Raw genomic sequence first — 57,671 nt, 5'->3', positions numbered from 1 at the left:
AACAAGGCCGAGACGCTGGCCTACCAGCAGGCGATGACCTACATCCAGTCCCTGCACAACGTAGGCGACTTCAGCTACAGCAAGGAGTTGTTCAACTCGCTGCACTGGATGTTGCAGGGCCACCACCATCCGCTGCGGCTGGCCGGCCAGTGGCGTCGCACTGCGATCCGCATCACCGCCCCCGGCGATGAGCTGGCCACCGACTACGAAGGCCCGGACGTCGACCTGCTGCCGGGCCTGATGGGCGAGCTGGTGGACTGGCTCAACGACGGCGACCTGGACGCCCACGTCCTGGTGCGGGCGGCGATGGCGCACCTGAACCTGGTGAAGATCCACCCGTGGTCGGACGGGAACGGGCGGATGTCCCGCTCCCTGCAGAGGCTGGTCATCGCCCGGGGCGGAGTGCTGGCGCCGGAGTTCTCCTCCGTCGAGGAGTGGCTGGGCATGCCGGGCAACACCTGGGAGTACTACAAGGTGCTGCGCGAGGTCGGCGGCCCGGTCTACTCACCTCAGCGCGACACCGGGCCGTGGATCCGGTTCAACCTGCTCGCCTACCACCAGCAGACCCAGCGGGTGCAGCGCCGCGTCGACCGCTCCAACGACTGCTGGATGCAGCTCATGGAGGCCGCCGACACCTTCGGGGTGACGGAGCGGCAGATCACCGCGCTGCACGAGGTGGCGATGGTCGGGCGGGTGCGGCGCTCTCGTTACGAGAAGGCCGAGGGCATCAACACCCAGCAGGCCACCCGGGACCTGCAGGCCCTGACCAAGGCGGGGCTGCTGACGGCGGTGGGGCAGACCAAGGGCCGCCACTACGTCGCCGGCCCCCGCTTCCCCGAGAACGTCCTGGCCACCGCCCAGCGCCCGCACACCATCACCAACCCCTACGCCTGAACCCCGGCCCGAGCCGCCCCTGTTCTCCCACCGCGGCCTCCTCCCCCGGTTCCGAGCCGCAGCCGGGCCCGGACACATCCGCCGACGCTCTGGCCGAGCTCCTCGACGCCATCACGCGCCGCCGGCACGAGCACCGCGAGCGCACCGCCGAGCGCCTCACCTCCGTCCTGGACACCGGCCTGCTGTCCGGGGGACTCGCCGAACTCGCCCTGTACTACCGGGCCAAGGCCCACGGACCTCGGCCGCACCGGCCAAGCCCTTACCGGCATGCGCCAGGTCGCCGAGGCCGATGGCCGGCTCGCCCCGCGCAGCCGCCGCGGCATGGCCGACCTCGCCCGGATCCGCGGCGACTTCCCCAGAGCTCTGGCCGCCGTCCCGGCCCTGGGCTGGAAGGGCCGCCACCACCGCGTCCTGGCCCACATCCGCTTCCCGCACGGCGACATCGAGCGTGCCGCCGCCGCCTTCGAGGACGCACGCACGGAGGCCGAACAGCACGACGCCCCGGGCGAGCGGGCCATCGCCCAGACCCTCCTGGCCCTGGTGGTCGCCTTCGCCGATCCGCTGCGCGCCGACGACGAACTCGCCCTCGCCCACCAGTACCTCGACCACCTCGACCAGCGCGCCACCACCTTCTACGCCGCCGTCGCGGCCCTCGTGCGCGACGCCGGCACCGAGGGCGACGTCATCAACCGCGCCACCGTGCTGCGCACCGAGACCACCGTCGCCGGCCTGCCCTGGCCCACCCCGCTCATCGAGACTGCCACCGCCTTCCACCACGCCGTACGCGGCGCCGACGACGACCTGGCCGCCACCCTCGATCGCCTGCGCCAGGCGATCGAGGGTGGCGACTTCGCCTATTACGTCGACATCGCCACCGCCATGGGCGGCCTGCCCCAGCCCGCGGAGAGCGCCACCTGGTGGCTGGAGGACGCCCACACCGTCCGGCAGCGCTGGCGCGCCCTGGTCACCGCCCGCCAAGACCACCTGCGCGGCAGCCTGTAACGCACCGCAGCCCCGCCAAATCCGGCGGAGGCGCGGTGCGTTGCCGTCTCAGCTTCGCGGAGACCAGCGGGCTGGGAGAGTTTTGGGAAGCGGCGCTGGGCGCTCCGATGGGGCCAGGCGTCGACGGTGTCCGCATCGCGCCCGACGGCGAGGTGGGCTTTTCCCTGCACCTCGTGCAGCAGCGAGCCACTGAGCACCCGCGAAACCAGCCGCGGCTGTGGCTGAACCCCGTTGACGGGCGACTGCAGGACGAGGTGGACCGGCTTACGGGGCTGGGTGCGACGATCGTCAACCGGTACTGGACGAACGCGAGCGCCGGGGCGGCGGTTCGGGCGTTCGTCCCAGTGGTGAGTCGTCCATGCCTGCCGGCTCAGACCGCGCACCGTGATGATCGTGTCGGCGAGGTCGAAAATGCATCGATGACGGTGGTGCGTCGCTCGTAGCAACGGGCGGGGCGGGGGAAGGCGTGAGGCGCTCACCCACACCCGTAAGCATGGCGGCCCGGACGTGAGCGCGCTCGTACGCCTCGTCTACGGCAGCGACGCGCTGGATCTGCTGGTCGAGGACGACGGGCGTGGCGCGCAGCACGAGGTGCACGAGCAGGGCGGGGCCGACAGGCTCGGACACGGGCTGATCGGGATGCGCGAACGGGTCGGTATGGTCGGCGGCCGCCTGGACGCCGGGCCGCGGCCCGGGGGCGGATTCCGGATCAGCGCGGTGCTACCGGTCAAGCGGTGGGCTGAGGCCCACTCCGGGCACGCAGACTCCGTGCGACCCAGGCGCGGTATACGTGTGTGGGCCGCAGAACTCGTCGTGTTCAGGAGGTCATGTGCCGCCGGCGCAGTCGTAGAGGGTGAAGCTTCCGTCCGAGGTCTGACCGTAGGCACGTGGGGAGATGGCGGTGCAGCTTCTCTTCACCCAGGCCGATGCCGGTGTGGACGGGCGGCGCGTGGTGAGCAGGGTGTAGCGCAGTTGGTGGGTGGAGACCAGGTCACTGAGCCGTCGTGCGGTCGGGTAGGGGGTCAGGCCGGTGAAGCCGCCCATGACCAGCATGGGTTGCGGGGTGGCGCGCAGCAGGGGCTCGGCGCCGTAGGCGGCTTGGGTGGCGAGCAGGTACTTCTCGCCGGAACGGTGCGCGGAGAGGTACTTCAGCAGTGCGGTGTCCCGCGTGGACGGTGTGTTCAAGGGGTTTCGGAGGACCTTGGCCCGGTGATGGTGCGTACCGTGGAAACCGGGGCCGACCGGTCCGGCCAGGGGTTCGATCGGTGAGCCGGGGTAGCGCGGGTTCAGGCAGGAGGCGGCCCAGACGGCCGGGGCGAGGAGTACGGCCGCCAGGGACGCCGCCAGGGCGCTGTGCACCGCCGGCCGTGTGGTGTGGGGCCCGCTGGTCCACAGGCCGACGGTCCCGCACAGGCCGAGCATCAGCACCACCGGCAGCAGCCAGGGCGCGAATTCGCTGTGCGGGCCGTCAATTACCGCGGCCCACAGTGCCGTGAGCCCGACTGCGACGGGCAGTGCCGCTCGACGTCGGCCACCGGTGTGGTACTCGGACCGGAAGAGGGCGATTCCGCCCCCGGTCAGCGCGGCGAGGGCCGGGGCCAGTACGGCCATGTAGTAGCCGTGGTTGCCGTTGGAGTTGCTGAAGACCACGAGGTGCATCACCAGCCAGCCGCCCCAGAGCAGGAACCCTGTCCGCGGCCCGTCGGTGCGCGGTCGTCCGGCGCGCCACCACACGCCCAGCGCCAAGGCCAGTACGGCGAGCGGCAGGAGCCAGGCGATCTGCGGGCCCACGCTCTGGTTGACCACCATGGTCCACCCCGTGTTCCCGGTGGTGCGGCTGGCGGCGGTGCCGGCGACGGCGCCCAGCGCGTGCGGGTCGTGGCCGAAGCGGCTCAGCCCGTTGTAGCCGAAGACCAGGGTGAAGGGGTTGTTGTTGGTGGTTCCGTCGAGGTAGGGACGGCTCGCGGCGGGGGTGACCCATACCAGCAGCAGCCAGGAGCAGGAGACGACTAGTGCGGTGATCCCGGCGAGCAGCAGCCGCCGGGCCCGGTCCCACCAGGAGCCGGGTGCCGCCAGTTGGTACACCGCGGCGAAGACCGGCAGGACGAGCCAGGCTTGCACCATCTTGGCCTGGAAGGCCAGCCCCACCCATGTTCCGCAGACGAGCAGCGGCAGCAGTTTCCCGGTGCGGACGGCCTTCTGCAGCGATCCCGCCGCGAGGACCAGCAGCAGAACGAGCAAGGTGTCGGGGATGTTGTGCCGGTTGAGCGCGACGGTGACCGGGGTGAGGGTGAGTGCCAGCGCGGCGAGCAGCCCTGCCAAGGGGCCGGCCCAGGCACGGACGATCCGGTGCAGCGCCCAGACGGCGAGGAGGCCCTCCAGCACCTGCGGCAGTACCGCCGCCCAGTTGTACGGTCCGAGGAGCCTGACGGAAAGGGCCTGCGGCCACAGCGCCCCGGGGATTTTGTCCAGGGTGAGCGAGCCGCTCGGGTCGAGCCCGCCGAAGACGAAGGCGTGCCAGTCCGCCGCCATAGACCGCACGGCCGCGCTGTAGTACGGGTGCACCCCGGCACGCTCGATGGCCCAGGTGTAAAGCACCGTGGCAGCTGCCAGGATCAGCAGCAGGGCGCAGGACTCCCGGCTGATGGATATTCGTTGACGGAGCGTGGCGCGGAGGGTGCGTGTGATGCCGTCCGTGCGGGGGCGGCTGTCGGCGGGGTCCCGGGTGAGGGGGGCGGTGGCCATGGCGGGGTCTCTCTTGGGGCGGCGGGCTGGGGGCGTCGGTTTCACAGGCGGCGGGCCATGCGGAATCCCTGGGCGTAGAAGCCAGGGCCGTCGAGCGTCGCGCGGCCGGCCAAGTCGCCCATGGTGGGCCCGTTGGCCCGCGAGCGGCTGGAGTAGAAGCGCGGGCGCCCGTCGGTGTCCGGCCCCAGGTAGATGCCGCAGTGGTCGATGCCGTGCGGTCTGCCGATGTCGATGGCGAAGAAGACGAGGTCGCCGGGGAGCAGCTGGCTGAAGTCGGCAGGTGGCCGGCCGGTGTTCGGGATCAGCAGCACGCCGGGGGCCCGGGTGGCGATGGCGTAGGCCCGGCGGGGCAGGCCGATCCCCGGGCTGTTGGTGGCGTGCATGGGGTAGCCCATCCGGTAGCCCCAGACCAGGCGCATGAAGCCGGAGCAGTCCACGGCTCCGTAGCGTTCCTTCTCCGGGTACTTGCGGACGCCGTCCGGGAAGGTCCAGGGAACGCCGAGGTAGTCGTAGAAGTCGGACTTCTCATCGCGGTAGTGGAACGACGTCTCCGACTGCCCGGGGACACGCGGCCCGAAGCGGGCGTTGCCGGCGTAGCGCCGGCCCGATGCGGTGCGCAGATCGGGTGCCCCGTCGCCGTACTGGAAGGCCACGGCGAAGACGTCCGGACTGCGGTCGGCCAGCGCCTTGGGGAACCACTCGCGGAACCAGTGGGTGCGCTCCTTGCCCTGGCTCCATGCGTCGCCCATCAGCCGTACCCAGGCGTCACTGCGCACCACCGCGCCGGTGGTGCGCGGCTCGCTCCAGGTACGGGTCGGGCCGGTCAGCAGCGCGGTGCGGGCGCCGTCGGTGAAGGTGGCCAGCACGCGGTCGTCGGCGGCGCGCACCACCGTACGGGCGGGCGCGGCGCGGCGCTCGAAGCGGTAGCCGCCGGCCGGTACCGGGACGTCACTGCCCGGCACGCCGCTTCGGAAGTGGTGCCAGGCGTATCCGGTGATCGCTCCGGCGGAGGCCAGACCGGCGGCGCAGGCCAGGACCTGACGGCGACTGGGCCTGCCGGACGGGGTGGGGTGGGTGCCCATGGTGACCTCCTCTGCGTGCGGATGCGTACGGCGGACGCGTGTGGCTCGTTCAGCCGACGGGCAGCGCCCCCAGCAGCAGCCCGGCAACCAGCACCACATACGTGCCGAGGGTCACCGCGGTGGTGGAGACCACGGTGGCCGCCAACGGCTGGCGGACCAGCTGATAGGCGATCAGGCCGGGCACGATGAAGCCCAGGGTCTGGGCGGTGTAGAGGAGCGGGAACTCGTGCTGGAGGGCGAGCATCACCGTGGTCTGGAGCAGTACCGCGGACAGCACCACGGCGGCGAACAGCCGCTTCCCGTAAAGGATCACATGACGCTGGAGGAGCTTGGTCGCGGCGAGGGTGAGGGCCGTGACGCCGATCATCATCGCGGCCCGGACCACATCGGTGACGAGGGTCAGCGCCAGCCAGCCGGGGGTGATCATGCCGCCGGGAGAGAGGTTGGTGGTCAGATAGCAGATCAGCGAGAAGAGCAGTCCGAGGGCGATCCCCAGTGCGGCGGTCTGCGGAGTGACGATGACGGGGATCACAGCGGCTTCCTTGCGGTTTCGTACCGGGAATCGGCAGGGGCATCGGTATGGGCGGAGGAGGGGCTCGGGACAGGTGCGCCGGACGTCGGGCCGTTCAGCGACCCCACCCAGCTGTACGGCTCCGTCTCGGGCGGGTGCGCGACCGGAAGCGGCTCGTCGGCATGGTCCGGGGCCAGCTTGCCGAGGTGATCCAGGAGGAGTTCGCCCTGGCCGTGGATATTGCCGACGGCCACCAGCGAGGAATCCGGGGCGAGTTCGGCGAGGAGGGCGTGGGTCAGCTCCTGCGCGTCGCGCCGGTCGCCGCCCAGATCCACCACCCGGCCCGGCGAGCCCGGCGGGATGCCGTCGAGGGCGCTCTTGGTCGGATGCCCGATGAGGAACACCGTCTCCGGGGCCAGGTCGGGGACGATCGCTCCCATCTGCCCATTGCGTTCCACCCGGTCCGGGCGACAGTTGATCACCACGTTCAGCGGGCGGCGGATCGCACCGAGCTCCTCCAGCTGACGGACGTTCATCAGCGTCGACTCGGGGTCGTTGGCGGCGAAGACATTGGCGAAGCGCAGCCGCTTGCCGTCCGGTGTGCGGTAGCGCTCGACGGAGAGCACACCGGGGTCCGGCGGCGCGTCCCACATACCGCGCAGTGCGGTGGCCCGGTCCACACCGAGCAGTTCGGCCACGGCCAGCGCGATGGCGACGTTCTCCTTGAAGGTGAACCAGCTGAACTCGCGCAGCTCCTCGTCGGTGACCGACTCCGGATCGACGGCGATCAGGCGGCACCTCCGCTTGTCCGCCTCCTCCTGGAGGATGTGCAGCCGCTCCTGCTCGGCGGTGACGCAGATCCCGTCGAACGGCATCGACCGGGACAGCGAGCGGGCCACATCGTCCAACGTCGGCCCCATTTCGGCGAGGTGGTCCTCGCGCACGTTGCACAGCACGCCGATGGTGGAGCGGATCAGCTTGTCCTGGTTGACCTCCTGAAGTGCGGGCATCACCGCCATGCACTCGATCACCAGGGCGCACGGCCGGTATGCCGCCGCGCGCCGGACGATGCCGATCTGCTCGACGACGTTCGCGATGCCGAACTTCCGGTACACCGGCTCCTCGGTGGCGTCCGGGTGGATGAACCGGGCAGCGGTGCCGGTGGTCTTGGCCACGGTGACCAGACCACCGCCGCGCAGCGCCCCCGCGCACAGCCGGGTGATCGAACTCTTGCCGCGAATGCCGTTGACCAGCACCCGGGTGGGGATCTGCGCCAGCGCGGCGTAGTGGCGCCGCTGCTCCAGCACGCCGGCGATCAGCAGGGCGGCACAGCTCAGCAGCAGCACAACATAGAGGAAAAGCACGTCGGTTGGTCCTTCACTACGGTGCGCTCGAGGGGGCAGGGACAGCGGCGAGGTCGGCTCCGGCGCCACGGTCCCGCTCCACCAGCGCCTGCCGGAGCAGTTCCAGACTGCGGGTGACCGAACCGCACTCGTCGTGGTGGACCGGGAACAGCACGGTGCGGCGGTCACCGCCGGCCAGCCGCTCCGCGCATCCGGTGAGGATGCGCAGCGGTCGGACCACCACGATGTACAGCCAGCCCAGGCAGGCGCCCCCCGCGGACAGGGCCAGCAGCCCGGCCAGCACGGTGCGTGCCTGGACCTGATATGCCGCCAGTTTGAGCGCTGCGGCAGGCTCGGCGGAGACCACCCGCCAGCCGAGTCCGGCGGCAGGCCCCTTTGGTGCCAGTGGCACGGCGGCCGCGACCGACAGGCCCTCGCCGGGGGCCGTCCCCGCGTGCAGCACGGCCGATGCCGGGTTGCCCGCGCTGCCGGGCGCCGCGTCGGTCTTGGCCACCAGACGGGTGAGGCGCCGGCTGGGAAGGGGCTCGAAGGCTTCAAAGCCGACGCTCGCCGCGAGCACTCTGTGGTGCTCGTCGGTCAGCCACACTTTGCCGAGCCCGGGCCGGGTGACCAGGTCGTTCAGCTCGTCGACGCCGATCTCTGCGACGACCACTGCCGGGGCGGTGTCCTCGGCCTTCTTGGCACCTTTGGCGTTCCTGGCCGCCGGTATCCGGGCGTAGGCGGCGATCGCGGGGATCTTGCCCGACGTGTTGACCTGGGTGATTCCCTCGCCGGTGGGAGGGACGAGGGTGCGCAGCGGCTGCTGGCCCACTTGCCGCACGACGGCACCGGTGCGGTCCAGCACATACAGCGACCGGAACGTGGGGTGGTCGGCGCGTTCGCGCCGCAGCACCTCCGACGCCCGCTCGGGTGGCGCACCGGAGAGGGCTGACGCCGCCGCCGCGAGGTCGGTGCGGCTCCGGGCAAGGGTCCGCTGCACCCGGTCGGCGGCGGCCTCGGTGCGGGCCCGCTGGTCGGCGACGGCGGCTGCCGGTACGGCCTTGGCTGCCGGTACCCGGTTGAACAGGAACAGCAGCGGCACCCCCCACGCGGCGATGACGAGGGCGCAGACGAGCACCAGAGCCCGGACGCCGGGGCGGCGCCGCACCGGCGGCACCGGCTCCGGCCCCGTCTCACCGAGCAGTTGGCGGCGTATCGACTCCAGCGCCCGGCCGATCCTGCCGGGCTCGTCGAACCCGTCAACAGGCACCGGCCGCGCCAACTCCTCACGTCCCCCCGGCATGTCGCCGACACCGTTGGCCAGCCGGGCAGCGGACAGATGCAGCCGCAACAGCGGACGCTGCATCGTGCCCCACAGCACCAGGGTGACCAGCACGGCGATCACCACCAGCACGCCCGCGGCCACGAGGGCGAACCACATATGGTCGCCTCCCGCCTTCGCCGGAGGCACCTCCCGGGCCGTCAGGACGGTCAGTCCCAGGCCGGAGACGTCGTCCTTGCCGTCCGCCGCGGCGACCGATGCCCACCCCGTGACCCTGCGCAGCCCGTTGTGACCGTCACCGAGCACGCTGCCCGAGACGTCGCCGGTGTGGACGCCGGTGTTCGCGGTGTTCGCAGCGTTCGCCGCAGCGGCAGGCAGCGCACGGTGGCCGGTAGCGGCCGTCAGGGCCGCACCGGTGGTGGGGGCGGACGCACACACCTTGCCGTTCCGGTCCACCAGTTGCCCGGTGCGCCCAGCTCCGTACACCGCTGGAGCAGCGACCTTTTCGGAGACGACAAGCAGGAGTCCGCGTTCCTCCGCGTCCTGATCCCCTCTCAGGTCACCCGCCTGATCCTGGTTCTCGTCCTGCTTGCGGCCCGCAACGGGGACGGTCACCCGGGCGAAGAGCAGCAGCCGCGGTGCGCCACTGCCGGAAGCGACCACCCGGGGCGCGATGTTGCCGGTATCGGGCCGCGCCAGATCCTTCGCATCCACCCCGGTCAGCGGCACCTTTTCCCCACTGGCCGCCAGCGGTTTGCCGGTGCGCGGGTCGAGCAGCACACCGCCCGCCGCAGGGTGCCCGGTCGGGAGAAGGGACCGCAGAACTGCCGCCGGTTTGCTGCTGCCGGCGGGTGTGGCCGACGCCGCAGAGCGGCGCACAGCCCTGGCACTTGCGTTGATGGAGGTCCCGACCGAGCCGGCGGCATCCTGGGCGATCTGGCGTTCCGCGTCGCTCAGGGCCTGGGGCACATCCTGTTCGTGAACGGTGCCGAGACCGAGAGCGGTTAACGCGGAAACTGCCAGCAGGGCGCAGAGCAGTGCGGCGATCGGTGGGCGGACGCCTCCGAGCATGGGCATGTCGGCGCGGCGTCGGGTGCGGTGCGGACGGGGCGCGCGGGCAACAGCGAGCAGGGCAGCGTCCTCTCGGTGTATGGGGATGCCGTGCGGCAACTCAATCAGTATGAATACTGGGAACACAGGATAATCACAAGGTTGTTCGTGCTGTGCCCGGATTGCCGGCCCGTACAACACTGGGCTCAACTCGCCCTCGGAAGCGGCCGCTTATGCGTCTTCGACCTCATCCCGACATGGGGGAATTTCTCACGCACCGGTCGGCAGGGCCGGTTTCCCGCTTGTTTCCGCTCTGCGTTCGGTGCCTCACACACAGTCGCGGTTGCGCTGAAGTGCGCCCCCGAAACGTCCCCTTCCCGAGTAAATCCGCAAATCCACAGGGGCTGGTCGGCGAGGTCAGCAGTTACGAACTGCCGCGTAAGGAAAGCGTTCAGTGAAAACGGTGAGCAAAGTCGAAGCAAACCTGGATCCGATGGCCACCATCCGGAGATGGCGTGAACCAGCCATCTTCCACAGAGGCCTTCTGGCCGGGGCTGACTCTCCTTCAGCCCTCGGGATGAGGCAACGGACCGGTCGCTCACACCGGCCCTCCGTCGGCTTGGGCCTTGCTGCTGCAACTGGTTGTCTGAGGATGCCGAGTGGCCCGTCGATGACAACTGCCACCGGTCCGCACCAGGGGTTTTCTCTCGCACGTATCCCGTATGGGCACTCGGTGTTACGCAACTCGGCGGCCTGCTCCACGAGCGCTGACAGACAGTTCCCCGCCCATATGGATCCAGCGAAAAGCCGATCGCAGGAGCCCGGCGGCGGACGGGGCTCGAAGTCGGCACCGTGCAGTTCCGGACGCGTCATGAGCGCTCACCTCACCCACCACCGTAGGGATAACTCCCGGCACTATCAGGTGGGTTGGTACGGCCATGGCAAAACTGCCTATACGATGACCGCCAGCCGATCGCTGATCACGTGGCGATCACCACCATGGAGGGGGGCTGCCCATGAAGCACGCACGAAGGCGCCACAGCCGGTTGCGCACCCGGGTCGCCGGCACCACAGGACTATTGACCCTCGCCCTGGGCGCCGGGATCGCGCCGGCCACCGCCGCGGAGAAGGCCACCAGTGCGCCCATGACCACTGCAGCGTCCTTGGACGATGCGGGGCAGGCCCCGGGCCAGCTGGTGGCCCTGGACGACGCGGCGCAGGCCCCGGGCCAGGCGGTGGGCTTGGACGACGCGGCGCAACACCAGCGCCGGGCGCCGTCCTTGAAGGTGGCGCCGGCCCCGGGCCAGCTGACTCTCCCCGCTCCGACCGGGCGTCATCGCGTCGGAACGGTCGATCTTCACCTGCGCGACGTGAAACGCATGGATCCGTGGGTGCCCACACAGCAGCGCGAGTTGATGGTCTCGCTGTGGTACCCGGCCACACACACCTCCCGTTATCCCGCCGCGCTTCTCCCCAACAGCCAGCAGGTGCTGCCCGGCGGGGTGACCCTGCCCACCACTGCCGGGCACACCGGCGCCCCGGTTGACCGCAAACTCGGCAAGCTGCCGGTGCTGCTGTACTCGCCCGGCGGCCGCGGGAACCGTGCGACGGGCACGGCACTGGTTCAGGACCTGGCCAGCCGCGGCTACTTGGTCGTCACCATCGACCACACCCACGACACCGGCGATGTGGTGTTCCCTGGCGGGCGACATGAGGGGAGCATGCTGCCGCCAGGCACCAGATCGCGCGACTTGATCGACGTCCGGGCGGCGGACGCCCACTTCGTCAACGACCAGCTGGCCGAGATCGCCCGCGGGCACAACCCGGATGTGGAACACAAGCCGCTCCCCGACGGGCTGACCCAGGCCGTGAGCACGAAACACGTCGGGATGTTCGGCGCTTCCCTCGGCGGCGGGTCGGTCGCCGCTGCCATGCACGCGGACTCCAGGATCGACGCCGGCGCGAACCTGGACGGCCAGCTCTTCGGCTCGTCGGAACACCAGCGGCTCGACCGCCCCTACATGCTGTTCAGTTCCGAGCACCACAACCGCAACACCGACGGGAGCTGGGCGCGGCTCTGGGAAAACCTGCACGGAGAGCGGCTCGACCTGAAGCTGCGCGGCTCCGGGCACAACTCCTTCGTCGACAACCAGGTCCTGTTCCCCCAGGCGCCGGGCGCATTCGGGATAACCCCGGAAGTAATGCAGCAGGCACTCGGCACGATCGACCCCAACCGCTCCATCGAGGTCCAACGCACCTACGTCGCCGCCTTCTTCGACAAGCATTTGCGCCACCAGCACAGCAACCTGCTCGACGGCCCCTCGCGCCATTTCCCGGAAATCGCCTTCGTGCGCTGAACCGGTTCACCACGACGCCAAGCGCATCAGGGGAGTCATGGCCAGGCCAGCTCGGCATCAAGCCGCTGCCGCAAGGTTGCGCAGGCCCCACCAGTTGCTGGTCGGATCCGCCTGGTTGAGCAGGACAGCCGCGACCGCCACAGCATGTCCTGCCCAGCTCACCGCTGGGGATAGCTTTCGTGTGCCGTCCTGTTGTGGAGCCGTCGTGAAAACCAGCCAGATTAACCATCCGGCGGCCACCGTGATACTCACGATCCGGGCGTTGTAGTCCAACAGCGTCGATGCATATGGACTGATGGGGCTTACGTATGCGCTGTAGGCGGTGGTACCGCTGATCGTCCTCGGTGCCGGTGCCGACCTCGGTGACCACGTCGATGTTGGGCTCAAGTCGGAGCACGGCCGCGAGAGCGCCGAGTACGAGTGCCTGGTCGTCGGCCAGCAGGACACGGATCATGTCGGGTCGGCTTCGTGCGAAGGTGCGAGGTGGATCGCCGGGTCCGGCCCGCGGGCGAGGACCCGGAACCCACCGCCGGGGGCGGGCCCGTGTTCGAGGGACACTGCGGCCAGCCGTTCGGTGAGGCCTGTGAGCCGTTGCCGGCGCGCGCGCCGCGGGTGGAACTGCCGTTCCTCGGTGACCTCGACCCAGTCGGGTCCGATGCGGACGGTGCACAGTTCGGCGTCGGAGTGCCGCAGCACGTTGGTGACCGCCTCCCGCACGACGTAGCCGAACACCTCGCGCAGCTCGGCGCGCACGGCGTCGGTCGCGGCGGGCAGTTCGGCCCGGACCACGGGCATGCAAGGCCATGCGGGCGCCGGCGAGTTCGCTGTCCAGCGACAGCGTGCGGTAGCCCGAGATGGTGGCCCGCATCTCGGACGGCGCCGTGCGGGCCAAGTTTTCGAGCTCGGCGACCTGGCCGACGGCGAGGGCCACGTCCCCGGAGGACTCCAGGATGCGCCGCGTCAGACCCAGTTGACGGTCATCGTGGAGAGGGTGTGGCCGAGGATGTCGTGCATGTCCCGGGCGACTCGTTCCCGTTCCTGATGCGCGCCCAGCCGCTTGACCTGCTCGCGTGCGGCCCGCAGGTGACCGATCGTGAAGTTGAGCGCGAAGACGGTGCCGAGTGCCGCGGTCACGCCGACGAGGATGGCCACCTGCGCCCAGGCCACCTCTCCCCGGGCGAGGCGCATCCAGACGATCTGCCCCAGCACTGTGACAGGCCGAGCAGCAGCGCATGTCATCTATGTCCTGAGGCCACACACGACACCGCCAATGGCCACGAGCGAATGAGTGTCCGACTTCGGTCATGCAGACCCTCGTGGACCCGGTCATCGAGCAGGGGCGAGGCATCGCCACCCGCTACGAGAAGGCCGCAACCATCTACCCGGCCGGACTTCACATCGCAGGCATCTTCCTCTGCCGCCCGGTGATCCAAACGAAAGTTCGTAGAGAAATTTGTGAGATGTCCGCCCTCGGCGAACAGTAAAACAGCCTCTGACCTGGGCATTTGACTTGATCACTAGAATCCGGTCCTAGCCTATGTAATGTCCACCTGGTCCGCCGTGGTCCGTGGCGACAGCGAATGTCCAGGTCAGAGGTTCTCGCGTGCTCCCGTGCGCTCTCGTTTGTGAGAGATGTGTGAGACGAGGTGAGACGAAGGGTCTGCTGGTCGCACGGCACCCGGGCGGGTTTCCGGTGCGGCGGGACACCCCGCTCCACCGGCCCCGCACGGAGCTCCAGCCGGGCGGCTGCCCGCCCATCGACGTACCGGGGGCTGGGCGGATCTCTGCCCAGCCTCCACATGGGCAAGCCGTGGTAGATACCGTGCGCGGCGGCGTGATCCCGGCGGTTTGGCTCGCCCCTCGTCTCGGGATCCGCGACGTGCGGACCGTCGGGATCACCCGCACCACCAGCGGCAGTATCGATGGCGCCAGACCACACTGCCGGGCACGCTAGGAGGCTTTCGCCGCGGCGACCGCCCGCCGGGTGGTGCGGTCAGTTCCCGCAAAGCCCATCGCCGTGATTTTCTCGTGCACGCGGTCGGCGTCGGGGATGCAGCATGGCGGACGGTGCCGGTGCGGGAGCTGCTGCCGGGGGATGTGGTCCACCTCCGGCTGGGGGCGTGATCCCCGCGGACACCCGCCTGCTGGGTCACGGCGCACTTGAGGTGGACCAGTCGGCGTTGACCGGAGAGTCGCTGCCAGTGGGCCGCGGATAGGTGTGCTGTATTCGGCGGCGGTGGTGGTGCGCGGCGAGGCCGACGCCCTGGTGTGCCACCGGGGCAGCCAACTTCTTCGGCCGCACTACCGCGTTGGTGCAGGCGGCAGGGACGGTCAGCCACTTCCAGCGCGCGGTGATCAAGATTGGCCAGTACCTGATCGTCGCCGCGCTCGCTCTGGTGACCCTGACGGTGGCGGTGTCCGTGGGGCGCGGCAGCCCCGTGCTGACGGTGCTGGAGTTCGCCATGGTCGTCCTTATCGCCTCGGTGCCGGTAGCGCTGCCTGCGGTGCTGTCAGTGACCATGGCGGTCGGCGCCCGCCAGCTCGCCCGCCGCCAGGCGGTGGTCTCCCATCTGCCCGCGGTGGAAGAACTGGGCGGCATCGACGTGCTGTGCTCGGACAAGACCGGCACCCTCACCCAGAACCGGCTCGCCGTGGCGACGCCGTGGCCCGCACCGGGCGTCGAGGCACCCGACCTGCTCAGCGCAGCGGTGCTGGTCTCCCGGGCAGAGGAACGCGACCCGATCGACCTAGGTGTATCGAAAGTGGATCTTGAGGTGCGATGATCTTGCTTCGTGGCACGTGGAGATCTGACGGATGTGCAGTGGGCCCGCTTGGAGCCGCTGTTGCCGGTGAGTGAGAAGCCGGGACGCCCGCCGATATGGACCAGGTGGCAGCTGATCGACGGCATACAGTGGCGGACGCGGACCGGGGCTCCGTGGCGGGATGTCCCGGAACGGTACGGGCCTTGGGGCCGGGTGTACGACCTGTTCCGCCGCTGGCAGCGGGACGGCGCCTGGAAGCGAATCCTGGCGGACCTGCAGGCCGACGCGGACGCCAAGGGCCTGATCACCTGGGATGTCTCGGTGGACTCCACCGTCGCCCGCGCCCACCAGCACGCCGCCGGGGCCCGCAAGAGGGGGACCTGCAGAAGGAACCCCCGGGCGGCGTCGAGACCGAGCCCGACCACCATGACCTCGGGCGCTCGCGCGGCGGCCTGACCACCAAGACCCATCTCGCCTGTGAGCAGGGGCAAAAGCCCCTGGCGAGGCTGGTCACCCCGGGCCAGTGGGGCGACTCCCCGCAGTTCCGGGCCGTCCTGGGGCGTATCCGGGTGGCCCGGCCGCACGGTGGACATCCCAGGACCCGGCCGGACCGGGTGCTCGGCGACAAGGCGTACAGTTCCCGCGCGAACCGCGCGTACCTGCGCGAACGCATCCGCTGCACCATCGCCGAACCCGACAACCAGGCCTGCAACTGCAAGAAGCGCGAATCCGCCGGCGGCCGCCCGCCCGCCTTCGACCGCGAGGTCTACAAGCAGAGGAACGCTGTCGAATGCGGGATCAACCGCCTCAAAAGACACCGCGCGGTCGCGACGAGATACGACAAACTCGCCGTCCGCTACGAGGCCACACTGACTATCGCCGCCATCAACGAGTGGCTGTGACCAGCACAGTCGACGCGCCTTCTCCGGTTATGCAGTCGTACCATGCGACCATGACGCTCGAAATGTCCCTTGAGTGGATCAGTCAGCCGGACGCGGAAGAGCGTCTCTACGAGGAGCTGTACGCAAGGGCTGGCCAACCCTTGCCTTCTCTGGACGATGACGAGAACCGCCCGCGCACCATCGGGAACGTCGCGGCTCGGCGCGAGGGGACTCTGCTGGGCTGGGCACGGCTCTACGAGGACCCAGACGGCGAGCACGCCGCGCGCGTGCAGGCCCTCTATGTACCGCGCGAAGCCCACCGCCTCGAAACCGGCCACTACAGCCCTCTCCCGCCGCCCGCCGAGGAGTTCGAGATGGTCACGGGCCTCTACCGCCGGGCCGCGCAAGAGGCCCGAGCCGCCAGCTACCGCACCCTGCGGTGGAGCGGCCCGGATACCGGTCCCGACGGCCAGGCCGCGACCGCCCTGAACGCCTACGGACACGGCGAATACGCCCGTACCTGGAGCATCAACCCGGCCACGTGGCAGCCCCCTGTCGGCCTGCCCGACGCCCCCGCCCGGCGGCTGCCCGAACCGGACCTCACGCTGGCAACGGCGGACGCGGAAATCTCGGCCGCCATCGAGGGACACATGGCCCACCTCAACGCCGGGGAAGCAATCCGTTACCAGCGCACCGAGCCGCGCACCCTCGCCCCGCTCATCGCGCAACTCGTCACACACCTGCGGCACGACCACCCCACGGTCACCGAACTGAACATCTGGGAATTCGACGACACCGTACGCCAGGCCCTGCCACTGGCAGGGCTGAGCATCACCGAACGTCACATGGCGTATGAGCTTCCCCTCACCCCTACATGACCTCGTCGCGCCCCAGGGGCTCGGCCAGCACATTCGAAACACGCCCTAGAAGACTCATGAAGATCTTGGAGTTCTGGCCCCGCCGCGTGAGCGGCGGGGCCAGACTGCTTGTTGTGGTGATGGGGGAATGGGCCGGGGAGACGGTCGGGCCGGATGTGTGGGAGACCTGCCGGGATTTGATCCCGGCGGGGAGTGTGTTCGCTTTCCTGGCCGAGCATCGCAGCACGCTGTTCGAAGCGGAGATGTTCGCGGACATGTACCCGTCGGCGAACGGGCGGCCGAGTATGCCGCCGCAGATCCTGGCCTCGGCGATCACGCTGCAGGCCCTGCACGGGCTGTCGGACTTCGAGACGGTCCAGGAACTGCGGTGCGACCTGAGGTGGAAGGCAGCCTGCGGACTGGGCCTTCATGACATGGCGTTCGATCCGTCGTTGCTGGCCTACTTCCGCCGCCGGCTGGCCCGTTCCGCCCGGCCGAACCGGGTGTTCGAGGCTGTGCGGGAGGTCGTGAAGGCCACCGGTGTCCTCAAGGGCAAGCACCGCCGGGCGCTGGATTCCACCGTGCTGGATGACGCGGTGGCCACCCAGGACACCGTCACCCAGATCATCGCCGCCATCCGGGCGGTGATCCGGGACGTCCCCGGGGCCGGCGAGGTGGTCGCGGTGCACTGCACCGCGCACGACTACAACGACCCGGGCAAGCCGAGGATCGCCTGGAACGACGAGCAGGCCCGTGCCGACCTGGTCGACGCCCTGGTCGGTGACGCGCTGCGGCTGCTGGGCCACCTGCCCGAGCAGCAGCTCGGCGAGAAGGCCGCGAACGCGGTCGGCATCCTGGCCCTGGTCGCGGGCCAGGACGTGGAGCCCGCCGAGGACTCCGACGGCCGCGACGGGCGCTGGCGCATCACCCAAGGCACCGCACAGAACCGGATGGTCTCCACTGTCGACCCCGAAGCCCGGCACGTGCACAAGACCCGCACCCACCAGCAGGACGGCTTCAAGGCCCACCTCGCCATTGAGCCCGAGACCGGGTTATACACCGCCGTCGCCCTGCGGCCCGGAGCCGGTCCCGAGCACCACGAGGCGATGGTCGGAATCGACCTGCTCACCGACGAGGACGAGCCCGTTGACGCCTTCGGTGACACCGCCTACTCCACAGGTGACGCCCGCCACAGCCTCGAAACCGCCGGTCACCGGCTGTTCCTCAAACCCGCACCGCTGCGGCCCGCCGTCCCTGGCGGCTTCACCCTCGACGACTTCGTCATCGACACCGTCGCCGCCACCGTGACCTGCCCCGCCGGACACACCGTCCCTTTATCCGCTCCCGCCGGGCAGCACCACCAGCGCAAAGCCTCGTTCAAGGACGTGTGCGCCGGATGCCCCCTTCGTGAGCGGTGCACCAAGGCCAAGGCCGGGCGGATCCTGACCATCCGTCCGCACCACGATCTGCTCGCCGCCGCCCGCCAGCAGGCCGCCACCGATCCCGACTGGCAGGCCGACTACCGGCGCTGGAGACCACCGGTCGAACGTGCCGTCGCCTGGCTCGTCCACCACGGCAACCGCAAACTCCGCTACCGCGGCACCATCAAGAACGACACCTGGCTCCACACCCGAGCAGCCGCCCTCAACCTTCGCCGACTGATCAACCTCGGACTCAACCGAACCAACGGAACCTGGCACCTCGCCCCGGCCAGCACATAGCCGGAGGGGCCGCCCGGCCTGCGGCCGAACGACCCCTCAGCAAGATCTTCATGAGTCTTCTAGCCGTCCTCGCCGCTGCTCCCTACAAGGCGCCGGACGGACGTCAGGTGGTGGCGTGCCGTCCCCGTAACTGCGTGCATGTCCTGCCGCGATATCTGCCATCAGTTCGTTGGCCTGCGCCAGATGCGCTGCCGCTTCCCCGACGCTCCACTCCGACCTGGGCACCGCAAGCTCCATGTCAGCGCCCCGGCGCAGCAGCGCGGCGATCTCCTCGGCGGTATCGCGGATGGCCGCACCGAGCCCCTCCCGCAGAGTGCCCCGTACGTCCTGCCCAGCCAGTGATTCCACGCCGTTCCCCTCCTTCGGTCTCGTGCCCATGCCGGAGGCGCACGCAACAGGGCTGCGCACCGTACGGATCACACGGAGTACAGAAGACCAGGCTCCCAAGGGTGCGACAAGACCGGAGCAGGGAGATCGGACCCTGAGCCAGGAGATTGGACGGTGGGGAGTACCGCGGCAGGTCCCCGTCCGGTCACGGTCGAGGAGCAGGCCCAAGCCGTCGCCGTTGTCACGCGGGACGAGGCAAGTCGCCGTTCGGTGTGTGCGGAGCCTCATCGCAGAGAGGCCGAGGGCCCGCAGCGCGTCGCCGCGAGCCGCCTCCGATCGTGGCGTCTTGCTCGACGAGCACGATGCGTGCCACGGCAGCAACCTGACGACCACCTGAACGTCCCGTGAACAGAATCCGGCCCAAGGCACCCGAGGGTCATTTCGGCCATCTGGCACACCGAACGGTGAGTTCCACCAGGGAGGGTTCGACCATGGCCGGCACCACCACAGCGATCATCGAGTCGGCCCAGACCGAGGGCGGCCGACTGCTCGTCCGTACCGGGACGCCGGAGCAGGGACCGGCGGCCCGGCCGGGTTATGCCAGGCCCGTGCGGCTGGCGATCCTCGCGGTGGCGGCGGTGCTGTTCGCGTGGGACATCCAGCACAGCGGGTATCACGCGTTCTACGCGGAGACCGTGCGCAGCATGACCGAGAGCTGGAAAGGTTTCCTGTTCGGCTCGTTCGACCCCGGCAACTCGATCACGATCGACAAGCTGCCGGGCTTCCTGTGGCCGCAGGCGCTGTCCGCGCGGATCTTCGGGTTCCATCCATGGGCGCTGACCCTGCCGCAGGTGATCGAGGGCGTACTCAGCGTCGCGGTCCTGCACCGCGCGGTGCGCCGCTGGGCAGGGGAGAACGCGGCCCTGCTCGCGGCGGGCGCCTTCGTCCTCACCCCGGCGATCGCCGGACTGTTCCGTTCGGAGGTCGAGGACCCGGCGTTCACCCTTCTCGTGCTGCTTGCCGCCGACGCCACGCTGCGCGCGGCACGCGAGGCCCGGCTGCGCCCGCTGCTGGCGGCCGGAGTGTGGGTCGGGCTGAGCTTCCAGGCCAAGATGCTGGAGGCCTGGGCGGTGCTCCCGGCGCTCGGTCTGCTGTACGTGGTGTCGGCGCCGGTTGTGCTGCGCCGCCGGCTGGCACACCTGGCGGTGGCGGGCGCGGTGTGCGTAGCGGTGTCGGCGTCATGGGTGCTGCTGGTGACGCTGACTCCGGCCGGGGACCGTCCGTATGTGGACGGCACGACGAACAACTCGGCGGTCAGCCAGGTCGTCGGCTACAACTTCGTCACCCGCTTCTCCGGTCTCGGCATCAGTGCCAGGGACACCGGCAGCGTCTCCGTGCTGACCATGGCCGGGACCGCTCCGGCGAAGTCCTCCGGCCGGCCACAGATCCGGGCTACCGTCGCGCAGTGGGGCAAGATGCTCGGCCCGTCCCTGGCCTCGCAGGTCGGCTGGCTGTACCCGGCGGCGGCGCTCGCCGCGGTGTGCGGTCCGGCGTGGCGGCGCGGGCGGCCGCGTACGGATCCGCTGCGAGCGGGCTTCGTGCTGTGGGGGGCGTGGGTGGCGGTGTACTTCTTGGTGTTCAGCGCCGGGGCGGTCGGCGGCCATACGTACTACATGGGTGTGGTGGCCGTGCCGCTGGCGGCGCTGTTCGGCGCCGGGATGGTGCAGTTCTGGCGTGCCTGGCGGTGCGGGGGCCGGGCCCGGGTGTGGGCGCTGCCAACGGCGGTGGTGAGCACGGTGCTCTGGTCGGCGGGCATAGCGGAGCAGTTCCCGTCGTTCCTGCCGTGGCTGGCCCCGGCCGCGATCACACTGGCGGCGGGCGCTCTGGCGTTGCTGGGGCTGTCCTGTACAGGTGAGGACGGGAAGCGGCGGCAGATGGCGGTGCTGGGCCTCGGCGTGGGCACCGCGGCCATGCTGCTGCCGTCCGCAGCTTGGGCCTCGTCGGTTCTCCACCCCACGTACGGCCACTCCGGTATGGGCTCGACCGGGCCGGTGGCCACCAAGCACCACACCGTGCAACACCGGCCCTCCCCCGCCCTGATCTCCGATCCCCGGGCGGCCGTCAAGTCCCCCGACGGGACCTCGCTCAGCAAGAACCAGCGGCGGCTCCTGGCATACACCCGGGCCCACCAGGACGGCGCCACCTACCTCTTCGCGACCACCAGTTGGCGGGTCGCCTCTCCCTACGTCCTCCACTCTGGCGCCAAAGTGCTCCCCATGGGCGGCTTCACCGGCGCCGTGCCCACGCCCACCGGCTCCGCGTTCCGCCACCTCGTCGCCACCGGCCGGCTGCGGTACGTCGTACTCGGCGGCCCGGCGACCGCCCAAGGCCGCTCCATTGCCCCCTGGGTACGCGCCCACTGCGCGCCCGTACCCCACCAGACGCCGGCTCTCTACCGCTGCTCGCCGCCGTCGGCGACGTCCCGGGCGCCCGGGGGCAGGTAGCCGGCGCAGAAGGCCGTGTCGATGTAGTCGGTCATCTGATGGCGATAGCCACCTCCTCCTCGATCCAGCGGTTCATCCGGTACGGCAGCCGCCACGGCAGCGGTTCGGTGCGGGAGTCCGGGCGTTGTCCAGGAAGGTGGCGGAGTCGGCCTCGGGCACGGCGGACAGCGGACAGCGGACAGCGGACAGCGGACAGCGGAGCGTCGTAGACCAGTCGGCCGATCGCCTCCCGGTATGCGGGCTCGTCCGCGGTGAAGCGGCCAGGTTGCCCCACCGTCGGTCGCGGATCCGGACGAAGCACGGGCCTGGCGCCATAGGCGCTTGCGGAGGGAGCGCTCGTGGCGCCTGCGGGAGAGCGCGTTCGCGCCCGGACTCCGCCGCCAACTGTTTATGGGCCGCGTGCGCCCGCGGTGAGGCCGCGGTGTGCTTCAGGACCGGCCAGAGACCCTCGTGTGGGGGATCCCCCTGGGCCCGATATCGCCAGACCATGGCCTTGGCCGGCAGTTGACGAGCCGCCGCCGGGTAGGTGCATAGGGGGTTGCAGATGAGGCTCAGCGAGGTCATCGCACGCGTCCGGCGACACTTTCCTTATGAAGAGGCCGCCTTGATGGCCGTGTTCGCCCTCTGCGTCGCGGGCGTGGTGCTGTTAGTCGGGCATCAGGAAGCCGGGCTCGAAGCCGGCTCCGCCCCGCTCCCGGGGGAAGCCGCATCCCACCGGGGTGATGCGGGCCCTCTCCCGCCAGGCCGCCATCTGCACATGGTGACGAGGGACTATGCGCAGAAGGCCGCGTTGGCCACGGACCCCGATGCGAGAGTGTCCGGGGTGCACCTGGGCCATAAGGCCGGGCGCCGGGTCTGGCAAGTTCTCCTGACCGAGGACGGGAGCGTGCGGGATGTGGACGTCGATACGGGCAGTGGGACGATCCTGCAGACGCAAGGCCGTCTTCGCGACGCCCATTGATCAGGGGCTGGGCCCCACGTCACCCGAGCCGCCGGGGCGGTCCGCGTTCCGTCCCGCCCCGGTGTGCTCAGCTGCGGCCGGGTGGGAGTGGCGGCAGCGGCTTTTCGTAGAGCCATGAATGCAGTAGCGGTTTGATCGGGTGTGTGGCCCAACGGCCGGCGTGGGCGACGAATGCGGCGGTGTCGACGCTTGCGCCGCGGTGGGTCTGGTGCCAGGCGCGGAGCATGCTGAAGAAACGGTGGTCGCCCATGGCTCGCCGTAGGGCGTGCAGGGTGCAGGCGCCGCGTACGTAGACCCTGTCGTCGAAGATGCGGCGTTGGCCGGGGTCGGCGATGCGCAAGTCCTGGCCGCGGCGGTGGAGTGAGTGCCACGCTTGTCGGGCGAGCTGGTCGGCGCTGTCCTCGCCGAGGTGTTCCGACCAGAGCCATTCGGCGTAGGTGGCGAAGCCTTCGTTGAGCCAGATGTCGCGCCAGTCGCGCAGGCTGACGCTGTTGCCGTACCACTGGTGGGCGATCTCGTGGGCCACCAGTGTCTCCCAGCCGCGCCGTCCGTCGATGTGGTTGCTGCCGAAAACGGACAGTGTCTGGTTCTCCACCGGGGCGGCGAGTTCGGCGTCGACGACCACCGCGCCGTACGCCTCGAAGGGGTAGTCGCCGAAGTAGCCGCTGAATGCGCGGAGCATGTCGGGCTGGCGGGCCAGGTCATACCGTGCGCGCTCGGCCAGCCGTGCGGGGTAGGCGTTGTGCAGGGCGATGGGCGAGCCGGCAGCGCCGAGGTGTACGGGGTCGCCGTCGTGGCTGAAGCGGCCGGTGTAAAGGGCGGCGAGATAAGGGGCCATGGGCCCGGGGTGGTGGTAGGTCCAGCATTCCGAGCGGCCGCTGCGGCGGCGCTCGCGCAGGGTGCCGTTGGCCAGGGCGTGGTGACCGTGCGGGACACTCACCCGGAAGGTGAAAGCGGCCTTGTCGTCGGGTCGGTCGTTGCACGGGAACCAGGAGGGGGCGCCCAGGGGTTGGGAGGCGACCAGCGTGCCGTCATGCGGGTCGCCGGTGCGGTCCCAGCCGATCGGTCCGAACGGGGAGCGGAGGGGCTTGGGCCGGCCGCTGTAGCCGATGTCCACGGTGAAGTGCTTGCCCTGGGCGAGCGGACGGGGGGTGTCCAGGTACAGCTTCCCGTGCTGCTGGCGGGTGCGGACCCGGGTCCCGTTGATCCGGGCGGTGTGCGCGGTCAGCCGGGAGAGGTCGAGTTCCACCCGCTCCAGGGGCCGGTCGGCCACCGCCTTGATGCGGGCCAGTCCGTCGAGGCTGGCGTTACCCGGGTCGTAGGCCAGATGCAGGTCGTAGGAGACGGTGTGGTGGGCGTAGGTGCCGTGGCTCGGGAAGTAGCGGTCGTCGGACGGTGACATGAGGCCGTCCGCGGCGGTCGCGGCGAGCGGCATCAGGGCCACGCCCCTGATGAGGGCGCGGCGGCTGCACCGGATCACGCGGCCACACCGTCTTCGGTGCGGGCCTGTTCGGGCCGGGCCGCCCGCTCGCCCGCGATGGGGTTGCCCGCCCACCGTGTGCCCTCGGGCACGCTCTCGCCCCGCATGACCAGCGAGGACGCCGAAATGGCGGCGCGCGCCCCGACAGTGGTCCCCGGCAGGACGATGCTGTGCGGGCCCAGTGAGGCCCCCTCGGCGAGGTGCACCGTGTCCAGCCGCATGATCCGGTCGTGGAAGAGGTGGGTTTGCAGTACGCAGCCCCGGTTGACACTGACGCCGTCTCCGAGCGTGATCAGGTCCGTCTCCGGCAGCCAGTAGCTCTCCAGCCACACACCGCGGCCGATCGTGGCGCCGAGGCTGCGCAGCCACACGTTGAGCACCGGGGTTCCGGTGAAGGCACCGGCCATCCACGGCACGGCAAGGGACTCGACGAAGGTGTCGAACAGCTCGTTGCGCCACACGAAGGGCGACCAGAGGGGGTGCTCACTTGTGGTGAAGCGGCCGACCAGCAACCACTTCGCCGCGGTGGTGGTGAGCCCGGCGGAGAGGGCCGCGGCCAGCAGCAGCGGGGCGCCGACGAGCGCGGCCAGGGTGAGACCACCCCTGTCGAGCGCGTCCTGCTCCCCCAGCAGGACGGCCTCGGCGAGCGCCACCCCGCACATCAGCGGCAGTACGCGGCACAGTTCGACGGCGGCGCGTGCCAGGACCAGCCGCCGCGGCGGCGCGAAGGTCCGTGCGGGGTCGGCCGCGGCCGACACGCGGGGCAGCGGCATCGCGGGCCGGCCGAGCCAGGACATGCCCGGCTCGCTGTGTGCGGGGGCATCGGAGAGTACGCCGACGAGGCTGTGGTCGGGCACATCACGGCTGGGACCGACGATGCCGGAGTTGCCGACGAAGGCACGCCGTCCGATGCGGACCCGCCCCAACCGCAGCCATCCGCCGCGCAGTTCGAAGGGTGCGACCAGAGTGTCGTCGGCGAGGAACGCCCCGTCCTCGATGTGCAGCAGGGACGGCAGCGGAAGGACGGTGGAGATCTCGGCGTGTTTGCCGACGCGTGCGCCGAGCAGCCGCAGCCAGTGCGGCGTGGCGAGGCTCGCGTAGATCGGGAAGAGGCTGCCGCGGGCGCCGTCCAGGAGGCGGGTGATCAGCCAGGCCCGCCAGGCCACTCCGCCGCTCGCGGGGTGCAGCCCCGGGGCGATGCCGCGGCCGAGGATGCGCACCACGGCGGCGGTCAGCAGGATCGAGCAGCCGGTCGTGACGACGGCGAACACCGGCACAGCCGCGAACAGGCGCAGTGCCGCGGTGGAAAGGGCGGCGCAGTTATGGACCAAGGCGTATGCGCCGATGAGCGCGGGGGCGGCGGTCAGCAGCGCCAGCAGCGGCAGGCCGACGAGGGAGAGGGCGTAGGCGGCGCTCCACGGCCGCGAGCGCTGCCAGGAGGGCGCGGGCCAGCCGGTGCCGGCGAGCTGCTCGGCGGCTTCGGCAGGGCGGGCCGGGGAACCGGTCCAGCGGTGGCCGTCGGGGATCGCACCGCCCAGGCAGCTACCGGGCGCGAGTTCGGCGCCCCGGCCGATGACGGCATCGGGCAGCAGCATGCTGCGGTGACCGACGCGTGCCCCGGCCCCGATGCGTACGGCGCCGATGTGCAGGGTGTCGCCGTCGAGCCACCAGCCGGAGATGTCGGCCTCGGGCTCGACGCTGCAGCCGTCGCCGAGCTCGGCGAGGCCGGTGACCGGCGGCATGGTGTGCAGCGCCACGTTGCGCCCGGTGGTGCAGCCCAGCGTCCGGGCGTACAGCCGCGCCCAGGGCGTGCCGAGCAGGGACGGGATGCCGAAGGCGGCGACGACGCGTTCGGCGGTCCACAGCCGCAGGTGGGTGGCGCCGCCACGCGGGTAGGCGCCGGGGGTGATCGAGCCGGTGAGCATCCGGGCGGCCCCGGCGCCGATGGCGCAGCGCATCGGCGCGCTGAAGAGCACCACCCAGCCGACGACAACCAGCCACCACGCGGTGTGCGGGGCCCAGACCTGCGGGGCGATCCAGCCGAGCACGTTGTCGGCGAGCGCGAGCCCGACGAGCCCACGCAGCCCGGCGACCCCGTACAGGGCGGTCTGGACGAGGAGTTGGACGGCGGCGGCGCGGCGCGGCACAGGGCGTACCGGGCGCACTTCGTCCACGGGACCGCCGAGCGAGTCGAGGTGCTCGGCCATCTTGTGCAGTACCGGGTGGCGGTAGAGGTCGGCGACCGAGACGCCGGGGTGGTGCTCGCGGAGCATGGACGCCATCCGGGCGGCGACCAGGCTGGTGCCGCCGAGGGAGACGAAGTCGCTGTCCGGGCCGGGCCGGACGCCGAGCAGTTGCTCCCAGATGCCGGCGAGGCGGGCTGCGGTGCCGTGCAGTGCCGGTCCGGCCTCGCCGTGGCCCACCGTATCGCGGGCGGGCGGCAGCGGCCAGGGCAGAGCCTTGCGGTCGACCTTGCCGGACGTACGGGTCGGCAGGCTCTCGACCTCGGCCAGGACGGGCACCATCTGGCCGGGCAGCCGTTCCTTGAGCAGGGCTCTGGCCTTGTCCTGCTGGAAGCTGGAGCCGTCGCCGGTGCGCTGCTCGGGCACGACGTAGCCGACCAGCACCTGGGTGCCGGCCGGGGTGGTCTGCACGGCCGCGGCGGCGCCGCGGACGCCGGGCAGGGCGCCGAGCGCGGCGTCGATCTCCCCGAGCTCGATCCGCCGTCCACCGAGTTTGACCTGGTCATCGGCGCGGCCGACGAACAGCAGGCCCTCGGGTTCGGCGCGTACGAGGTCGCCCGTGCGGTAGGCGCGCGCGGTCCGCAGGACGTGGTCGGGGCGGAAGCGGTCGGCGTCCTTGGCGGGGTCGAGGTAGCGGGCCGTGCCCACGCCGCTGATCAGCAGCTCCCCCTCCTCGCCGAACCCGGCTGGCTGACCGGCCCGGTCGACGACGGCCAACTGCCAGCCCTCCAGCGGCAGTCCGATGCGTACCGGCTCCCCCGGCAGCAGGCGCGCCGCGCAGGCGACGACGGTGGTCTCGGTCGGCCCGTAGGTGTTCCACATCTCCCGCTCGGGCGCGGCGAAGCGGTCGACCAGCCCGGCCGGGCACGCCTCGCCGCCCACGATCAGCAGTCGGATCCGGCGCATCGCCTCGTCCGGCCACAGCGCGGCGAGCGTGGGCACGGTGGACACCACGGTGATCCCGCGGTCGACCAGCCACGGGCCCAGCTCATGGCCCGCGCGGACCAGCGAGCGCGGCGCCGGCACCAGGCAGGCGCCGTGCCGCCACGCGAGCCACATCTCCTCGCAGGAGGCGTCGAAGGCGACGGACAGGCCGGCCAGCACCCGGTCACCGGGGCCCAGCGGCCGGTCCCGGAGGAAGAGCCCGGCCTCGGCGTCGACGAAGGCGGCGGCCGAGCGGTGGCTGACCGCCACGCCCTTGGGCGCGCCGGTCGAACCCGAGGTGAAGATGATCCACGCGTCGTCCTGCGGGCCCGCGGGCCGCAGGGCCCCGCCGGGCCGGGCCAGGGCCTGCGGCTGGACGTCCGGCCCCAGGACGGCGCAGACGGCGGCCTCCCGGAAGACGGTGGCGGCCCGCTCGTCCGGGTCGTCGGCGTCCACCGGTACGTACGCGGCTCCGCTGCGCAGGATGGCGAGGATCGACAGGTACAGCTCCGCGGTACCGGACGGCACCCGGACACCGACCCGGTCGCCAGGGCCGATTCCGTAGTCCCTGAGTTGCCGTGCGCGGCGTTCGGTCTCGATACACAGCTCGCGGTAGGTGATCACCTCGGTGCCGGTGTCCACGGCGGTCGCCTGGGGGTGTGCGGCGGCGGTGGCATCGAGCACGTCGAGCAGGGTCCGCGGCCGGGGGGTGGTGGCTGTGCGGTATACGGCCCGGCCGGGCGGCTGCTCGGATGGCTCGAAGGGCGATTCGAGAAGGGGCGACGACATCGATATGCCTCTGTTGTTCGGTGCCGGTGGGTGAAAGACCCTCGGACGTTCGCCCCTACAGATGCCGCTGACCAGGCGGAAGGTTCGCGCTTCGGACCAGGAATCCACAAATCGAACATGTTGTGAACATGACCATCGGTCGCTTCGGCAGGCGGCAGCACAAAACGACCCCCGGAGCCTGACTGCCACGTGGGAAAAAGTTGACTCACCGCGGGGACTGTTTTCGGGCGTGACGCCCCATCAGCACAAAACCGCAGGTCAGAGGCTTAATGGCGATCGGTTACGGGTCGGCCGGTCAAGCTTCGGCCAACAGGTTGCGCAACCGAGCAAACATTCATCAAGATCTCATGGAGCCCTCATCGACCCGTCATGAATCCGCCCTACCCTCAAAACCCCACCGTCACACATCGCGCCGTCATACACCAGGGGTCCACGGCTACTTGAGGATGTTCACCGCGCGGGCGACGACCAGAACGACCGTCAGCAGCGAGACCGCCGACTGCACCAGCATCAGCATCTTCGCCCAGCGGGTCAGCGGCATCACATCGGTCGGGCTGAAGGCGGTGGCGTTGGTGAACGACAGATACAGATAGTCGGGGAACTGCGGCTCCCAGTGCTCCGGTGCGAGCTCCAACGCCTGCATCTGCGGGAAGAGGAAGTCCACATGGGCCCGTACGGCCCGGGCCCGCGCGACCGGACCGCCGCGGTCCCACTCCCAGTACCACAGCGCGAAGACGATGACATTGGTGGCCCAGATACTGCCGCCGGTCATCAGCAGCGGCCCCGCGTCACTGCCCTCGCTCCCCCGCACCAGACCGATCACCAGATGCACCGCGGACCAGCCGTTCGCCGCGCTGATCATCGCGATCAGCACCAGCCCCGCCCACCGGTACAGCCGCGAGCCCCGTTCGATCCGGAACGGATTCGCCGCGACCAGCGCGATCAGCAGCGCGGTCTCCAGGGTGGCCAGCAGCCACTCCGGATGGATCGCCAGCCGCTCCGGCAGCAGCCACTGCAGCGCCACAGCCACCAGCACCGCGAGCGTCGAGGGCCAGCGGGGCTCCCCCCGGGTGACCCGCCGCCAGGCGGGCAGCAGCCGGCGGCCCGCCTGCTCCATCCCCGACACGGCGGGTGCCAGCATCGCCTCGATACGGGCCAGCCGCTCGGAGTCGGCGTCGCTCGGTTCACCAGGCTTGGGGTCGTGGGACATGCGGCTCATGCTCGCCGCCGGTCCGGGGAGTGTCCAGCAACCGAACTGTGCTGGCACCCCGAACACGGCGACCGCTGCCAGCACCTCACCTTCACCTGTCCCGGCCTCGACCGGGAGAACCTGCTGGCCCTGCTGGACTCGTGCCTGCACACCGACGCCGAGTACGCGGCCGGGCCTCCGCAGCCCCCGGGTGACCAACGTGACCAGGCAGCAGCAGCGGCAGATCGCCCGCGCCATCAAGAACGCCCGCGAGATGGCCCTCATCCCCTACGCCTCCCGATAGTCAGCCAGGAGGAGAGCAGAAGTGCCGTTGACGATACTTCGGGCACGAAAGGCCGCCCACACACTCGTTGCCGCCCTCGCGCAGGTGGGACGGTGAACACCGGCAGGACGCCGAACCGGGGACTGTTGAGCATCATCTCGGGCAACACCCCGCAGCCCAGACAGTGGGTAGTCGAGCGCACCCTGAGCTGGCAGATGCGCTCGCGCCGCCTGGTGCGCGACTGCGAAACGCTGCCCGCCACCAGCGAGACCATGGTCCTGTGGTCGATGGCCATGCTCATGGGTCGCCGCCTCGCCACCCGCAGGACCCCGCAGGTGATGGGGCTGGCGGCCTGATAATGGCCGTACCGATGGCCCCACGGCCGGTCTCCGGCAAGCGGCCGGCCATCACGGCGCTTCGCTTCGCGGACCGGGCGACGTAGCTCCCGAGCGGCCGTGACGGTGAACGGTCGCCCCCGGCGGGTGGTTCACCAAACAGGCCGGAGGCTGGCCGGGTGACCGCCAGGCAACTGGTCCAGGTAGGTGCGCAGGTCGTGGTGGATGGCGTCGAGGCGGTCGACGCCGATGAGTTCGGCCCACTGCTGCTCGGTCTCGCTCCACAACTGGTCGGCGAGCCGCAGGTATCCCTGCCCTCGGTCGGTCAGCCGCAGGACCTGCGCGCGTCGGTCGGTGGGGTGAGGGTGGCGTTGGAGGTAGCCCCAGTCGACGAGTTCGGTGACGGTCTTGGATGCGGACTGTTTGGTCACGCCGAGGTGGGACGCCAGGTCGACCGTCGTGGCCCCCGTCGGCAGTGCGGAAGCAGACCCGGCGAGGTGCCGCTGATGCTCGCGATGGCCTTCCGCGCCATGAGTGACCATCTGCACCCCACACGACCGTCGCCCCCGCCCGGCTCGAGGAGAGCGCCGAGGCTGCTCAGGTCCTTCGGACGGTTCTGGTACGACTTCGTCATCGGAGACGACTGGAAGATCGCCGCCGCCGTGGCCGCGGGCGCTCGCGCTCCTGCTAGCGGCACTCGCGCCGCACCTGTTCGCGGACACCGCCTGGCCTTGCACGGCGGTGTCCTGATCATGGCCGGATTCTCTGTCGGCCTGGCACTGGAAACGCGCCGCAGCAAGCCATGAGCGCGCGCCGGGCGCGTCCGCGGGCCCTCAGCGCGCGGTGCCCGGCTCGGCCGCCAGCACCGGACGCAGAGTCCCGGTCCGCAGGCGGGGCACCGGACGTGTGGCCAAATGCCCGAGAGTCATGCTGACCAGGTAGGCGACCGGCAGGGCGAGTACGGCGCTCGCGAGAACGTCGTGGGGGTAGTGGTCGCCGACGTACACGCGGGTGAAGCCCTCGAAGAGAGCGAACAGCGCGGCGATCAGGGCCAGGCAGCGGTCCAGCAGGAACAGTGCGGCGACGGCGTAGTGCGTCTCCGGCCGGTCATCCACGCAGTCAGATGGGGAAGGCGCGGTCTTCGCGGCGTCGAGGCTGCGTATTGGTGCTGCTCGGGTGCGGGTGTCCCCGGCTGGAGTGGAGCCGCCGCGTGCCCCTCCTGCGGCCGAGGTGGACCATCTCTCTTCTTGGCGAACGAAAATCTATGCCAGCTGGAGTAGACATTGGGTGGTGGTGTGGTTATGGTTTCTCTCGTAGCCGAGATCAAGTAAGGCCCGGCAGAGACGAACTGCCGGGCAGCAGTACACGCAGTTCGCAAGACGGTGCGGTGGTGGAGTTTCGAAGCCAGGGTTGTTGCAGGACGGCGACGGGACTGACGACCGGACCGGGTGGCCCGCAGTGATCAGGGGCCGCCGTGAGCAGTACCGCAAGAGCAGTTCTCAGTGCAGTTCGCAGTACCAGCAGTGCGGTTGTCAGTGGTTCCTCGGTAAAGGCGTCGGCTGCGGGCGCGCGTACCGGGAGGTTCGGCAGTGGGGTTCTAAGCCAGAGCAGATGCAGGACGGGCGACGGGGCTGGCTGCCGAAGGGTGGCGCTGTTCGAGGCCACCAGCAGTACGCAGTTCCCATGTGGTAAGTGATTGATTCAGAGGGAAGAACGGAGGAGCCCCGCACCATCAGGATCGCCCGGGCGGAAGTCTTGAGCCCGGGTACCGCAGGACATCGATAGTGAGGTGGTCTCCGGTCAAGCAACCGCGATCCCCGCAACCCCGACAGCAGCTCGGTCGGGCCAGTGGAAACAGAAGGCCGGCGCAGGACCAGGGCCGGCAGATGGTGTAGCAGTTCCTTCGGGGCCCTGGTGCCACATGGCACCAGGGCCCCTCCACGCGTTCCACAGAGAGGTGCAATGACAGCAGACGAATCGTTCGGACGTCTCGATGACGACGACTACCCCGCCTACACCATGGGCCGGGCCGCCGAAATGCTCGGCACCACCCAGGGCTTCCTTCGTGCCCTCGGCGAAGCCCGCCTCATCACCCCGCTGCGCTCCGCGGGCGGCCACCGACGCTACTCCCGCTACCAACTGCGCATTGCCGCCCGCGCCCGGGAACTCGTCGACCAGGGAACCCCCATCGAGGCTGCCTGCCGCATCGTCATCCTCGAAGACCAACTCGAAGAAGCCCAGCGCATCAACGCCGAACACCACCGCGCCGCGGGAGCGTCCAGTCCGCCCGTGGCCTGAGACGGTGCGCCCGCCGGGCACCGGCGGGCTCCCGCACGCACCTGTCGGGGTGTGACGCGTGGCTCCTTTCCTATGGTGACAGAGTGTGCGGACGGGTAGCGTCTGCGTCAGCTGTCATGGTTCGGAAGTTCCCCTTCGCCCACGTCTTCGGCGTGGGCGTTCTGCTGTGCTGTGCTGCAGGAACCAGGGCGATCACCTCCGCCTGCCGCACGTTGCGGGAGGCGCACATCGGCTGGAAGGTGTGAGACATGGCTACGGGAACTGTGAAGTGGTTCAACGCGGAGAAGGGCTTCGGCTTCATCGCCCAGGACGGGGGCGGCCCGGACGTGTTCGCCCACTACTCCGCGATCAACTCCTCGGGCTTCCGTGAGCTCCAGGAAGGCCAGGCCGTGACGTTCGACGTCACCCAGGGCCAGAAGGGCCCCCAGGCCGAGAACATCAACTCCGCCTGACCTTCCCGGCCCTGCCCGAGGATCGCGCACACCGCGTCCGGTAGCTGCCGCCGCCCGTGCGGGCAATGCTTTGACCGGACAGGGGACGCGCTCTCGTTCCGGGCGGCGCAAGAGCCTGTCATGCACAGGATCGGGGTCGCGTAGCCATGGCTGCGCGACCCCGATCTGTCGAGATGCATCCGGGCACGGTGCGACTTCGGCCGGGACCTTCTGAACTCGTTCGCTTCGCGTGTTGCCCCGGGCGTTCGCCCTACCGTGCGCATAGCCGTTGAGCCTGAAGCCACGACGCTACGGTCCTGGTCGCCGGCGCGCAGGTCGTCGGCGACCAGGGTGTTACCCGGAAGCCACAGGAGCACCGGCCGGATGAGCATGGATACGAGGCCGGGGCTGCGCGCCGCGTGGCGGCTCGGGCGCCGCACGCCCTGTGCGGCTTGTCGTGCAGTGGGAGGAGCGGACCTTTAGATGCTCATCCAGGCTTCGAGGAAGGCTTTCCGTCCAGCGCAATCGTCCGACCTGCGGTCGGCGTGCAGGACGCGCCAGGCGGTGAGTTCCAGATCGCGGAGCCACAGTTCTCCGATGACCTGTGTCTTGAGGTCGGGAAGATGGTCGGACTCGGCGAGGGCTTGACCGATCACCTCCCCGGCTGCGGCGCGTTGGGCCGGGGTCATCTCATCGACAGCCGAGAGGATCTGTCGGGCCAGGGCGGTTCCTTCGCCTGCCAGGGATTGCGCCACCTCAGCCTTGATGTTGGCGGGTAGCAGGTAGGCGGTGCCCGAGGACCTCCACAGGTCCGACCAGAAGCGCTCGCCTGCCTCGGTGGGGGCAGGGAGCGCGGCCAGCAGTCCGAGGAGATGGCCGATGGCCGCGTAGCCACCGGAGTGGGCAGCTGCGACGACTGCGATGCCGGCAACGCGATCCACATCGAGATGGCTGGCTTCGAGGTCTGAAGCCAGGCCCAATTGGTATTCCAACTGGTCTGTGAGCGGGGCGGATACGTGGGGACGGACCTCAGGAAGCATCGGCGATCCTTGCGGGTAGGCGAGCGGAGATGCCCGTTCGGAAGCCCTGATCGTTCCCACGACCAGCCGATCTACTCAGCTTCGGGAGACCCAATTCCCGGCGGGACCAACCGACCGGAGTCCACACGGCGAGAGCCCACACCCGACGACATGCACCTGGCTCTCGGGCCGACCTCTCGAAGGCTGTCCTGCGAGGTCTCCTAGCATGAGCGCATGATTGCCAGTGACGCCCACGAGTCCGAAGGAGGACGGGAAGCTGTGTCCCGCGACGCCGCTGAAGCCGAATGTGTCCACGCCGCCTCAGCGCGTGGAGAACAACGCGAAGTCGGGCTGCCCGGCGGATCACAAGGTGACGATGCAGCAGAAAATGGTCACTCGGTTGCCGCTCTGGTGGAGCAGGCCTCCGACCTGGCCGAATCGATCAAGCCGAGGTTGCGTGGCTGGCTCCATGCCGGAATGGTCCCCGCCGCACTCATCGCAGGCATTGTACTCATCTGCCTGGCTCGCACCCCACAGGCGGCCTGGGCGTGCGCAGTGTACTCGGTCACCGCCTGGCTGCTGTTCGCAACAAGCGCCATTTACCACCGCGGCACCTGGGGGCCGCTCGGCGAAGCCCTTCTGCGACGTCTCGACCACGCCAACATCTTCCTGATCATCGCCGGCACCTGCACCCCCCTGGCCGTGCTCCTCCTGCCACCGGGCCAGAGGTCCGTGCTGTTGTGGATCGTGTGGGCGGGCGCGTTGGCCGGCATCGCGTTCCGGATCCTGTGGGTCGGAGCCCCGCGCTGGCTGTACACCCCGTGCTACCTGGCTCTGGGGTGGGCGCCGGTGCGCTACCTGCCCGACTTCCTGCACACCGGCGGAGCGGCCGTACTCGCCCTGATCGTGGCCGGCGGTCTCCTCTACAGCGCGGGCGCGGTCGTCTACGCCCTCCAGCGCCCCGACCCCTCACCCCGCTGGTTCGGCTTCCACGAGGTCTTCCATGCGCTGACCGTGGCAGCCTTCACCGCGCACTACACCGCCATCTTCCTGGCCACCTACTGACCGCGACAACGTTCTGGCTCACACCGCGCGCGTCCCACACGTTGCACGCTGACGGGTGCGTACATGACGCTGCCGATCGTCGCAGTGGACGGCGCATGCGCCGGATGACGCTCTCGTGGACCTGCCGGTCGACAGTCGTAATCCGCTGAGGCCGAGTCAGCCGACGGGCGCCTCCGCGGTCGTTCCGGAGGGACAAGGTTGCCTGGCACCTGCGGTGCTGGGCAACGCTTCGCTCTGCGGCTTCGCTGCGGTGCTGCCACAAATGTCACCGATTGGCGACCCGGACGGCCTGGGGTGCCACGGCCCTGACGGCTGAGGCGAACGCGGCGAAGATGTACGCGCCGATCATCGAGCCGAGAGCGATCACCGAGTCGAACGCCCCAGCCGGCGTCTCAGCTCCCCGCTTCCTGCGGTCGGCGCCGACCTGCTCATTGCTCGCTCCTCGACAGCTGCGACGAAGGCGCCGGTCAGTGACGGGTCCGATATCAGCGCGCGATATGGGAACAGGGTTTTGAGCAGGTGCCCAACCTGGGGTTCAACGCAGTGGTGGGCGCTGAGATTGCTTTCGGAGTGGGTGTTCTGCTGTGCTGTGCTGTGCTGTGCTGTGCTGTGCTGCACGAATCAGGGCGATCACCTTCGGCTTTCGCATGGAGCGGACGGCAATTGTGCGGCGGCCCGGATGTCTTCGCGCACTACTCCGCGAGCAACTCCGCCGGCTTCCGTGCGCTCCAGGAAGACCAGGCTGTGACGTTCGACGTCACACAGGGCCAGAAGGAACCGCGGGCCGGCCTTCAGGCGACGGTCGCGGGATCTTGAGCGGCGCGTGATCAGGGCCGCGAACGGGCCGATGGAGCCGCCGCCGGGCAGGATGCTGCCACCGGAATAGTTGTGCCCTTTGAGCCGTGAACAGCGACCGCCCTTCCTGAAACGCTGCCCTCCGGGTGGGTCAATATCTATGACCGCGAGGTGAGGGTTTAACGCGCCAGGCGGCGAGTGTTTTTACCGCAACCAACAGAGCGGAATTATTTGCCGTGCACGGGCCGCTACCTCGTGCTACCGTCGACCTCAGTTGCAGTTGTGGTTCCCAAAACTTCAAGCGCCTCCGCCGGTATTTTCAGCCACTGGAAGCGCTTTCGTGTTGCCGGTCATTTTCCGGACGGGGCATCATCGCGGCGACCCGGCATCCGCGCATCGCGGGACCCCGGCGTACCGCCCTGAAGGAGATATGACGTGGCATCAGGTACCGTAAAGTGGTTCAACGCAGCCAAGGGTTTTGGCTTCATCGAGCAGGACGGTGGAGGGGCTGACGTGTTCGCCCACTTCTCGAACATCGCCGCCCAAGGCTTCCGCGAGCTGCTCGAAGGTCAGAAGGTCACCTTCGACATCGCGGCGGGCCAGAAGGGCCCGACGGCCGAGAACATCGTTCTCGCCTGACGCTGACACACGCACTTCGCAGCTGGGGCCCGCATCCCTCGGGGTGCGGGCCCCAGCTGCGGACATATCCCGCAGTGGTATCACCTGTGGAACAACTCGCCCGCAGCTCTTCCCCGGGTATGCGCACCTCTTTGAGCTGCACCGGTCGGCGTCCGGGAGTCTACGTCCACATGACGGCACCCATTTCATCACCGGCACCTGCACCGGATTGACTGCAATCCAGATTCTATTTCGCATTCCATTCGGCCCGTTCTTGTGTTTCCCCGCGCTGTTCTTCCGCTGCGGGAATTCCTTGATACGCGCCCTATCAAGGAAGGTTCTCCATGAACCCCACACGTACGAACGGCCGCTCTTCCCGCCCCCGCCGGACCGACGGCACCGCTTTTGGCTCCAGCGCCGGTTCGAGGCGGGGCGGCCGCTTCGGCTCGCCCGCCCCGAGCCGTTCAGGGGGTCCGAGCCGCTCGGGCGGCCGTGGCCGGCGGCCCGCCGCGGTCCAGGGCGAGTTCGCCCTGCCGGAGACGCTCACTCCCGCGCTGCCCGCGGTCGAGGCGTTCACCGATCTCGGCATGCCAGGGCCGCTGCTGGCCGCGCTGACGGCGCAAGGCGTGAGCGTTCCGTTCCCGATCCAGGGCGCGACCCTGCCCAACACCCTCGCGGGCCGCGACGTCCTGGGACGCGGGCGCACCGGCTCCGGCAAGACCCTCGCCTTCGGCCTGGCCCTGCTGGCCCGCACCGCCGGACAGCGCGCCGAGCCTCGCCAGCCGTTGGCCCTGATCCTCGTGCCGACGCGTGAGCTGGCTCAGCAGGTGACCGACGCACTCACCCCCTACGCCCGCTCGGTGAAGTTGCGCCTGGCCACCGTCGTCGGCGGAATGTCGATCGGCAGGCAGGCCAATATGCTGCGCGGTGGCGCCGAGGTCGTCGTCGCGACGCCGGGCCGGCTCAAGGACCTCATCGAGCGCGGTGACTGCCGGCTGAACCAGGTCGCGATCACCGTGCTGGACGAGGCCGACCAGATGGCCGACATGGGCTTCATGCCCCAGGTCACCGCGCTCCTGGACCAGGTCCGCCCCGAGGGCCAGCGGATGTTGTTCTCCGCCACCCTCGACCGCAACGTCGACCGCCTGGTCCGCCGCTACCTCACCGACCCCGTCGTCCACTCCGTCGACCCGTCCGCAGGTGCGGTCACCACGATGGAGCACCACGTGCTGCACGTCCACGGCGCCGACAAGCACCGGACGACCACACAGATCGCGGCGCGCGAAGGCCGGGTGATCATGTTCCTGGACACCAAGCACGCCGTCGACCGGCTGACGCAGGACCTGTTGAACAGCGGTGTCCGGGCCGCCGCCCTGCACGGTGGCAAGTCGCAGCCGCAGCGCACGCGCACCCTGACCCAGTTCAAGACCGGGCACGTCACCGTACTCGTGGCCACGAACGTCGCTGCACGAGGCATCCACGTCGACGACCTCGACCTTGTCGTCAACGTCGACCCGCCGACCGACCACAAGGACTACCTCCACCGCGGCGGGCGTACCGCGCGCGCCGGCGAGTCCGGCACCGTCGTCACCCTGGTCACCCCCAACCAGCGCCGCGACATGACCCGCCTCATGACGGCTGCCGGCATCGTGCCCCAGAGCACCCAGGTCCGCTCCGGCGAAGAGGCACTCAGCCGGATCACCGGCGCCCAGACCCCCTCCGGCATCCCTGTGACGATCACCGCGCCGGTGCCCGAGCGGCGTCAGCGCAGCACGTCCTCACGCGGCCGACGCAGCCCCGCCTCGGCTGCCCGGCGGGCGACCGTGCGGCAGTCCTCCTTCGACGCGGCGGCCTAAAGACTTCGTGATCAGGAAACTGACCCGCTCATGCAGGAGACACCATTGACGCTCGTTCAGATGCAGCCCTGCTCGGCACATGCCGCCCCCGTGCACAGGACGGTGTCCGATGCCATGGTCACCGGTGGGCCGCAGGTCTGCGACGACATGACCGTCGAGGTCGCCCTGTCCGTCATGGCAAGCGACCGCACCGGGCACCTCCTTGTCTGCGACAGCGGCGGCCTGTGCACCGGACTGGTCACCCAGACCCAGCTCACTGCGGCCCGTGACAGCTCCGCGTACACGGACCGGGTCCAGCTGCGGGACATCCTCGGCGACCGAGCGCCGTTCACCTCTCCCGTGACCACCATGACTGAAGCGCAGAACGCGGTGCGTTACAGCCGGCTCGATGCCCTGCCTGTGATCGACGAACACGGCACCGCTCTGGGCGTCCTGCCCCTTGCCCGCTGAACCGGCTCAACCGCAGCAGAACCATCCCCCTTCGGTCTTCTCTCTGTGAGGCATCATGCGCTGTGTCATCGCCCGCTTCCCGTTCGACCTCACCAAGAGCGGTGTCCTGGAATCGATGAAGGGCGTCAAGCCCGAACAGGTATCCGGCGAGTCCGTGATCATCGGCCGTCGCACCTACCCCGTCAAGCAGGTCGGCCAGGTCGTCACACGTCAGGACCGCCGCGATTTCAGCGCCGGCGAAGTCCTGCGGGCCATGACCCAGCTCGGTTTCACCTGCCGCGGCCTTCCCCAGGCCGCCGCGCCCACGCACGTTCTCACCCCGTTGCAGCAGGCTTCCGCGATGCTCGGCGCCCCCACGGCCGTCTGACCGACGGGCAGGCGCGAGCTGCCAGCCAAGCAGCGGTGAGGGTCCGACCGGAATACGCCGGTCGGACCCTCACCGCGTACCGGGGGACTCTCGGCGCGACAGCGGGTCAGTGGTCGAAGTAGCTGAAGTCGCCCATGGTCCAGGCACCGATGCGTTGCCATCGGTCTTCGGGCCGGCCTGGCCAACGGTCTACCGACGCTTCGCACGGTGGAGCCAGGCCCGCGTATGGGCCCGGCTGCACCGCATCATCCTCGACGAGATCGGAGCCCGGGGCGAGCTGGACTGGTCGCGCTTCGCTGTCGACTCCGTCAGCGTCCGTGCACTCAAAGGGGGCAGCTGACCGGACCGAATCCGACCGACCGAGGCAAGAAGGGATCGAAAATCCACCTGGCCGTGGACCGCAGCGGCCTGCCCGTCGCGGTCGCCATCTCGGCCGCCAACACGCACGACAGCCTCGCGCTGCAGCCACTGGTCGCCTCGATCCCGCCCATCCGCTCCCGACGCGGTCCCCGACGACGGAAGCCTGCGAAACTCCACGGGGACAAGGGCTACGACTACCCACACCTGCGGCGATGGCTCCGGAAACGCGGCGTCACACCCCGCATCGCCCGCCGCAGCATCGACAACTCACAGCGACTGGGCCGACACCGCTGGGTGGTCGAGCGCACCATGCCCTGACTCGCCGGCTGCCGCCGCCTGCACCGACGCTACGAACGAAAACCCGAACACTTCCTCGCGTTCACAGCCATCGCCACCAGCCTCATCAACTACCGACGACTCACCAAGTGAAACGACTTCTAACTGCCGTTCAGTGGTTGCCTCGTGCGACACGCACCCGGATGGATCGGACGGATCGCCGCAAATTTGGATCACTGCCACTCTAATGATGTGGTGACCTTCCCAGATCGTCGCTCCGTGCTGCGCGCGACTGCCGCGGCCGCCGGTGCGCTGGTGTCAGGCTGCGACCCGTACTGGGACGAAGACCCCGGCGCCGGGCCGGTCCGCCGACGGGCCAAGCACCTCCGGGACGGGTCATGCCCCAACGGCCCGCGCCCACGCCGCCCGGCCGCCAGCCCGGGTGCCCGGCCGGCCTGTACAGATCGAGCACGGCCCACGGGGCGGCCGCTCGGTCGCGCTCACCTTCCACGGCAGGGGCGACCCGAAGCTGGCCACGGCCCTGCTGCACGAGGCCGAGCGGGCCGGTGTCCGGGTCACCGTGCTGGCCACCGGCGACTGGCTCGACGAGCAGCCCGCGATGGCCCGCCGAATCCTCGACGGCGGCCACGACCTGGGCAACCACACCATGCACCACCGCAACATCTGCGCCCTGCCGAGGGCCACGGCGGCCGCGGAGATCACCCAGTGCGCCGACCGGCTGCGGCGGCTGACCGGCAGCATCGGCAGCTGGTTCCGGCCCTCGCAGGCGCGGCGTGCCACGGATCTGGTGGCGCGGCTGGCCCGGGAGGCCGGCTATCCGCACGTCCTGTCCTACGACGTGGACTCCCTCGACTCCGACGACCCCGGTGCCGCGGCCGTCGCCCGCACGGTCCTGGACAAGACCCGGCTAGGCTCGGTCGTGAGCCTCCATCTCGGGCACGCCGGCACGGTGGCCGCGCTGCCCCCGATCCTTGACGGACTCGGCCGGCGCGGGCTGCGCGCGGTGGCGACAACGGAGCCGTCAAGGACTACCCCGCGCGGATCTACGTCCCCAACACCGGCTCCGACACGGTCAGCGTCATCGACCCGAAGACCTACAAGGTCATCGAAACCATCCCGGTGGGCATCCAGCCGCAGCACGTGGTGCCCTCCTGGGACCTGAAAACGCTCTGGGTCAACAACAACCGGGGGCACGACCTCACCCCGATCGACCCCGCCACCGGCAAGGCCGGCGAGCCCGTCAGGGTCCACGATCCGTACAACCTCTACTTCACGCCCAACGGGAAGTACGCGATCGTGATGGCCTCGATGGACCGTCAGCTGGTCTTCCGCGACCCGCACTCCATGGAGATCCGCAAGACGCTCCCGGTGCCCTGCGCCGGCGTCAACCATGCCGACTTCTCGCCGGACGGGCGGTACTTCATCGTCTCCTGCGATCCGGACTCTGCCATGCCGGGCTCACAGGCACGTCAGAAGGAACGCCGGTCAGATGGGCCAGACGCGGGGCGCTCATTGCCGGGCAGCAGGATTCGGCGCGAGACGAGGAAAGTGATAGGGATCGCGCCGATCGCAGCGGGCAAAGGGGCAAGCCGGCTGCTCACGTGGAGCCAGTGCACGAGAAGGATCGTGCCGGTGCCGGTGAGGACGAAGTTCGTGAGGTTGGTCAGCGGGAAGGTCAGGAACTTTCGCCAGCTCGGGCGGGTTCGGTAGGTGAAGTATGTGTTCAGGAAGAACGAGCCGACCATGCTCAGTGTGAACGCCGCCGTGTATGCGAGTACGTACGGCAGCCACGGGTGCAGTGCCAGGTAGCTACTGTAGAAGGTCACCGTGTTCACGGCGCCCACCATGACGAAGCGCAGTACCTGGAGCAGCTGCTGCGCTCGGGAAGGCATCAACGCGCCCGTGCGGCGCCCGTACGGGAGGCCGGTGCCCTGCGGGCGCACCGTGCGCGGCGGACGAGGCGGCCATGAGGGATGGCAGCGGGGTGAGGCCTGGCTTCTTTCACCAGGTAGTGCGGGCGCCGTTTGGTCTCGTAGTAGATGCGCCCGATGTACTCGCCCACGAGGCCGATCATCACCATCTGTAGTCCGCCGAGCCCCGCCACGGAGACCAGCAGGGTGACATAGCCGGGGACGTCGATCCCGTTGACGGACGCCAGAATGACGATCGCTGCCGCGTAGAGGAGCGCCATCCCGGCCATCGCCAGTCCCGCGTAGATGGCCATGCGCAGAGGCCGGTTGTTGAATGAGATGAGTCCGTCCATCCCGTAGTTCACCAGGGAGCCCAGGCGCCACTTGGTCTCTCCTGCCTCGCGAGCGACGTTCGGGCAGTCGACGGTCGCGGTGTCGAAGCCGATCCAGGCGAACAGTCCTTTGGAGAAGCGGTTGTATTCCGGGAGGGAGAGCAGCGCATCCATGGCGGGGCGGGACAGCAGGCGGAAATCGCCGATGCCGTCCATCAGTTCGACGTCCACGAGCCTGTTGACCAGGCGGTAGTAGAACCGGCTGAACGTGGAGCGAGCCGCCCCGTCCCCGTCGCGGGTACGCCGTGCGACAACCTGGTCATGGCCCAGGGCGTGGAGGTCGAGCATCCGGGCGATGAGCTCCGGCGGGTGCTGGAGGTCGGCGTCCATGAAGACCACGGCGTCACCGGTGGCTTCCCGCAGACCAGCCAGCATGGCTGCCTCCTTGCCGAAGTTGCGGCTGAAGGAGAGGTACCGGGTGTTCCGGCCGTGTCGCAGTCGCAAGGCACGCAGCCGGTCCAGCGTGCTGTCGCTGCTTCCGTCATCCACGTAGCACAGCTCGTAGTCGACACCGTCGAGCCGGTCCAGACTGTCCCGGACCCTGTGGTCGAACAGCTCGACGATGGCTTCCTCGTTGTAGCAGGGGACGACGATCGTCAGTCTCATAGCGGACACCTCCGTAGCGTGTGTCCGGACTGCCGGTCGGCTGTCGATCGTCGCCGGGTCCGGGGAGCGTCGGTTCCGGTCGCTGCCCCAGCCGTTGGTCGCTGTAGTCGGCAGGCGGTCGATACGACGATCAGGATGAGCAGTGCCGCAGCGGTGACGGCCAGCCCTGGCGTCAGGCCCGGTGGCCAGTAGGAACACGACACCCTGGTGGCGCCCGAGCCGAGCGGGGCGGCCAGCAGGCCGTGGTAGGAGCTGCCCGGCAGAGCGGCGGCCCCATCGACCGAGCAGCTCCACCCCGGGACGGCGGTGATGGCGAAGACGGCCGTTCCGCTGCTGGCTCGTGGCAGCCGCGCGCTCATGGTGTGACCGCCGGCGGTCACGGTGACGGCGCCGGTGGTCCGTAGCCGGGAGGCGGCATGAGCCAGTGCGGACGGGGAGAGGCAGCCGACCGGGGCCGGGGGCAGTGTCTGCGCGGTGGTTGCGCTGAAGACGACCGCTAGGGAGCCGCTGTCCGGGACGGTGCCAAGGGGCTGCAGCCGGTTGCTGGTCTCCTCCCGGGCGCCGCGCAGCAGGACGTGGGTGTCCGGGACGTGTACCCGGCCGGCGAACCAGGGCGCGTCGAGGTATGCCTTGCTGCCCGCCAGGCAGCGGACGGCGAGGGCTGGCTGAGGAGAGTCCTGAGGTGCTGCCGGGACGGACCAGCCCTGGCTGTTGCGTGCCGGTGCAGGTACGCCAGCACCGCTTACCGGCACCGGCACGGGAACGTTCCACACCGCATCTTTGAGCAGGAGGTTCTGGAGGGCGAATGGGTTGTCAGCGTGTCTCGACCCCGGGGTCGTGTCTGCCGGGTGCACGGTGACCAGGGGAGCTGCCGGACCGGTGCGCCGCTGGACGAACCCGCTGTGTGTCGGCCGGGCAGCTGCGAGATAGCTGGTGATACCGAACAGTGCGCGTGAACCGTCGTCGCCGGGGCTGAGCAGGTGGCGCCCGTGCATGTACCAGCCGAGGCCCAGCGCGCGGAGGGTGCGGGCGGTGCCGGCGGGGACGTAGCTGCTGTAGTAGGCGCCCCCTTGGCCACCTATCAATAGCGGGTCGTTGTCAGCGAACTGGTGTGGTCCGGAGTCGGAGCGTCCCACGGGCCAGGTGTCGGCAGCGAGGACAGCGGTCCGGGCGGCCTCGCTCTGCGCGTTCATGGTCAAATGCGGGGCGTAGAACCTCACCTGGTCGCGAAGCACCGTGGCGGCGTAGGCGGAGAGGGCCGAACCAAGAAGAACGAGCGCCGCCAGCGCGGTGCCGACCGCCCGGGTCGGCAGTCGGCGCCCGCGGGCCAGGTGCAGGGCAAGCAGCGCCAAAACGGTACCGCTGCCGACCACGGCCAGCGAGATCCAGGTGTACCGGTGCACGCCGGGGCGGCTCGCGGTGATCAGTGCGAGCACCAGCAGCAGCACGGATCCACCGAGCAGGGGCAGCGGCCCGGGCCTGCGGGCCAGCGCCGACCAGGCTGCCATCGTCATCAGCGCGCTGAGGACGAACGCCGCGCGGTAGTGGCTGCCGTTGGGCAGTGCAAGGCCGTGCCACAGCAGGACCGTCGGCTTCCACGCGAAGGAGGCGGCGACCACCGCGATCAGCCCCAGCCAGGCGCACCGCTCCCGCAGCGGCACGGCGCGCAGAAACGGCAGAGACAGCAGCAGTACCAGTCCCAGCATGCCGATTGCCACGTAGGGCACCGAGTGGGGACTGCGGCCCGCTGGCAGCAACTGGGCAAGGAAGTCAAAAGGGTTGACCCGGTGATATGCCTCGGGTTGGGGCGGTTGCGAGTCCCTGCTCGCCGCTCGGCAGACCAGAAGCACCGGTGCTGCCAGCGCCACTCCGGCCATCAGCGTCGACCCGGCCCGCAACAAGATCCACAACGGCGCCCGGCACTGCCCGGCCATCAGCATCCGTGCCAGCAAAACCAGAATCGCGCAGAGCGAGGCCATGGCAGCGGTGTAGAAGTTGCCGTACCAGCACAGCGCCACCAGCAGACAGCCCGTCACCCAGCGGCGCCGCTGCAGCGCCCAGTCCATGACGGTGCACAGCAGCGGCAGGGCAGCCAGGCCCCATATCCACATCGGATCGGCAGAGGCGTCGTCCACGGCCCAGGCGCACACGCCATAGCCGGCGCCGAGCAGCGCCCGCAGCCAGGGCGAGCCGGGCCGGAGCCGGCCCAGAAAGCCGGTCATCAGCGCCGCGGCGAGGCCGATGCACAGCAGGCCGCCCAGGAAGATCGGCAGATCGACGGCGCTGCGCGGGAAGAGCAGGACCAGCCAGGAGAACGGGTAGGCCAGGTAAGTGAAGAAGTCCGCCAGAAACGGGACGCCGAAACCGCTGTTCCAGTTAAGGAACAGGTCGCCGCCGCCGGCCCCGTGCACGAGGTCCCACAGGTGGGCGTGGAGCGGGACGAACTGGTTGCCGAGGTCGTTGACCGCCCGCCCGCGCGGCCCGAAGGGGTAGATGCCATGTCCTGCGCTGCCGATGCAGTACGCGGCCATAGCGAGTACCGCTGCCAGGATCGCCCCGCCCGTTTCCGCACCACGGTCGGCGCGCCTCACCCGTCGGGTGGCTTCCTTTTCCCCTTCTGCTTCCGCTGCCGCAGTCACGGCACTGCAGGCTTCGGACGCGTCGCCGGCACAGAACGCCGGCTCCGTGGCCTGAGCGGGTCTCGGAGCCTCGAGGTGGGAGTCAGCTCGCCCACGCCCACCATGACAGACGGGGTTGCTGCCAGTCCCCCGCCGAGCCACAGGGCACCGCACTCCGACACGGAACCCGGCCTGAGAGCCGAAGCTCTCATCGTCAAAGGGGCCCGAGGGTGTGCCCGCAACCCGCCACGCGCCATCGTCGCACTCCTGCCAATTCTTTCCGCCTCAGGCTTCGCGGCCTGCGAGGGAGCTGGGACGCAGGACCCGTCCGGCCGCCGATGGAACTCTAGGAAAATAGACCATATATATTCCAAATCGGCCTGTTATAGCGTCTGCGGCGTCGCCTGCGCGAGTGGCTGCCGGGGTGGGACGACGATGCCCCGCGCGGGGTGCGGTTGAGCGGTTCGGCGGTATCGGCGGTACGGGTGTCGACCAAGTCCGGAAAGGTCATCTCCCGGGGGTCCGGGGCGGCTGGCATGGGGCTCTTGACTGGGAGCCGGCCGCAAGCCACACCCCAGCCCGCCATTTCGTCCGAGAGATCCTCCGGTGGCCGTCCCGACACCACAGCGCCGGGACGGCCACCGGAGGAAGACCGGACGTGGACGGTCACCCCGTACCGCCAGGCATATGCCACGCTGGGCAGCGCCAGGACCTGGCTCCCTTGGTTCTGGGGTCCGACGTGTAGACGCCGTCCACATCGGTGCAGATCTCGCAGGAGACAGGAGACAGGCGGCCTCCGACCCCAGCTGGAGGGAGGGCGGGAGCCGGAGACCTTCGAGATGTAGCTACCGAAAACAATCCGTACAGCCGTGCGACAACACGTCGGAAGACCCCCAGCCGGCCGAGGGCGGGGGGGCTCCGTGCGGGCCCGCGGTGCGCTGGAGCGGAGCCCGGCCCCCGCTCCAGCGCCTCAAGGAAAGCCATCAAGCGCGCGGAAGCGACCGGACCGGCGAGATCACCGAGCACCCACACAAGTGCTGCGTATCGACACACCGAGAGAGCGCATCAAGAACCATGCACAGCTATCCACACCGAGCACCTTTGATGCGCCGAGCCCGGCCCGCCCGACCGTCTGCGGCGCCGGGGGCCCAGTGCTCACTGGTTTCCGACGCCGTTGCTGCCCCTCGTCGTCCGCCTCCTCTCCTTGCCACCGCTGCTGTCCTCCTGCCGGATGAGGCCCGGGAGGCGCGCAGCATCCGGTTGCCCCACTGTTGTAGGTGCGGGGCGAGTCCGGGGGTGCCGTCGATGGTGTCGTCAGGGCCTAGGTCGGTGCAGGGACCCGGTGCGGGCGCGGCGGCGGAGCACGGCGCTGCCTGCTATCGCCGCTGAGCATTTCACTTGGCGCGCCTGCTCATTGGCTTGTTGCGGAGCCGTGGCGGAATCCGCCGCCATGGATGATCCTCCCGTGGCGACGGGGCGGATGCGGAGCGGTCGTGCGGCGGATCGCGATCAGGGCGGCGTCGTCGTCGAGGCGTCCGCCGGCGTGGGCGAGAAGATCGCGCCGGATGTGATGCAGAAGGGTCTCGGGGCTGGCGTCGGTCCACTGGGCTGTCCGTTCCGTGAACGGGTAGAACCCGCCGGCAGGGTCGCGGGCTTCGATGACGCCGTCGGTATACAGCAGGAGGGTGTCCCCGGGCTCGAAGGAGAACACATCAAGGGTGTAGTCCTCCGGTCCAGTGCGGCCGACCCCCAGCGGGGGCGCGGGGTGCACGAGAACGGTGACCGCTTCGCCTGGCCTGAGTAGCAGTGGCGGAGGGTGGCCGCAACTGGTCAGCCGGGTGATGGGGTCCTCGTCGGGGATCTCCAGCAGCAAGGTGGTGGCGAAGCGTTCCCCGGCCTCGTCCTCTGGTTCGAAGTCGGCCATGTAGCGGGCGACGCTCTGTTCCAGCCCAGCGGCCAGCGCCGGCAGTGTGGTGTGCTGGTGGGCGGCCTCGCGGAAGGCGCCGAGCAGCAGGGCGGCCTCGCCGATGGCGGGCAGGCCCTTGCCCCGCACGTCACCGATCATCACGCGGGTCCCGTGCGCGGTGCGGGTGGCCGCGTACAGATCGCCGCCGATCTGAGCCTCGGCTTCGGCCGCCAGATACAGGCAGGCGACCTGCAACGGCCCGATCCGGTCCGGCAGCGGCCACAGCAGGACATGCTGCGCGGCCTCGGCAACCGACCGCACCTGCGCCAATTGCCGACTGCGCCGCTCGCGCACCGCACTCAAGAACACGACCAAAACCGAGAGCAACGTGATGGTGACCAACTGCACCATGTGGTTCGTTGTGGCCAGCCCGCCGTGAAACACACCAATGATCGCCTGGGCCGCCAAGGCCAGAGTCCCGATGAGGCCGGTCAGCCGGGGACCGGCGAACGAGGCAGTGATCGCAGGCGCGATGACCAGCGCCGGTCCCAGGTGGACGTCTGGGGGAGAATGGATGTCCACCACAGTGATCACCAGGATGAGTACAACAGGGATCGCCAGCAGCGCATGGCTGGACCGCCATGCCTGCCGCAGACCGGCAAAGCGCTGCTGGGCTGCCACATCTCCACCCTGCACCCCCTCGGGGGTGCAGGCGAGCCCGGACACCAAGACGACATCCCCCCGCCAAGCGTCCGCAGGGCGGAGGCCGGCGCCGAGCAGGTGACCGCGAGGCGCTGGTGGCGATCGTGTTCGTCGCGACGTCGGGCTGCACCTGGAGGCAGCTTCCTCCTGTGTTTGGTCCGTGCTGGCAGACGGTCTACCGGAGCTTCGCCCAGTGGAGCCGAGACCGGGTCTGGGCCCGGCTCCACCGTGTCGTCCTCGATGAACTCGGGGCCAGGGGCGAGCTGGACTGGTCGCGATGCGCGATCGACTCCGTCAGCGTCAGGGCGGCAAAGGGGGCCTTTGACGGGACCGCATCCGACCGACCGCGGCAAGTTGGGATCGAAAATCCACCTGGTCACGGGCCGGAACGGACTGCCACTGTCCTTGGGTACCTCCGGCGCGAACATGCACGACAGCCAGGGCCTTGAGTCGCTCGTCCGTGGCATTCCGCCCATCCGTTCCCGTCGTGGCCCGCGCCGCCGCAGGCCGGCGAAGCTGCACGCCGACAAGGGCTATGACTACGAGCACTTGCGCCGGTGGCTCCGCAAACGTGGCATCCGGCACCGCATCGCCCGCAAGGGCATCGAGTCCTCGCAGCGTCGGCCGTCACCGCTGGGTCGTCGAGCGCACCGTTTCCTGGCTCGCCGGCTGCCGCCGACTCCACCGCCGCTACGAGCGCAAAGCCGACCACTTCCTCGCCTTCGTCGGCATAGCCGCAGCCCTCATCTGCCACGGCCGCCTCACCAAATGAAACGACGTCTTTAGCCGCGCAGGTCCATGCCCACTCGGTCCAGGCTCTGGAGCGAGGAAACTTCCGGCTCCGGGTGCTCACCGTCTCCCGCTCGGCCGGCTCGATGACGGGCCGGTTCTGGCACCTGGTCTCGGATACAGGCGCAACGTACAGGGATCTGCCCACGGTCGACCCCGGCGCCGAGTTGGCCCAGCTTTCCTTCCACGCCGGGCGCGTCCCGGCCGACCTGCTCACCCGTGCCCCGCGGGTGCTGCCCCGGATCGTCAGCGTGGGCGAGTTCCGGCACCCCGACGACTGCGTGCTGTTCCCCTCCGACCTGGCTGTCGGCGTCCGCGACGGCCGCCCCTACTTGGTTGAGATCGCCACCGGCACGCACCTGGAACTGCTGGCGCCGACCGCGATCAACTTCCTCTGGAACAACTACACGCCGCCGACGGCCCGGTTCCTGGGCGAGATCAATCGGGCCACCACACCGCAGGTCACCTGGTTCGACTGGGGCGCGGCATGGACGCTGCCCTTCACCCCGGCGCTCACCTACCGGCGATCCATCCTCGCGGCCGCACGGTGGAGGGTGCGGACCCGGGATCTGCCCTGCCGGACCGCGACGCTTGAAAAATGGGCCGAGCAGTTGCATGCCTGGCGGGGCCGGTTCCAGGTGCCGGACCAAGTGCTGCTGGCCGAGGACGATCAGCAACTCCCTCTCGATCTGAGCCAGGACGTGCACCTGGATCTGCTGCGCGCTCACCTGGACGCCAGCCCCATCGGCGTCGCAACCCTGCACGAGGCGCCGCCCCCCGACGGCGATGGCTGGCTCGGCGGCCGGGCCCACAGCCTCGTCCTTCCCCTGGCGGCACGCTCATGATGACCACGGCACTCTCGCCCCGCACGCAGGACCTCTCCGAGGGCGCTCTCGGGATGGCGTTGTTGCACATCGAGCGCGGTGACCTGTCCACGGCGCGGCGCCACCTCGCGCAGGCCGTCGCACACGGCGTGAGCGCCGGAGGCAACGCGTCTCTGTTCCACGGAGCTCCCGCGCTGGAGTTCGTGCTCGCCCGTGCCGGGCATGCCAGCCGCGGCGTCCGCGAAGTCGTCGACCGCGTCGTGGACGCCCGGCTGGCCGCAGCGCGACGACGGCAGCAATCGGGGGCTCTCCCCAACCTCGCGGAATGGGACCTCATCCGCGGCCTGACCGGACTGGGCGCGCTCCTCCTCACCCGCGGAGCACCCTCCGCCCGGCTGACCGACGTGCTGGCCTACCTCGTCTCCCTGTCACGGCCGGTGCACATCGCGGGCGGAGAACTGCCGGGATGGTGGTCCGCGGTCGTGCCCGACGGCGAGGAGATGGCCGCCGGGCACGGCAACAACGGCATGGCGCACGGCATCGCCGGCCCCCTGACCGTGCTCTCTCTCGCCTCCCGGCACGGCATCCAGGTGCCGGGGCAGCGCGAGGCGATCGACGTGTTCGCGCGCTGGCTGGACAGGTTCGGCAGGTGCTACTGGACCACCCGCGCCCAACTGGACGCCGCCGAACCGCCCGAGCCCGATCCCGCCCGCCAGTCATGGTGCTACGGCCAGCCCGGCATCGCCCGCGCCCAACAGCTCGCCGCGCTTGCCCTGGGCGACCCGGCCCGACGCCAGGCGGCAGAGGACACCGTCGCCCGCACGCTGACCGACCGCTCCCACCTCGCGCGGATCACCGACGCCACGCTCTGCCACGGCTGGGCCGGCCTGGTGACCCTCGCCCGCACCATTGCCGCCGACAGCCCCGCCCCGCAACGCTTCACCCCCGCGATCGGCGACCTGCAACAGCGCCTTGCCGCAGACCTGGACCGGCTGCCCAAGTCCGGCTTCATGGAGGGCCGCAGCGGCGCGCAGCTCGCCCTCACCGGCACGAACGCCACGGACTGGACCAGCGCTCTGCTGATCACCTGACCCCGCACCGATCCCACCGACAAGGAGCGCCCACGCGTATGGACTTCGACGACGACGAGAACCTTCCGATCCCCCTCGACACCACCTGGTGGCACGCCAGTGTCGCCTTCCCCGGAGGCGCGGTGAGCCCCGAAGCCGCCCAGGTCCTGTCGGCCGCACTGCACAACCAGCGCTTCCACTTCCTGCGCAAGGACTCGGGGCTGCGACTGCGCACCGAGCGCCCCTGTGCAGCCGTGCTGGACCGCCTCGTCACCGAGCAGCAGGCCACCGGTTGGGTCGGCGGCATCTACGAGCCCGAAACCGATGCCTTCGGCGGGCCCGAGGGCATCGACGTGGCGCACGATGTGTTCTGCGCCGACAGCCGCAGCGCCCTGACCGAGACCGGCAGCCCCGGCACCCGCGAGCGCTGCGTGATGTTGCTGTCCGCCATGATTCGCCAAGGCGGCCTGGACCCGTTCGAGGCCGGAGACATCTGGTCCCAGTTCGCGGCCCTACGGCCCCCCGTCACTGCGCCCACCGGGCCCGCGCTCGACCGCTCGGTCTCGGCTATGCGGCGTCTGATGAACGCGGACGCCAGCCGCCGGCCGGACGCCGAACCGGGCTGGGCCGAGCGCGTCGCCGCCTTCGAGGACGCAGGCCGTCGCCTGCGTCAGCTCGCGCTGATGGGCGACTGATACGTGGCCTACGCGCCGTCATCGCCCATCACGCGATCTTCGCATTCAACCGCGCCGGCGTGCCTGCCACCGAGCAGGCCGCCACCGCATGGCTGGGCCGCCAAGTCGCCTTCTCCACAGGGAAAGACGCCGACGTGTCCACCCACCGGTCCACTTCTGCGGACCCTAACCTCACGCGAATGGAGACCACCGTGACACCCGTCACCGCCCCCGCCCACCTGCGCGAATCCCTGGCGAACCGCCTCGTCGACAGCGGCCACCTGCGCACCCCCGCCACCATCGACGCCTTCCGTACCACAGACCGCCACCAGTTCCTGCCCGGAGTCGACCTTGAGTCGGCGTACAAGGAGGACGCGGTCCCCATCAAGCACGACGAGCACGGCGAGATGATTTCCTGCATCTCCGCGCCCTCCATCGTCGCCACCCAACTCGAACAGTTGGGCGCGCAGCCCGGCCACAAGGTTCTGGAGGCTGGAGCCGCCACCGGCTACAACGCCCTCCTGCTGGGCAAGCCCTTCGGCCCCAGTGGGCACGTATGGACCCTGGACGTCGACCACGACCTCGTCGCCGGCGCCCAGAAGAACCTCGCCCAGGCCGGGGGTATCAACGTCACCGCCGTGCTGGCCGACGGCGCCGCCGGCCTTCCCGAGCACGCCCCGTACCACCGCATCCAGTTCACCGTCGGCACGGGCGACGTCCCCGTGAAGCTCCTCGACCAGCTCGCCCCCGGAGGACGTCTGGTCCTGCCCATGCGGATTCGCGGCAGCATCAGCCGGAGCTTCGCCTTCGAGCGGGACGGCGACACTTGGAAGACCGTCTCCTGCGAGATGGCCACCTTCATTCCCCTGCGCAAGGGCGTCTGTGACGACATCTACACCCTCGTGCCCATGGCAGGTGAAGGCAACGTCCGGCTGGAGACCTTCAGCGAGCAGAACGTGGACCGCGACGCGATCCGCACCGTCCTGGACCAGCCGCAGACCAAGATCTACACAGGGGTTAAGTTCCGCGCGGGATCACCGTGGGAGTGGCTGTATCTGTACCTGGCCTGTGCGCTGCCCAACGGCCTGTCGCGCCTCCCGGGCGCTCGCCCCGGCTTCACCCCGCACTTCGGCTGGGGATCCATGGCCACGCTCGACGGCGACTCCCTGGCCTACCTGACCATCCGCGAAGGCGAGGACGACGAGGGCCGGTTCTGGGAGATCGGCGTCATCGGCCACGGCTCCCGTGCCAACGCGCTCGCCGAACAGGTCGTGAGCGAAATCCGCGACTGGGACGCGGGCTGGGGCAACACCGGGCCGGAGCCCGTCTTCCGAATGGCGGTCGGGGACGCCCGCGACAAGCTCGCGGCGGCCGACCCGCGCTTCATCGTCGACAAGGCGTATAGCCGTCTCGTCGTCGACTGGCCGCGCAAGGGCTGAGCCAATGATTCCCGCGATAGCCAGCCGCATCCCTCTGGTCCGCCGCTCGAAGGCGCCGGCGCTCCCCCTGGACGACCGCATCACCCACCTCAACGGGCTGATCATCGCACCCGCAGGCGCGAGCCACCACGACCTGATGGCACGTGCCTGCGGGGTCCTCAACTACGCAGCGCTGATCGCCTCCGACGTCGGACTGCCCGACCTGGCAGCCGACCTGTGCTGGAGACAGCACCAAGTCTTCGCGGATGCCCGGGACCTGACGGGCGACGTTTCCGTGATGTCGTTGATGCCCCTTATCAATGTCTCCCGGTTGCTGACCCGCGAGGGCGACGGCGAAGCCGCCTACGACGTCCTCTCCCGCCTCTACCGCGCCGCCCAGAAGCGCGGGGCAGACGAGATCCACGGACGCACCGTCGACCTGTCGGCGCTGACCGGTACGGACGCGAATCACCGCAAGGTCTGCCAGGAGCTGTGGGTCACCGTGCTCGTCGACGGCCCGCGCCCTGGCACGGGTCGGCCGCTGGACCGAGGCCGCCGACGCCATGGCCAAGCATCGCGGCATCGGAAAACGCCTCCTCGACGGCCGCCAAATCCAGATCATGGCGCTGATGGAACGCGGCCTCGACCAGCAGGCTCGCGACACGATCGACACCACCATCCCGACGGAACCGTGGGAGAACGCCATCGCGGCCCTTCTGCGCATCCACTGCCGACGCGTGGCCTCGCGCACGCCGCAGCCGGAGCTGGACCTCGCTCTGCAAGGGGCAGCCACACTGATAGCTACGCCCGACCCCTCGACAGCAGCGTTCCAGACCAGAGCCGGACTGGCCGCGCTCGATCTGGCCCATGACCGAACCAGTCCCCACGCGACCCCACTGCAGGATGCCATCGCGAACGTGGCCGTCCTCGACGCCTACGCCGCTCGCGACGTCCTGAACCACTCCTTAACCCGTCCCCACCTGACCAGCACCCAGACCCAAAACCTTGGCGCCGTGCTCACCGCGGCAGGACTCGGCACAGGGCATCTCTCAACAGCCCACATGCAAGCCCTCACTGAGGCCGTAGACAAAGCGGAAGTCGACCTCCGCGGTCTTCTGTGACCGTCCAGCAGACAATTCGTCCGTTCGGCGCTGCGCCAAGCGATCACCGCCTACCTGCGCCGCAGACCCGCCGCCTACGAGGCTCCCGCATGCGAAGGGCCGGCACCGCCCGACGGACTGCCCCACGACGACTCCCGCCTGAGATCAACCCACGGCCGCCGCCCAGGAGCATGACCTGAAACACCCAGCCCGCCAGGGCAGCGGCACGCCAGCGCCACTGCCCTCTGAGCCATGCCCGCACCCCCTCCCGCACTGCATCGACCAAGCCGACACAAGCCCACGAAGGAGTGAAACGCACCGTTCGAGTGCCGGCCTGCATCCACAGCCAAAGCCGCGCCCACCTTCCGCCACTGAAGAGAACGTGCATCCACTAAGTGCCTCCTCTTCACCCGTTACGGGGAGCAGGACGAGCCGTTCTTTAGAGCACCTGTGCCCACCAACGTTCTTTCCGGAGGAGCCATGAACCCTGTGCAGATCGACGCACCACACCCCCTTCGATTCGAACGGAGACAGCCCGCGCCCGTAGCGGCGGCCCTCCCCAGGCACGTAATTGACGCCTCTACCCGGCGTTCTCTCCACTCATCCCGTCCGGATACGTGGTGGTGGGCATGAAGCTGTGGATCAATGTGACCCGCTCTACCCGGGCCGTGAGGCGCGACCGCGAAGGAGGAAACAACATGAAGCGCCGGCTGACAGAAGCGGACGGCGTCTCAGCGGCGGAACGCGAGCTGTTCGGGGGACGGCTGCGCTGGGACCAGTCGTTCATCGGACACGAAGGTGCGGTCGCCCGTATGCGGTTCGGGCAGATGGCCGCCGCGCTGCCGCACATGGTGGGTGTGGTGTTACGGGCCGGTTCGACCGCAGACCGCCGGGCACTGATCGGTCTGGTGGTATCGCAGATCGCACAGGGTGTGACGGCCGCGCTCGCCTTGGTGGCCGTCAATGGTGTGCTCAACCAGTTGTTCGCGGACGGCCCGACCGGAGACAAGCTGCGGCAGTCACTGCCTGCGCTGCTGATGTTGGCGGTCGTCTCCGTCGGGGCGGCCCTGCTGTCGGCCTGGTCGACAGCGATGTCCGGACGGCTTGAACCGCAGGTCGAGCGGGCCGTCTCCACCCAGTACTACCGAGCCGTGACACGGGTGGAGGTCGAGGCTACTGAACAGCCGGACGTACAACGGCACTTGGAGGCTGGGAAGTTCGGCACCGATTCCGCCAGGCGGATGCTCGGTCTGTCCGTGGGCGTTTCCGGCGTCGTGATCGGCATGGTGGCTGCGGCTGTCGTGCTGGCCTCGCTGCACTGGGCTCTTCTTCCGATGCTGCTGGCCATCGCCCTGCCCAAGGGCTGGGGGGCTGTGCGGTCCGCCCGGCGCGAATACATTTCGCGACTGCACTGGGTGGACCACCGCCGGGCCGTGGCCAGCCTGTTGCAGTACCTGACGATGCCGCACGCGGCGGGCGAGATCCGGGTGCACGCGGCCTCCGCGCTGCTGCTGCGCGGGTACGGGGAGATGTCGGGGCTGATGGAGACCGAGCAGCGTCGCCTGGCCCGGGCCCAGGCTCGCACGGACCTCGTCGCCGGCGCGTTCTCCGGTCTGGCGTCCCTGGGCTGCTACGGGATGTTGTGGTGGCTGCTGACCAGCGGCGGACTGCCACTGGCGGTCGGTGGCACCGCGGTGGTCGCCATTCGCAACTCCACCGCCCGGCTCACCTCCCTCGTGCAGCAGGTCAACCGCATGTATGAGGAGATGCTGCAGCTCGGCGACACCGAAGCGGCCACCGAGCTGGCGGCGAAGCACGCCATCCCGACCACGGGTGCGCCGCTTCCCTCCCCGGTGCGGGCCATTGAGGTCCGGGACGCCTCCTTCACCTACCCGGGGGCGACGACGCCCTCGCTGCGCGAGGTGAGCGTCTCCGTGCGCCGGGGCGAGGTGACGGCACTGGTGGGCGCGAACGGCTCAGGAAAGTCCACGCTGGCCAAGCTCCTGGCCGGGCTGCTGCTGCCCAGCAACGGAGAAGTGTGGTGGGTGGGGGCAAACGGAGAACGGGTGGAGGTACGCGAAGCTAACCGGTCCGAGGTCTTCGGCTCCATCGGGCTGCTGGCGCAGGACTTTCCGCACTGGCAGATGACGGCCGCCGCGAACATCGCCGTCGGGGCCGGTGACCGCCCGCGGGACATGATCCAGGTCAAGGCTGCTGCACAGGCCGCCGACGTGGGAGACCTGATCGAGGGCTTGGAGCACGGATGGGACTCCATCGTCTTCAAGGGATATGAACGCGGTGTGCAGCTCTCGGGCGGGCAGTGGCAGAAGCTGGGCAACGCACGCAGCCGTTACCGCGACGCGCCGTTCCTCCTGGTTGATGAACCGACCTCCGCCCTCGACCCGCACACCGAGATCGAAGCGTTCGAGCGTCTGCGGTCCGTGGCAGGCAATGGCACCGGGGTCGTGCTGATCACCCACCGTCTCGCCGCAACCACCACCGCCGACCACATCTACGTCCTCGACGACGGGCGCATCGCCGAACACGGCACGCACGACCAGCTCATGACCGCCGGTGGCCTGTACCACGGCATGTTCCAAGCGCAGGCCGCCCAGTACGGAATCGCCCTTCCCCCGGCAGACGGACTCCCCACACCTCGGCGCGAAGACATGCGTGAGCACAGGAAAGCCCGGTGAGCACTGCTCGCAGAACCCCGCCGAACACCCTCCCCAGGCGGCGCTCCGGCGCCGAACTTTCCCTCTTGTCGATTCCCAGGTGATGACATGCCGCCCAGCCGCTCCCTCATCCGCAGCACTGTCGAGGCGTATCTCGAACGCCACCCGGACGAGCGTTCCGGTCTTGACGCTCTCCTGACGGCTCTCGACCGCCCTGCCGCTTCCCTCTGAGCGCCCTGACCTGGACCGGGGAGGGCGGCGCACCGGTCTGGCACTACACCTGGCCGGACTCCCGGCGTGGCTTCTGCCCGGGATGCGGCAGCCAGCTGTGCGCTGTCGACGACGGGGCCAACAGCATCGCGATCACCCTCAGCACTCGATGACGCGTCCGGCCTCGTGCCGGTCAACCAGAGCTTCCGCGAGGACGCCGTCTCCTGGCTGCCCCCCGGTTCCAGATGCCCAGCACAGCAGCGGCACCTGACCTCGCACCGAGCGTCCGTTCCACTCCAGCTGCGGCAAAGGCCCCGCAACTGCCCCTCTGTCCACGTCCGGACCGCCTGTGCTCGCGATCAGCGATCTGCGACCCCGTCGGACGCGGTGCCCGAACAGCCCACGACCGGCCCGAGCAGTCCGCGGCAGCCCGACCTGCTCGGGCGGTCCGGCCGCACCTGGCACACCTTCGTGCCATCCCTCGCGTGTGAACCGCCGTACACCACCGCTGACAAGGAGCGACCCTGTGTCATACGACCGAGCCGATTGGTCTCAGCACTACAAGGACGGTCGCGGATTTCGACCACTCCGTGACTCGGAAAGGGCCCTGATCGCCCGGCGCGCGCCCGCCCCGGACGACGGGCGGGCTCTGGAGCTGGGCTGCGGCACCGGTGAGCTCGCCGCCTTCCTCACCGAACTCGGCTACACCGTCGATGCCGTCGACTTCGCCGAGGGCGCCCTGGCCCGTGCCCGGAAGGAGCGCGCGGGCGCCGAGCGGGTGCGGTGGCTGTGCCTGGACCTCGAGCACGACGATCCGGCAGAGCTGAGCGACGACGGCTACGACCTGATCACCCTGCGCCTGGTGTTCCCCTTCCTGCACGACCGCACCCGGGTCCTGCACCGCCTCGCCGCGCGCCTGCGGACAGGCGGCGCACTGGTGGTGATCACTCCTGTGGTGGCGACCACGCCGGACGAGCGACGACTCATCGCGCTGGACGAGGAAGAGATCGCTCTGCTGACGGAGGGATGGTCACAGGTGGAGCGGTTCGAGGCGGAGGGCCTGGCGGTCCTGGTGCTGCGCGGCCCCGCCGGGGACTTCGCCGCGGTGGAGAAGGGCCGACCGGAGCCGCAGTCCGTCGTAGGTGTGTGTGCGGTGGTCACCGACGACTGCGGGCGCGTACTGCTCGGCCGGTCGACGCGGGGCATGTGGGAGCTGCCCGGCGGGCGCGTCGAGGCCGGCGAGTCCTTCCAGGCGGCAGCGGTGCGGGAGCTGGCCGAGGAGACCGGCCTGACGGCCGCCCTCGGCGACGCCCACCTCCTGACCGTCCTGCACGACGACCGCGCGGACGTCCGGCGCCTGTCCGCGGTGGTACGCGTGAGCGCGTGGGGCGCAAGGCTCGGCTTGCCCGAACCGCACCGATTCCGACGATGGGAATGGCACGACCTGCACGCCCTGACCCACCTCGGAGCCCTCTTCACACCCACCGCCCACGCACTGGAAGCTGTGTGGCCCGGCATCCTGCCCGCCCTGCCGCCGGTGCACGCCTACCCGCACGCGATCGCGCCCCCAGCCGTCGGCGGAGAACCGGCCGAAGCCAGCCGCCTGCGGCAGGAGATGACCGAGCGCGTCATCGCCGGAGGCTGGGCGCCCTCCGCGGCGGTGCAAGACGCGCTGAGGACAGTGCCGCGGCACCGATTC

44 protein-coding genes and 12 pseudogenes (2 of these 56 only partly in view) are annotated in these 57,671 nt (G+C 69.8%); 36 read left to right on the top strand and 20 right to left on the bottom strand.

The window, feature by feature from the left end; translation table 11 throughout:
• Both OIU81_RS38855 and OIU81_RS38850 read left to right on the top strand, forming a co-directional pair.
• Positions 1-894, top strand: the 3' portion of a protein-coding gene (locus OIU81_RS38855; RefSeq protein WP_329142441.1) for a Fic family protein. It extends 246 nt beyond the left edge of the window; 894 of the gene's 1,140 nt are visible here — the last part of the coding sequence; its start codon lies off the left edge, out of view; the stop codon is at positions 892-894.
• A gap of 267 nt (positions 895-1,161) precedes the next feature.
• The gene (locus tag OIU81_RS38850) at positions 1,162-1,896 is read left to right on the top strand and encodes a hypothetical protein (protein WP_329142442.1); all 735 of its coding nucleotides are present in this window, start codon (positions 1,162-1,164) and stop codon (positions 1,894-1,896) included.
• Between the two features lie 317 nt (positions 1,897-2,213).
• On the opposite strand, the pseudogene OIU81_RS38845 reads toward OIU81_RS38850, so the two are convergent.
• Positions 2,214-2,365: pseudogene (locus OIU81_RS38845) on the bottom strand (IS5/IS1182 family transposase); the annotation flags it as partial.
• Between OIU81_RS38845 and OIU81_RS38840 the strand changes: the two are divergent.
• A pseudogene (locus OIU81_RS38840) lies at positions 2,362-2,628 on the top strand (ATP-binding protein); the annotation flags it as partial. The pseudogenes OIU81_RS38845 and OIU81_RS38840 sit on opposite strands and share 4 nt — an antisense overlap.
• 93 nt (positions 2,629-2,721) lie before the next feature.
• Here the strand turns inward: OIU81_RS38840 and OIU81_RS38835 are convergent.
• Genes OIU81_RS38835 through OIU81_RS38815 form a run of 5 tightly spaced genes read right to left on the bottom strand, consistent with a single transcriptional unit; the run spans position 2,722 to position 9,936 of the window.
• Entirely contained in the window at positions 2,722-4,641 is a 1,920-nt protein-coding gene (locus OIU81_RS38835; protein ID WP_329142443.1) for an ArnT family glycosyltransferase, read from the bottom strand.
• A 41-nt stretch (positions 4,642-4,682) separates the two neighbouring features.
• Positions 4,683-5,723 carry an NlpC/P60 family protein gene (locus tag OIU81_RS38830; RefSeq protein ID WP_329142444.1) on the bottom strand — a complete coding sequence of 347 codons (1,041 nt, stop codon included), beginning with the start codon at positions 5,721-5,723 and terminating at the stop codon, positions 4,683-4,685.
• A 49-nt stretch (positions 5,724-5,772) separates the two neighbouring features.
• Positions 5,773-6,255 (bottom strand): poly-gamma-glutamate biosynthesis protein PgsC/CapC, encoded by a 483-nt coding sequence (locus OIU81_RS38825; protein ID WP_033269075.1) that lies wholly within the window; start codon positions 6,253-6,255, stop codon positions 5,773-5,775.
• Positions 6,252-7,598, bottom strand: coding sequence for a poly-gamma-glutamate synthase PgsB (pgsB, locus tag OIU81_RS38820; protein WP_329142445.1), 1,347 nt, complete (start codon positions 7,596-7,598; stop codon positions 6,252-6,254). The genes OIU81_RS38825 and pgsB overlap by 4 nt, the downstream gene beginning before the upstream one ends.
• A gap of 16 nt (positions 7,599-7,614) precedes the next feature.
• Positions 7,615-9,936, bottom strand: coding sequence for a HAMP domain-containing protein (locus tag OIU81_RS38815; RefSeq protein WP_329142446.1), 2,322 nt, complete (start codon positions 9,934-9,936; stop codon positions 7,615-7,617).
• A 989-nt stretch (positions 9,937-10,925) separates the two neighbouring features.
• Here OIU81_RS38815 and OIU81_RS38810 point away from each other — a divergent pair.
• The gene (locus OIU81_RS38810; protein WP_329142447.1) at positions 10,926-12,266 is read left to right on the top strand and encodes an alpha/beta hydrolase family protein; all 1,341 of its coding nucleotides are present in this window, start codon (positions 10,926-10,928) and stop codon (positions 12,264-12,266) included.
• 340 nt (positions 12,267-12,606) lie between these two features.
• Here the strand turns inward: OIU81_RS38810 and OIU81_RS38805 are convergent.
• From OIU81_RS38805 to OIU81_RS38795, 3 genes and pseudogenes are all read right to left on the bottom strand, one after another.
• Positions 12,607-12,720: pseudogene (locus OIU81_RS38805) on the bottom strand (DNA-binding response regulator); the annotation flags it as partial.
• Positions 12,717-13,061: a hypothetical protein gene (locus tag OIU81_RS38800; protein WP_329142448.1), complete on the bottom strand. Its 345-nt coding sequence runs from the start codon at positions 13,059-13,061 to the stop codon at positions 12,717-12,719. The gene OIU81_RS38800 and the pseudogene OIU81_RS38805, both read right to left, overlap by 4 nt.
• 165 nt (positions 13,062-13,226) lie before the next feature.
• The gene (locus OIU81_RS38795) at positions 13,227-13,475 is read right to left on the bottom strand and encodes a histidine kinase (protein ID WP_329142449.1); all 249 of its coding nucleotides are present in this window, start codon (positions 13,473-13,475) and stop codon (positions 13,227-13,229) included.
• 95 nt (positions 13,476-13,570) lie between these two features.
• On the opposite strand from OIU81_RS38795, the gene OIU81_RS38790 reads away from it, so the two are divergent.
• The 7 genes and pseudogenes from OIU81_RS38790 to OIU81_RS38760 all read left to right on the top strand — a co-directional run bounded on the left by OIU81_RS38790 (position 13,571) and on the right by OIU81_RS38760 (position 21,318).
• Positions 13,571-13,750: a hypothetical protein gene (locus tag OIU81_RS38790; protein WP_329142450.1), complete on the top strand. Its 180-nt coding sequence runs from the start codon at positions 13,571-13,573 to the stop codon at positions 13,748-13,750.
• A 573-nt stretch (positions 13,751-14,323) separates the two neighbouring features.
• Positions 14,324-15,049: pseudogene (locus tag OIU81_RS38785) on the top strand (HAD-IC family P-type ATPase).
• 9 nt (positions 15,050-15,058) lie between these two features.
• Positions 15,059-15,930, top strand: a protein-coding gene (locus tag OIU81_RS38780) for an IS5 family transposase (RefSeq protein ID WP_443073894.1) whose coding sequence is annotated in 2 segments (ribosomal slippage) — positions 15,059-15,433 and positions 15,436-15,930 — 870 coding nt in all. Because the reading frame shifts where the segments join, the coding sequence is not laid out codon by codon here.
• 50 nt (positions 15,931-15,980) lie between these two features.
• Positions 15,981-16,787 (top strand): hypothetical protein, encoded by an 807-nt coding sequence (locus OIU81_RS38775; protein ID WP_329142451.1) that lies wholly within the window; start codon positions 15,981-15,983, stop codon positions 16,785-16,787.
• Positions 16,788-16,906: 119 nt separating this feature from the next.
• The gene (locus OIU81_RS38770) at positions 16,907-18,487 is read left to right on the top strand and encodes an IS1182 family transposase (RefSeq protein ID WP_329154803.1); all 1,581 of its coding nucleotides are present in this window, start codon (positions 16,907-16,909) and stop codon (positions 18,485-18,487) included.
• Between the two features lie 138 nt (positions 18,488-18,625).
• Positions 18,626-18,829: a hypothetical protein gene (locus tag OIU81_RS42625; RefSeq protein WP_443073895.1), complete on the top strand. Its 204-nt coding sequence runs from the start codon at positions 18,626-18,628 to the stop codon at positions 18,827-18,829.
• A 476-nt stretch (positions 18,830-19,305) separates the two neighbouring features.
• Positions 19,306-21,318, top strand: a complete 2,013-nt coding sequence (locus OIU81_RS38760; protein ID WP_329142452.1) for an ArnT family glycosyltransferase — start codon at positions 19,306-19,308, stop codon at positions 21,316-21,318.
• A 31-nt stretch (positions 21,319-21,349) separates the two neighbouring features.
• Here the strand turns inward: OIU81_RS38760 and OIU81_RS38755 are convergent, their stop codons facing one another.
• Positions 21,350-21,592, bottom strand: coding sequence for a DUF5825 family protein (locus tag OIU81_RS38755; RefSeq protein ID WP_329142453.1), 243 nt, complete (start codon positions 21,590-21,592; stop codon positions 21,350-21,352).
• Between the two features lie 270 nt (positions 21,593-21,862).
• Between OIU81_RS38755 and OIU81_RS38750 the strand changes: the two genes are divergently transcribed.
• The gene (locus tag OIU81_RS38750) at positions 21,863-22,279 is read left to right on the top strand and encodes a PepSY domain-containing protein (RefSeq protein WP_329142454.1); all 417 of its coding nucleotides are present in this window, start codon (positions 21,863-21,865) and stop codon (positions 22,277-22,279) included.
• Between the two features lie 67 nt (positions 22,280-22,346).
• Here the strand turns inward: OIU81_RS38750 and OIU81_RS38745 are convergent, their stop codons facing one another.
• The 3 genes from OIU81_RS38745 to OIU81_RS38735 all read right to left on the bottom strand — a co-directional run bounded on the left by OIU81_RS38745 (position 22,347) and on the right by OIU81_RS38735 (position 28,925).
• Entirely contained in the window at positions 22,347-23,759 is a 1,413-nt protein-coding gene (locus tag OIU81_RS38745; RefSeq protein WP_329142455.1) for a M1 family metallopeptidase, read from the bottom strand.
• Positions 23,756-27,715, bottom strand: coding sequence for an epsilon-poly-L-lysine synthase Pls (pls, locus tag OIU81_RS38740; protein ID WP_329142456.1), 3,960 nt, complete (start codon positions 27,713-27,715; stop codon positions 23,756-23,758). The genes OIU81_RS38745 and pls overlap by 4 nt, the downstream gene beginning before the upstream one ends.
• 436 nt (positions 27,716-28,151) lie before the next feature.
• Positions 28,152-28,925, bottom strand: coding sequence for a hypothetical protein (locus OIU81_RS38735; RefSeq protein WP_329142457.1), 774 nt, complete (start codon positions 28,923-28,925; stop codon positions 28,152-28,154).
• 36 nt (positions 28,926-28,961) lie between these two features.
• On the opposite strand from OIU81_RS38735, the pseudogene OIU81_RS38730 reads away from it, so the two are divergent.
• The 3 genes and pseudogenes from OIU81_RS38730 to OIU81_RS38720 form a co-directional block, all read left to right on the top strand.
• Positions 28,962-29,102 (top strand): annotated as a pseudogene (locus OIU81_RS38730) (cobalamin biosynthesis protein CobW); the annotation flags it as partial.
• Positions 29,086-29,208 (top strand): annotated as a pseudogene (locus tag OIU81_RS38725) (30S ribosomal protein S18); the annotation flags it as partial. The pseudogenes OIU81_RS38730 and OIU81_RS38725, both read left to right, overlap by 17 nt.
• 125 nt (positions 29,209-29,333) lie before the next feature.
• Positions 29,334-29,543, top strand: a complete 210-nt coding sequence (locus tag OIU81_RS38720) for a hypothetical protein (protein WP_443074185.1) — start codon at positions 29,334-29,336, stop codon at positions 29,541-29,543.
• Positions 29,544-29,674: 131 nt separating this feature from the next.
• Here the strand turns inward: OIU81_RS38720 and OIU81_RS38715 are convergent, their stop codons facing one another.
• Together OIU81_RS38715 and OIU81_RS38710 are read right to left on the bottom strand one after the other, a co-directional pair.
• Positions 29,675-30,064 carry a MarR family winged helix-turn-helix transcriptional regulator gene (locus tag OIU81_RS38715; protein WP_329142458.1) on the bottom strand — a complete coding sequence of 130 codons (390 nt, stop codon included), beginning with the start codon at positions 30,062-30,064 and terminating at the stop codon, positions 29,675-29,677.
• Between the two features lie 291 nt (positions 30,065-30,355).
• Complete coding sequence (locus tag OIU81_RS38710) at positions 30,356-30,637, bottom strand: phosphatase PAP2 family protein (protein ID WP_329142459.1); 282 nt, start codon at positions 30,635-30,637, stop codon at positions 30,356-30,358.
• An 847-nt stretch (positions 30,638-31,484) separates the two neighbouring features.
• Between OIU81_RS38710 and OIU81_RS38705 the strand changes: the two genes are divergently transcribed.
• The 3 genes from OIU81_RS38705 (at position 31,485) to OIU81_RS38695 (ending at position 32,272) form a co-directional block, all read left to right on the top strand.
• A complete protein-coding gene (locus OIU81_RS38705; RefSeq protein WP_329142460.1) occupies positions 31,485-31,820 on the top strand; it encodes a helix-turn-helix domain-containing protein in 336 nt (111 codons plus the stop codon).
• A 116-nt stretch (positions 31,821-31,936) separates the two neighbouring features.
• Positions 31,937-32,065 carry a hypothetical protein gene (locus tag OIU81_RS38700; protein ID WP_329331895.1) on the top strand — a complete coding sequence of 43 codons (129 nt, stop codon included), beginning with the start codon at positions 31,937-31,939 and terminating at the stop codon, positions 32,063-32,065.
• Positions 32,066-32,068: 3 nt separating this feature from the next.
• Positions 32,069-32,272: a cold-shock protein gene (locus OIU81_RS38695; protein WP_215067737.1), complete on the top strand. Its 204-nt coding sequence runs from the start codon at positions 32,069-32,071 to the stop codon at positions 32,270-32,272.
• 458 nt (positions 32,273-32,730) lie between these two features.
• Here OIU81_RS38695 and OIU81_RS38690 read toward each other — a convergent pair whose 3' ends face one another.
• Complete coding sequence (locus tag OIU81_RS38690; protein WP_329142461.1) at positions 32,731-33,291, bottom strand: hypothetical protein; 561 nt, start codon at positions 33,289-33,291, stop codon at positions 32,731-32,733.
• 213 nt (positions 33,292-33,504) lie between these two features.
• Here OIU81_RS38690 and trhA point away from each other — a divergent pair, with 213 nt between their 5' ends.
• The 9 genes and pseudogenes from trhA to OIU81_RS38645 all read left to right on the top strand — a co-directional run.
• A complete protein-coding gene (trhA, locus tag OIU81_RS38685; RefSeq protein ID WP_443073896.1) occupies positions 33,505-34,335 on the top strand; it encodes a PAQR family membrane homeostasis protein TrhA in 831 nt (276 codons plus the stop codon).
• A 669-nt stretch (positions 34,336-35,004) separates the two neighbouring features.
• Positions 35,005-35,151: pseudogene (locus OIU81_RS38680) on the top strand (cold-shock protein); the annotation flags it as partial.
• Between the two features lie 414 nt (positions 35,152-35,565).
• Positions 35,566-35,769 (top strand): cold-shock protein, encoded by a 204-nt coding sequence (locus tag OIU81_RS38675; protein ID WP_007387007.1) that lies wholly within the window; start codon positions 35,566-35,568, stop codon positions 35,767-35,769.
• Between the two features lie 323 nt (positions 35,770-36,092).
• On the top strand, positions 36,093-37,604 hold the full coding sequence (locus OIU81_RS38670) for a DEAD/DEAH box helicase (protein WP_329142462.1): 1,512 nt from the start codon (positions 36,093-36,095) through the stop codon (positions 37,602-37,604).
• Positions 37,605-37,649: 45 nt separating this feature from the next.
• A complete protein-coding gene (locus tag OIU81_RS38665) occupies positions 37,650-38,054 on the top strand; it encodes a CBS domain-containing protein (protein WP_329142463.1) in 405 nt (134 codons plus the stop codon).
• A 55-nt stretch (positions 38,055-38,109) separates the two neighbouring features.
• On the top strand, positions 38,110-38,421 hold the full coding sequence (locus OIU81_RS38660) for an SCO5918 family protein (RefSeq protein ID WP_329142464.1): 312 nt from the start codon (positions 38,110-38,112) through the stop codon (positions 38,419-38,421).
• A gap of 70 nt (positions 38,422-38,491) precedes the next feature.
• A pseudogene (locus OIU81_RS38655) lies at positions 38,492-39,210 on the top strand (IS5 family transposase); the annotation flags it as partial.
• 154 nt (positions 39,211-39,364) lie between these two features.
• Positions 39,365-39,838 (top strand): annotated as a pseudogene (locus tag OIU81_RS42620) (polysaccharide deacetylase family protein); the annotation flags it as partial.
• A 260-nt stretch (positions 39,839-40,098) separates the two neighbouring features.
• Positions 40,099-40,515, top strand: a pseudogene (locus OIU81_RS38645) (YncE family protein); the annotation flags it as partial.
• A 32-nt stretch (positions 40,516-40,547) separates the two neighbouring features.
• Here OIU81_RS38645 and OIU81_RS38640 read toward each other — a convergent pair.
• The 4 genes from OIU81_RS38640 to OIU81_RS38620 all read right to left on the bottom strand — a co-directional run bounded on the left by OIU81_RS38640 (position 40,548) and on the right by OIU81_RS38620 (position 47,191).
• Positions 40,548-40,925, bottom strand: a complete 378-nt coding sequence (locus tag OIU81_RS38640) for a GtrA family protein (protein ID WP_329332054.1) — start codon at positions 40,923-40,925, stop codon at positions 40,548-40,550.
• Positions 40,926-40,969: 44 nt separating this feature from the next.
• Complete coding sequence (locus OIU81_RS38635; protein ID WP_329142466.1) at positions 40,970-41,986, bottom strand: glycosyltransferase family 2 protein; 1,017 nt, start codon at positions 41,984-41,986, stop codon at positions 40,970-40,972.
• Entirely contained in the window at positions 41,983-44,577 is a 2,595-nt protein-coding gene (locus OIU81_RS38630) for a YfhO family protein (protein WP_329142467.1), read from the bottom strand. Before OIU81_RS38630 ends, OIU81_RS38635 begins: the two co-directional genes overlap by 4 nt.
• A gap of 1,438 nt (positions 44,578-46,015) precedes the next feature.
• Positions 46,016-47,191: a PP2C family protein-serine/threonine phosphatase gene (locus OIU81_RS38620; RefSeq protein ID WP_329142468.1), complete on the bottom strand. Its 1,176-nt coding sequence runs from the start codon at positions 47,189-47,191 to the stop codon at positions 46,016-46,018.
• Here OIU81_RS38620 and OIU81_RS38615 point away from each other — a divergent pair.
• The 9 genes and pseudogenes from OIU81_RS38615 to fxlM (OIU81_RS38575) form a co-directional block, all read left to right on the top strand.
• Positions 47,152-47,984, top strand: a pseudogene (locus tag OIU81_RS38615) (IS5 family transposase). The gene OIU81_RS38620 and the pseudogene OIU81_RS38615 overlap by 40 nt on opposite strands.
• A 37-nt stretch (positions 47,985-48,021) precedes the next feature.
• A pseudogene (locus tag OIU81_RS38610) lies at positions 48,022-48,846 on the top strand (lantibiotic dehydratase); the annotation flags it as partial.
• Entirely contained in the window at positions 48,843-49,916 is a 1,074-nt protein-coding gene (locus tag OIU81_RS38605) for a lanthionine synthetase LanC family protein (protein ID WP_329142469.1), read from the top strand. The pseudogene OIU81_RS38610 and the gene OIU81_RS38605, both read left to right, overlap by 4 nt.
• Before the next feature lie 38 nt (positions 49,917-49,954).
• The gene (locus tag OIU81_RS38600; RefSeq protein WP_329142470.1) at positions 49,955-50,590 is read left to right on the top strand and encodes a thiopeptide-type bacteriocin biosynthesis protein; all 636 of its coding nucleotides are present in this window, start codon (positions 49,955-49,957) and stop codon (positions 50,588-50,590) included.
• A gap of 179 nt (positions 50,591-50,769) precedes the next feature.
• Positions 50,770-52,008, top strand: a complete 1,239-nt coding sequence (gene fxlM, locus OIU81_RS38595) for a methyltransferase, FxLD system (RefSeq protein ID WP_329142471.1) — start codon at positions 50,770-50,772, stop codon at positions 52,006-52,008.
• Between the two features lie 542 nt (positions 52,009-52,550).
• Positions 52,551-53,108 (top strand): hypothetical protein, encoded by a 558-nt coding sequence (locus OIU81_RS38590; protein WP_329142472.1) that lies wholly within the window; start codon positions 52,551-52,553, stop codon positions 53,106-53,108.
• A gap of 677 nt (positions 53,109-53,785) precedes the next feature.
• Positions 53,786-55,783 carry an ABC transporter ATP-binding protein gene (locus OIU81_RS38585; protein WP_329142473.1) on the top strand — a complete coding sequence of 666 codons (1,998 nt, stop codon included), beginning with the start codon at positions 53,786-53,788 and terminating at the stop codon, positions 55,781-55,783.
• Between the two features lie 87 nt (positions 55,784-55,870).
• Positions 55,871-55,993 carry a hypothetical protein gene (locus OIU81_RS38580; RefSeq protein WP_329142474.1) on the top strand — a complete coding sequence of 41 codons (123 nt, stop codon included), beginning with the start codon at positions 55,871-55,873 and terminating at the stop codon, positions 55,991-55,993.
• 505 nt (positions 55,994-56,498) lie between these two features.
• Positions 56,499-57,671, top strand: the 5' portion of a protein-coding gene (fxlM, locus tag OIU81_RS38575; RefSeq protein WP_329142475.1) for a methyltransferase, FxLD system. The gene runs 1,164 nt beyond the window's last position; the window shows 1,173 of its 2,337 coding nt (coding positions 1-1,173); it begins with the start codon at positions 56,499-56,501; its stop codon lies beyond the right edge, outside the window.

It is taken from the genome of Streptomyces sp. NBC_01454 (genome assembly GCF_036227565.1).
Taxonomy (GTDB): domain Bacteria; phylum Actinomycetota; class Actinomycetes; order Streptomycetales; family Streptomycetaceae; genus Streptomyces.
This window is presented reverse-complemented; position numbering and strand designations above follow the sequence as displayed.

Bases quoted from the DNA above. Each gene is read 5' to 3' on its own strand.
- OIU81_RS38660 (WP_329142464.1), top strand. From the start codon at position 38,110: ATGCGCTGTGTCATCGCCCGCTTCCCGTTCGACCTCACCAAGAGCGGT.
- OIU81_RS38790 (WP_329142450.1), top strand. From the start codon at position 13,571: ATGCAGACCCTCGTGGACCCGGTCATCGAGCAGGGGCGAGGCATCGCC.
- OIU81_RS38695 (WP_215067737.1), top strand. From the start codon at position 32,069: ATGGCTACGGGAACTGTGAAGTGGTTCAACGCGGAGAAGGGCTTCGGC.
- OIU81_RS38600 (WP_329142470.1), top strand. From the start codon at position 49,955: ATGGACTTCGACGACGACGAGAACCTTCCGATCCCCCTCGACACCACC.
- pls (WP_329142456.1), bottom strand. From the start codon at position 27,715: ATGTCGTCGCCCCTTCTCGAATCGCCCTTCGAGCCATCCGAGCAGCCG.
- OIU81_RS38590 (WP_329142472.1), top strand. From the start codon at position 52,551: ATGGCCAAGCATCGCGGCATCGGAAAACGCCTCCTCGACGGCCGCCAA.
- OIU81_RS38810 (WP_329142447.1), top strand. From the start codon at position 10,926: ATGAAGCACGCACGAAGGCGCCACAGCCGGTTGCGCACCCGGGTCGCC.
- OIU81_RS38635 (WP_329142466.1), bottom strand. From the start codon at position 41,986: ATGAGACTGACGATCGTCGTCCCCTGCTACAACGAGGAAGCCATCGTC.
- OIU81_RS38835 (WP_329142443.1), bottom strand. From the start codon at position 4,641: ATGGCCACCGCCCCCCTCACCCGGGACCCCGCCGACAGCCGCCCCCGC.
- OIU81_RS38800 (WP_329142448.1), bottom strand. From the start codon at position 13,061: ATGCCCGTGGTCCGGGCCGAACTGCCCGCCGCGACCGACGCCGTGCGC.
- OIU81_RS38815 (WP_329142446.1), bottom strand. From the start codon at position 9,936: ATGCCCATGCTCGGAGGCGTCCGCCCACCGATCGCCGCACTGCTCTGC.
- OIU81_RS38770 (WP_329154803.1), top strand. From the start codon at position 16,907: ATGGGGGAATGGGCCGGGGAGACGGTCGGGCCGGATGTGTGGGAGACC.
- OIU81_RS38775 (WP_329142451.1), top strand. From the start codon at position 15,981: ATGACGCTCGAAATGTCCCTTGAGTGGATCAGTCAGCCGGACGCGGAA.
- OIU81_RS38690 (WP_329142461.1), bottom strand. From the start codon at position 33,291: ATGCTTCCTGAGGTCCGTCCCCACGTATCCGCCCCGCTCACAGACCAG.
- OIU81_RS38830 (WP_329142444.1), bottom strand. From the start codon at position 5,723: ATGGGCACCCACCCCACCCCGTCCGGCAGGCCCAGTCGCCGTCAGGTC.
- OIU81_RS38750 (WP_329142454.1), top strand. From the start codon at position 21,863: ATGAGGCTCAGCGAGGTCATCGCACGCGTCCGGCGACACTTTCCTTAT.
- OIU81_RS42625 (WP_443073895.1), top strand. From the start codon at position 18,626: ATGTCCTGCCGCGATATCTGCCATCAGTTCGTTGGCCTGCGCCAGATG.
- OIU81_RS38850 (WP_329142442.1), top strand. From the start codon at position 1,162: ATGCGCCAGGTCGCCGAGGCCGATGGCCGGCTCGCCCCGCGCAGCCGC.
- OIU81_RS38715 (WP_329142458.1), bottom strand. From the start codon at position 30,064: ATGGTCACTCATGGCGCGGAAGGCCATCGCGAGCATCAGCGGCACCTC.
- OIU81_RS38585 (WP_329142473.1), top strand. From the start codon at position 53,786: ATGAAGCGCCGGCTGACAGAAGCGGACGGCGTCTCAGCGGCGGAACGC.
- trhA (WP_443073896.1), top strand. From the start codon at position 33,505: ATGATTGCCAGTGACGCCCACGAGTCCGAAGGAGGACGGGAAGCTGTG.
- fxlM (WP_329142471.1), top strand. From the start codon at position 50,770: ATGGAGACCACCGTGACACCCGTCACCGCCCCCGCCCACCTGCGCGAA.
- OIU81_RS38760 (WP_329142452.1), top strand. From the start codon at position 19,306: ATGGCCGGCACCACCACAGCGATCATCGAGTCGGCCCAGACCGAGGGC.
- OIU81_RS38580 (WP_329142474.1), top strand. From the start codon at position 55,871: ATGCCGCCCAGCCGCTCCCTCATCCGCAGCACTGTCGAGGCGTATCTC.
- OIU81_RS38670 (WP_329142462.1), top strand. From the start codon at position 36,093: ATGAACCCCACACGTACGAACGGCCGCTCTTCCCGCCCCCGCCGGACC.
- OIU81_RS38735 (WP_329142457.1), bottom strand. From the start codon at position 28,925: ATGTCCCACGACCCCAAGCCTGGTGAACCGAGCGACGCCGACTCCGAG.
- OIU81_RS38700 (WP_329331895.1), top strand. From the start codon at position 31,937: ATGGTTCGGAAGTTCCCCTTCGCCCACGTCTTCGGCGTGGGCGTTCTG.
- OIU81_RS38640 (WP_329332054.1), bottom strand. From the start codon at position 40,925: ATGGTGGGCGCCGTGAACACGGTGACCTTCTACAGTAGCTACCTGGCA.
- OIU81_RS38705 (WP_329142460.1), top strand. From the start codon at position 31,485: ATGACAGCAGACGAATCGTTCGGACGTCTCGATGACGACGACTACCCC.
- OIU81_RS38605 (WP_329142469.1), top strand. From the start codon at position 48,843: ATGATGACCACGGCACTCTCGCCCCGCACGCAGGACCTCTCCGAGGGC.